The 57070-nt window shown below is 60.5% G+C and carries 51 protein-coding genes, 1 pseudogene and 1 riboswitch (2 of these 53 running past the window's edge); of the genes and pseudogenes, 27 read left to right on the forward strand and 25 right to left on the reverse strand.

The window, feature by feature from the left end; translation table 11 throughout:
* The 3 genes in view from D7241_RS13195 to D7241_RS13205 are tightly spaced (at most 24 nt apart) and all read left to right on the forward strand, a layout consistent with a single transcriptional unit that may run on beyond the window.
* Positions 1–550, forward strand: partial view of an efflux RND transporter periplasmic adaptor subunit gene (locus D7241_RS13195; RefSeq protein ID WP_408101887.1) — the final stretch only. 575 nt of this gene lie to the left of the window's left edge; the window shows 550 of its 1125 coding nt (coding positions 576–1125); its start codon lies beyond the left edge, outside the window; the stop codon is at positions 548–550.
* Positions 551–574: 24 nt separating this feature from the next.
* Positions 575–3712 carry an efflux RND transporter permease subunit gene (locus D7241_RS13200; RefSeq protein WP_408101888.1) on the forward strand — a complete coding sequence of 1046 codons (3138 nt, stop codon included), beginning with the start codon at positions 575–577 and terminating at the stop codon, positions 3710–3712.
* Complete coding sequence (locus D7241_RS13205; protein WP_408101889.1) at positions 3709–5139, forward strand: efflux transporter outer membrane subunit; 1431 nt, start codon at positions 3709–3711, stop codon at positions 5137–5139. Before D7241_RS13200 ends, D7241_RS13205 begins: the two co-directional genes overlap by 4 nt.
* 94 nt (positions 5140–5233) lie before the next feature.
* On the opposite strand, the gene D7241_RS13210 is transcribed toward D7241_RS13205, so the two are convergent.
* From D7241_RS13210 to D7241_RS13225, 4 genes and pseudogenes are all read right to left on the reverse strand, one after another.
* Positions 5234–7063, reverse strand: a complete 1830-nt coding sequence (locus D7241_RS13210) for a DEAD/DEAH box helicase (protein WP_408101890.1) — start codon at positions 7061–7063, stop codon at positions 5234–5236.
* A 234-nt stretch (positions 7064–7297) separates the two neighbouring features.
* The gene (metF, locus tag D7241_RS13215) at positions 7298–8149 is read right to left on the reverse strand and encodes a methylenetetrahydrofolate reductase [NAD(P)H] (protein WP_408101891.1); all 852 of its coding nucleotides are present in this window, start codon (positions 8147–8149) and stop codon (positions 7298–7300) included.
* A gap of 72 nt (positions 8150–8221) precedes the next feature.
* Positions 8222–9631 (reverse strand): adenosylhomocysteinase, encoded by a 1410-nt coding sequence (ahcY, locus tag D7241_RS13220; protein WP_408101892.1) that lies wholly within the window; start codon positions 9629–9631, stop codon positions 8222–8224.
* A gap of 23 nt (positions 9632–9654) precedes the next feature.
* Positions 9655–9749, reverse strand: a riboswitch (S-adenosyl-L-homocysteine riboswitch).
* A 170-nt stretch (positions 9750–9919) separates the two neighbouring features.
* Positions 9920–10039: pseudogene (locus tag D7241_RS13225) on the reverse strand (sodium:proton antiporter); the annotation flags it as partial.
* Between the two features lie 158 nt (positions 10040–10197).
* Here D7241_RS13225 and D7241_RS13230 point away from each other — a divergent pair.
* On the forward strand, positions 10198–10632 hold the full coding sequence (locus D7241_RS13230) for a hypothetical protein (RefSeq protein ID WP_408101893.1): 435 nt from the start codon (positions 10198–10200) through the stop codon (positions 10630–10632).
* A 72-nt stretch (positions 10633–10704) separates the two neighbouring features.
* Positions 10705–11151 (forward strand): c-type cytochrome, encoded by a 447-nt coding sequence (locus D7241_RS13235; protein WP_408101894.1) that lies wholly within the window; start codon positions 10705–10707, stop codon positions 11149–11151.
* Positions 11152–11175: 24 nt separating this feature from the next.
* Here D7241_RS13235 and D7241_RS13240 read toward each other — a convergent pair whose 3' ends face one another.
* Both D7241_RS13240 and ligB read right to left on the reverse strand, forming a co-directional pair.
* Entirely contained in the window at positions 11176–11556 is a 381-nt protein-coding gene (locus tag D7241_RS13240) for a DUF1090 family protein (RefSeq protein ID WP_255977803.1), read from the reverse strand.
* Positions 11557–11610: 54 nt separating this feature from the next.
* Positions 11611–13281, reverse strand: a complete 1671-nt coding sequence (gene ligB / locus D7241_RS13245; protein ID WP_408101895.1) for an NAD-dependent DNA ligase LigB — start codon at positions 13279–13281, stop codon at positions 11611–11613.
* 291 nt (positions 13282–13572) lie between these two features.
* On the opposite strand from ligB, the gene D7241_RS13250 reads away from it, so the two are divergent.
* A complete protein-coding gene (locus tag D7241_RS13250; RefSeq protein ID WP_255977799.1) occupies positions 13573–14502 on the forward strand; it encodes an ABC transporter ATP-binding protein in 930 nt (309 codons plus the stop codon).
* Entirely contained in the window at positions 14499–15260 is a 762-nt protein-coding gene (locus D7241_RS13255) for an ABC transporter permease (RefSeq protein WP_255977797.1), read from the forward strand. Before D7241_RS13250 ends, D7241_RS13255 begins: the two co-directional genes overlap by 4 nt.
* Before the next feature lie 64 nt (positions 15261–15324).
* Here D7241_RS13255 and D7241_RS13260 read toward each other — a convergent pair whose 3' ends face one another.
* The 6 genes from D7241_RS13260 to D7241_RS13285 all read right to left on the reverse strand — a co-directional run bounded on the left by D7241_RS13260 (position 15325) and on the right by D7241_RS13285 (position 21850).
* Entirely contained in the window at positions 15325–15963 is a 639-nt protein-coding gene (locus D7241_RS13260) for a DUF2931 family protein (protein ID WP_408101896.1), read from the reverse strand.
* Complete coding sequence (locus D7241_RS13265; protein ID WP_408101897.1) at positions 15960–17873, reverse strand: phospholipase effector Tle1 domain-containing protein; 1914 nt, start codon at positions 17871–17873, stop codon at positions 15960–15962. The genes D7241_RS13260 and D7241_RS13265 overlap by 4 nt, the downstream gene beginning before the upstream one ends.
* Positions 17874–18066: 193 nt before the next feature.
* Entirely contained in the window at positions 18067–19257 is a 1191-nt protein-coding gene (gene metK / locus D7241_RS13270; RefSeq protein WP_408101898.1) for a methionine adenosyltransferase, read from the reverse strand.
* A gap of 14 nt (positions 19258–19271) precedes the next feature.
* Positions 19272–20273 carry an ArsR/SmtB family transcription factor gene (locus tag D7241_RS13275; protein ID WP_408101899.1) on the reverse strand — a complete coding sequence of 334 codons (1002 nt, stop codon included), beginning with the start codon at positions 20271–20273 and terminating at the stop codon, positions 19272–19274.
* Positions 20274–20354: 81 nt separating this feature from the next.
* The gene (locus D7241_RS13280) at positions 20355–20957 is read right to left on the reverse strand and encodes a LysE family translocator (protein ID WP_255977787.1); all 603 of its coding nucleotides are present in this window, start codon (positions 20955–20957) and stop codon (positions 20355–20357) included.
* Positions 20954–21850 (reverse strand): TauD/TfdA family dioxygenase, encoded by an 897-nt coding sequence (locus D7241_RS13285; protein WP_408101900.1) that lies wholly within the window; start codon positions 21848–21850, stop codon positions 20954–20956. The genes D7241_RS13280 and D7241_RS13285 overlap by 4 nt, the downstream gene beginning before the upstream one ends.
* A gap of 164 nt (positions 21851–22014) precedes the next feature.
* On the opposite strand from D7241_RS13285, the gene D7241_RS13290 reads away from it, so the two are divergent.
* The 7 genes from D7241_RS13290 (at position 22015) to fba (ending at position 29343) form a co-directional block, all read left to right on the forward strand.
* Positions 22015–22935: a LysR substrate-binding domain-containing protein gene (locus tag D7241_RS13290; RefSeq protein WP_408101901.1), complete on the forward strand. Its 921-nt coding sequence runs from the start codon at positions 22015–22017 to the stop codon at positions 22933–22935.
* A gap of 119 nt (positions 22936–23054) precedes the next feature.
* On the forward strand, positions 23055–25052 hold the full coding sequence (tkt, locus tag D7241_RS13295) for a transketolase (RefSeq protein WP_408101902.1): 1998 nt from the start codon (positions 23055–23057) through the stop codon (positions 25050–25052).
* 123 nt (positions 25053–25175) lie between these two features.
* Positions 25176–26219: an erythrose-4-phosphate dehydrogenase gene (gene epd / locus D7241_RS13300; protein WP_408101903.1), complete on the forward strand. Its 1044-nt coding sequence runs from the start codon at positions 25176–25178 to the stop codon at positions 26217–26219.
* Positions 26220–26265: 46 nt separating this feature from the next.
* A complete protein-coding gene (locus D7241_RS13305; RefSeq protein WP_408101904.1) occupies positions 26266–27429 on the forward strand; it encodes a phosphoglycerate kinase in 1164 nt (387 codons plus the stop codon).
* Between the two features lie 111 nt (positions 27430–27540).
* Complete coding sequence (locus D7241_RS13310) at positions 27541–27735, forward strand: hypothetical protein (RefSeq protein WP_408101905.1); 195 nt, start codon at positions 27541–27543, stop codon at positions 27733–27735.
* A 27-nt stretch (positions 27736–27762) separates the two neighbouring features.
* Positions 27763–28095: an MliC family protein gene (locus D7241_RS13315; protein WP_408101906.1), complete on the forward strand. Its 333-nt coding sequence runs from the start codon at positions 27763–27765 to the stop codon at positions 28093–28095.
* Between the two features lie 183 nt (positions 28096–28278).
* Positions 28279–29343: a class II fructose-bisphosphate aldolase gene (gene fba, locus D7241_RS13320; protein ID WP_255977772.1), complete on the forward strand. Its 1065-nt coding sequence runs from the start codon at positions 28279–28281 to the stop codon at positions 29341–29343.
* A gap of 102 nt (positions 29344–29445) precedes the next feature.
* Here the strand turns inward: fba and D7241_RS13325 are convergent, their stop codons facing one another.
* Positions 29446–29823: a response regulator gene (locus D7241_RS13325; protein ID WP_255977770.1), complete on the reverse strand. Its 378-nt coding sequence runs from the start codon at positions 29821–29823 to the stop codon at positions 29446–29448.
* A 217-nt stretch (positions 29824–30040) separates the two neighbouring features.
* Between D7241_RS13325 and D7241_RS13330 the strand changes: the two genes are divergently transcribed.
* From D7241_RS13330 to D7241_RS13350, 5 genes are all read left to right on the forward strand, one after another.
* Positions 30041–30661, forward strand: coding sequence for a class I SAM-dependent methyltransferase (locus D7241_RS13330; RefSeq protein ID WP_408101907.1), 621 nt, complete (start codon positions 30041–30043; stop codon positions 30659–30661).
* Between the two features lie 203 nt (positions 30662–30864).
* Positions 30865–31143 carry a DUF3509 domain-containing protein gene (locus tag D7241_RS13335; RefSeq protein ID WP_408101908.1) on the forward strand — a complete coding sequence of 93 codons (279 nt, stop codon included), beginning with the start codon at positions 30865–30867 and terminating at the stop codon, positions 31141–31143.
* Positions 31144–31273: 130 nt separating this feature from the next.
* Positions 31274–31747 carry a hemerythrin domain-containing protein gene (locus D7241_RS13340; RefSeq protein WP_408101909.1) on the forward strand — a complete coding sequence of 158 codons (474 nt, stop codon included), beginning with the start codon at positions 31274–31276 and terminating at the stop codon, positions 31745–31747.
* A 160-nt stretch (positions 31748–31907) separates the two neighbouring features.
* Positions 31908–32273: a hypothetical protein gene (locus D7241_RS13345; protein WP_408101910.1), complete on the forward strand. Its 366-nt coding sequence runs from the start codon at positions 31908–31910 to the stop codon at positions 32271–32273.
* Positions 32274–32335: 62 nt separating this feature from the next.
* Positions 32336–32524: a hypothetical protein gene (locus D7241_RS13350; RefSeq protein ID WP_408101911.1), complete on the forward strand. Its 189-nt coding sequence runs from the start codon at positions 32336–32338 to the stop codon at positions 32522–32524.
* A 33-nt stretch (positions 32525–32557) separates the two neighbouring features.
* On the opposite strand, the gene D7241_RS13355 is transcribed toward D7241_RS13350, so the two are convergent.
* Positions 32558–33739, reverse strand: a complete 1182-nt coding sequence (locus tag D7241_RS13355) for an NAD(P)/FAD-dependent oxidoreductase (protein WP_408101912.1) — start codon at positions 33737–33739, stop codon at positions 32558–32560.
* A gap of 198 nt (positions 33740–33937) precedes the next feature.
* Here D7241_RS13355 and D7241_RS13360 point away from each other — a divergent pair, with 198 nt between their 5' ends.
* Positions 33938–34660, forward strand: a complete 723-nt coding sequence (locus D7241_RS13360; RefSeq protein WP_408101913.1) for a substrate-binding periplasmic protein — start codon at positions 33938–33940, stop codon at positions 34658–34660.
* On the opposite strand, the gene yccS is transcribed toward D7241_RS13360, so the two are convergent.
* On the reverse strand, positions 34651–36834 hold the full coding sequence (gene yccS / locus D7241_RS13365) for a YccS family putative transporter (protein ID WP_408101914.1): 2184 nt from the start codon (positions 36832–36834) through the stop codon (positions 34651–34653). The genes D7241_RS13360 and yccS overlap by 10 nt on opposite strands.
* A 189-nt stretch (positions 36835–37023) precedes the next feature.
* Between yccS and D7241_RS13370 the strand changes: the two genes are divergently transcribed.
* Positions 37024–38496 (forward strand): PhoX family protein, encoded by a 1473-nt coding sequence (locus D7241_RS13370; RefSeq protein WP_408101915.1) that lies wholly within the window; start codon positions 37024–37026, stop codon positions 38494–38496.
* Positions 38497–38627: 131 nt separating this feature from the next.
* Here the strand turns inward: D7241_RS13370 and dbpA are convergent, their stop codons facing one another.
* Positions 38628–40007, reverse strand: coding sequence for an ATP-dependent RNA helicase DbpA (gene dbpA / locus D7241_RS13375; RefSeq protein ID WP_408101916.1), 1380 nt, complete (start codon positions 40005–40007; stop codon positions 38628–38630).
* A gap of 146 nt (positions 40008–40153) precedes the next feature.
* Here dbpA and D7241_RS13380 point away from each other — a divergent pair, with 146 nt between their 5' ends.
* From D7241_RS13380 to D7241_RS13395, 4 genes are all read left to right on the forward strand, one after another.
* Positions 40154–40669, forward strand: coding sequence for an ATP-dependent zinc protease (locus D7241_RS13380; RefSeq protein ID WP_408101917.1), 516 nt, complete (start codon positions 40154–40156; stop codon positions 40667–40669).
* Between the two features lie 773 nt (positions 40670–41442).
* Complete coding sequence (locus D7241_RS13385; protein ID WP_255977746.1) at positions 41443–41706, forward strand: DUF4212 domain-containing protein; 264 nt, start codon at positions 41443–41445, stop codon at positions 41704–41706.
* Positions 41707–41710: 4 nt separating this feature from the next.
* Entirely contained in the window at positions 41711–43480 is a 1770-nt protein-coding gene (locus tag D7241_RS13390) for a sodium:solute symporter family protein (RefSeq protein ID WP_408101918.1), read from the forward strand.
* A 96-nt stretch (positions 43481–43576) separates the two neighbouring features.
* Positions 43577–44098, forward strand: coding sequence for a hypothetical protein (locus D7241_RS13395; RefSeq protein WP_408101919.1), 522 nt, complete (start codon positions 43577–43579; stop codon positions 44096–44098).
* Positions 44099–44138: 40 nt separating this feature from the next.
* Here D7241_RS13395 and D7241_RS13400 read toward each other — a convergent pair whose 3' ends face one another.
* The 8 genes from D7241_RS13400 to D7241_RS13435 form a co-directional block, all read right to left on the reverse strand.
* Positions 44139–44351 carry a hypothetical protein gene (locus D7241_RS13400; protein ID WP_408101920.1) on the reverse strand — a complete coding sequence of 71 codons (213 nt, stop codon included), beginning with the start codon at positions 44349–44351 and terminating at the stop codon, positions 44139–44141.
* Positions 44348–45469: a PepSY-associated TM helix domain-containing protein gene (locus D7241_RS13405; protein ID WP_408101921.1), complete on the reverse strand. Its 1122-nt coding sequence runs from the start codon at positions 45467–45469 to the stop codon at positions 44348–44350. Before D7241_RS13405 ends, D7241_RS13400 begins: the two co-directional genes overlap by 4 nt.
* Positions 45469–47895 (reverse strand): TonB-dependent siderophore receptor, encoded by a 2427-nt coding sequence (locus tag D7241_RS13410; protein ID WP_408101922.1) that lies wholly within the window; start codon positions 47893–47895, stop codon positions 45469–45471. The genes D7241_RS13405 and D7241_RS13410 overlap by 1 nt, the downstream gene beginning before the upstream one ends.
* A gap of 136 nt (positions 47896–48031) precedes the next feature.
* Positions 48032–49018 (reverse strand): FecR domain-containing protein, encoded by a 987-nt coding sequence (locus D7241_RS13415; RefSeq protein ID WP_408101923.1) that lies wholly within the window; start codon positions 49016–49018, stop codon positions 48032–48034.
* Positions 49015–49533: an RNA polymerase sigma factor gene (locus D7241_RS13420; protein ID WP_408101924.1), complete on the reverse strand. Its 519-nt coding sequence runs from the start codon at positions 49531–49533 to the stop codon at positions 49015–49017. The genes D7241_RS13415 and D7241_RS13420 overlap by 4 nt, the downstream gene beginning before the upstream one ends.
* Before the next feature lie 113 nt (positions 49534–49646).
* A complete protein-coding gene (locus D7241_RS13425; RefSeq protein WP_255977730.1) occupies positions 49647–50348 on the reverse strand; it encodes a PolC-type DNA polymerase III in 702 nt (233 codons plus the stop codon).
* Positions 50345–52279 carry a putative nucleotidyltransferase substrate binding domain-containing protein gene (locus D7241_RS13430; RefSeq protein WP_408101925.1) on the reverse strand — a complete coding sequence of 645 codons (1935 nt, stop codon included), beginning with the start codon at positions 52277–52279 and terminating at the stop codon, positions 50345–50347. Before D7241_RS13430 ends, D7241_RS13425 begins: the two co-directional genes overlap by 4 nt.
* 185 nt (positions 52280–52464) lie before the next feature.
* On the reverse strand, positions 52465–54642 hold the full coding sequence (locus tag D7241_RS13435) for a malate synthase G (RefSeq protein ID WP_408101926.1): 2178 nt from the start codon (positions 54640–54642) through the stop codon (positions 52465–52467).
* Between the two features lie 272 nt (positions 54643–54914).
* Here D7241_RS13435 and D7241_RS13440 point away from each other — a divergent pair, with 272 nt between their 5' ends.
* The gene (locus D7241_RS13440; RefSeq protein WP_408101927.1) at positions 54915–55433 is read left to right on the forward strand and encodes a glycine cleavage system protein R; all 519 of its coding nucleotides are present in this window, start codon (positions 54915–54917) and stop codon (positions 55431–55433) included.
* Positions 55434–55450: 17 nt separating this feature from the next.
* On the opposite strand, the gene rarD is transcribed toward D7241_RS13440, so the two are convergent.
* A complete protein-coding gene (gene rarD, locus D7241_RS13445; protein WP_408101928.1) occupies positions 55451–56341 on the reverse strand; it encodes an EamA family transporter RarD in 891 nt (296 codons plus the stop codon).
* Positions 56342–56636: 295 nt separating this feature from the next.
* On the opposite strand from rarD, the gene D7241_RS13450 reads away from it, so the two are divergent.
* Positions 56637–57070, forward strand: the 5' portion of a protein-coding gene (locus tag D7241_RS13450; protein ID WP_408101929.1) for an SDR family NAD(P)-dependent oxidoreductase. Its footprint extends 334 nt past the window's final position; only the first 434 of its 768 coding nucleotides appear in the window; the start codon lies at positions 56637–56639; its stop codon lies beyond the right edge, outside the window.

Here is a 57070-nt window from a genome sequence, read left to right on the forward strand (position 1 = left end):
GCTCGACCCGATCTACGTCGATGTCACCCAGCCGGCACGGGACCTACTCAATTTGCGTCGCGATCTGGCCGAAGGGCGGCTACAAAAAGCCGGTGAAAACGCTGCGAAAGCGACCCTGATGCTCGAGGACGGAAGCACATACGCGCATGAGGGCAAGCTCGAATTTTCCGAGGTGTCAGTAGACGCCGGAACGGGCTCGGTTGTGCTGCGTGCGGTTTTCCCGAATCCGGACAAGATATTGATGCCAGGCATGTTCGTCCATGCGCAACTGGTCGCAGGAGTCAAGAGCGAAGCCATTCTCGCACCGCAGCAGGGCGTCACTCGGACGCCGAGCGGTCAGGCGACTGCATTGGTGGTCAATGCCGACAACAAAGTCGAGGTGCGTCAGATTACTGCATCGCGCGCCGTTGGCAATCGGTGGCTGGTCAGCGAGGGGCTCAATGCCGGCGACCGCTTGATCACCGAAGGCCTACAGTTCATTCGCCCAGGCGTCGAAGTCGAGCCCGTGCCTGCTACCAATGTTGCCGCTGCCCAGCCACAGGTCCAGTAGGGCTGAGCCAAGGATAATTACCTAATGTCCAGATTTTTTATCGATCGGCCAATTTTCGCCTGGGTGATCGCCCTAGTGATCATGCTTGCCGGCGGGCTGTCCATTCTCGGGCTGCCAGTCAACCAATATCCGAGTATCGCACCGCCTGCAGTGGGTATTCAGGTCGCCTATCCGGGCGCTTCCGCCCAGACCGTGCAAGACACCGTAGTCCAGGTCATCGAGCAACAGCTCAACGGTATCGACGGTTTGCGCTACATGTCTTCGGAAAGCAACTCCGACGGCAGTATGAGCATCACCGTGACCTTCGAGCAGGGCACCAACCCGGACATCGCACAGGTTCAGGTGCAAAACAAGCTGCAGCTAGCCACGCCGCTATTGCCGCAGGAAGTCCAGCAGCAGGGCATTCGGGTAACGAAGGCAGTCAGGAACTTTCTGATGGTTGTCGGTCTGGTATCGACCGATGGCAGCATGAATCGGGCCGACCTATCGGACTACATCGTGTCCAACATTCAAGACCCGATCTCAAGAACGCCTGGCGTTGGCGATTTCCAAGTGTTCGGGTCGCAATATGCCATGCGCATCTGGCTTGACCCAGCCAAGTTGAATAACTTCAGTCTTACCCCGGTTGACGTGGGCAATGCGATTCGCGAGCAGAACGTCCAGGTTTCGGCCGGACAATTCGGTGGCTTGCCGGCGGTGCCTGGGCAACAGTTGAGCGCCACCATAATAGGCAAGACTCGCCTGCAAACGCCTGAGCAATTCCGTGAAATCCTGCTTAAGGTCAATGGCGACGGCTCGCAGGTCCGCCTGGGCGATGTCGCCCGCGTTGAGCTGGGCGAGCAGAACGCCGCCATTAGTGTGCTTTATAACGGCAAGCCGGCTTCAGGCATCGCGCTCAAGTTGGCCACCGGTGCCAACGCACTGGATACGGCGAAGGCAATTCGCGCGACGATTTCCGAATTGGAGCCCTTCTTCCCCGAGGGGATGGAGGTGGTCTATCCCTACGATACTTCACCAGTGGTATCAGCTTCGATTACCGGCGTAGTGCATACGCTGCTTGAGGCCATCGTTCTGGTCTTCCTGGTGATGTACCTGTTTCTTCAGAACTTTCGCGCCACGCTAATTCCGACATTGGCGGTGCCTGTGGTGTTGCTGGGTACGTTCGGCATTCTCGCGGCGTTTGGCTTCAGCATAAACACGCTGACAATGTTTGCGATGGTTCTGGCTATCGGATTGCTGGTGGATGATGCCATCGTGGTGGTCGAAAACGTCGAGCGGGTAATGGCCGAAGAAGGCCTTTCCCCGCTTGAGGCCACGCGCAAATCCATGACGCAAATCCAGGGCGCACTAGTTGGCATTGGCCTGGTGCTGTCGGCTGTATTTTTGCCGATGGCGTTCTTCGGCGGATCCACTGGTGTTATTTACCGACAGTTTTCAATCACTATCGCCTCCGCGATGGCGCTATCGGTGCTGGTGGCGCTGGTCTTCACGCCTGCGCTTTGTGTCACCTTGCTAAAGCCTATTCCTAAAGGTCATCACGAAGAGAAACGGGGCTTCTTTGGCTGGTTCAATCGCACCTTTGATCGCGGCGTCGGTGGTTATGAGCGAGGCGTGATAACGATACTGCGTCGAAAAATCCCCTTTTTGCTGCTCTACGTCATTATCGTCGCGATAATGGCTATTCTTTTCACTAGGATTCCCAGCTCGTTCCTGCCGGAAGAAGACCAAGGCGTGCTTTTTGCTCAGGTGCAGACTCCAGCCGGGTCCACAGCCGAGCGGACTCAGCAGACCGTCGACGCAATGCGTGAATATCTGTTGCGTGAAGAATCAGAAGCGGTGAAATCCGTGTTCACCGTTACGGGTTTCAATTTCGCTGGCCGTGGGCAGAATTCGGGTATGGCATTCATCGGTCTGCGTCCGTGGGATGAGCGCGCTGACCCTGAACTGAGCGTATCCGCGGTAGCTAAGCGGGCGCAGGCGCATTTCAATACTCTTCGTGACGCCATGGTGTTCGCCTTTGCACCGCCGGCGGTCATGGAGTTGGGCAACGCGACCGGCTTTAACTTCTATCTGCAAGACCGTGCTGGCGTTGGTCATGACGTGCTCATGGAGGCGCGCAATCAGTTCCTGGGCCTGGCTGCGCAGAATCCGGCGTTGACAGCTGTACGACCCAACGGTTTGAACGACGAACCTCAATATCAGTTGTTGATCGATGATGAAAAGGCTCGGGTGCTGGGCGTATCGCTCGGTGCGATCAACGACACGCTATCGATTGGCTGGGGTTCAAGTTATATCAATGACTTTATCGACCGCGGGCGGGTGAAGAAGGTATATGTGCAGGGCGAGGCCAGCGCACGGATGAATCCCGAAGACCTGGATAAATGGTTCGTACGCAACGACGAAGGCGAAATGGTGCCATTTAGCGCCTTCGCCAGTGGCGAATGGGTTTATGGATCTCCCAAGCTGTCTCGCTACGATGGGGTGTCCGCGATGGAAATCATGGGTCAGGCCGCACCGGGTTACAGTTCCGGCGATGCCATGGCGGCAGTTGAAGAGATTGCCCAGCAATTACCGGAAGGGGTTGGCATCTCCTGGACTGGCCTGTCCTACGAGGAGCGTCTATCAGGTGACCAGGCGCCAGCACTCTATGCGCTATCGCTTCTGGTGGTATTCCTTTGCTTGGCCGCACTGTATGAAAGCTGGTCCATCCCGTTTGCGGTAATGCTGGTGGTGCCGTTGGGCGTCATTGGTGCGCTGCTGGCGACCATGGGGCGGGGGCTGTCCAATGATGTGTTCTTCCAGGTCGGCTTGTTGACCACCATCGGTTTGACCGCGAAGAACGCTATTCTTATCGTCGAGTTCGCCAAGGATTTGCACGAACAGGGCGTGAGTCGCTTCGATGCGGCGGTACAGGCGTGCCGTATGCGCTTGCGGCCGATCGTCATGACATCGCTGGCCTTTACCCTCGGCGTGGTTCCGCTGGCCCTCGCGAGCGGCGCTGGTGCAGGCAGCTCGCATGCTATCGGAACCGGCGTAATCGGCGGCATGCTTACGGCAACCGTGCTAGTTATCTTTTGGGTACCGTTGTTCTATGTTCTGGTGTCTTCGCTTGGCGATCGCAGGAAGGCGGCTGTCGAAGAGCCAAAGGGAGATGCACAATGAACAAGTCCGTATTGAGCCTGGCGCTGATGGCAGCGCTGAGCGGCTGCTCCCTGATTCCCGAATACCAGCGCCCGGATGCGCCGACCGCTACGAGCTGGCCCGAAGGCGAAGCCTACACCAGCGCCGTCAACGGGGCTCAAGGGCAGCAGATGGATCTGGCGTGGGAGGAGTTCTTCCGCGACCCCGCGCTGCGCCAGCTGATCGGTGTGGCGCTGGAAAGCAACCGAGACCTGCGCGCAGCGGCGCTTAATGTCGATGCTTATCGGGCGTTGTATCGCGTCCAGCGCGCCGACCTGTTACCTGCAGTGAGCGCCGACGGCTCCGGCAGCCGCACTCGTACTCCTGGCGATCTCAACCAGACCGGGCAGGACGGTATCAGCAGTCAGTACAGTGCGACGCTCGGGGTGGCATGGGAACTGGACCTGTTCGGCCGGCTGGGTAGCCTTCGCGAGCAGGCGCTGCAGGAATATTTTGCCACCGAGGCAGCGCAGCGCAGCACGCGCATCAGCCTGATCGCCAGTGTCGCTAATGCCTGGTTGACCTTGCAGGCCGACCAGGCGCTGCTACAGGTCAGTCGCGACACGCTGAAGGCGTTCGAGGAAAGCCTCGAACTCACCCAGCGCAGCTTCGACGTAGGTGTCGCCTCGGCTCTGGAGTTGAGCCAGGCGCGCAGCGCGACCGATACCGCCCGGGTGGGCATCGAGCGTTATACCCGTCAGGTGGCGCAGGATCGCAACGCGTTGACGCTGCTGCTCGGACAGAACATTCCGGTCTCCATGCCGACCGACGACCGGTTGAAGCGTGACCTGCTGGCTACATTGCCGGTCGGCCTGCCTTCCAACTTGCTCTACAAACGACCCGACATCATTCAGGCCGAATACCAGCTGCGCGCTGCCAACGCGAACATTGGTGCGGCCAGAGCGGCATTTTTTCCGCGTATCAGTCTGACCGGCGCGGTGGGTACGGCGAGCAGCGAATTGTCCGGCCTGTTCGATGGTGGTTCCAGCTATTGGAACTTCTCGCCGAGCATCAGTGTGCCGATCTTCAATGCCGGCCAACTGCGAGCCAATCTCGACTATGCCGAAATCAGCCGCAATATTCAGGTTGCGCAGTACGAGTCAACTATCCAGACCGCATTCCGCGAAGTGGCCGATGGTCTGGCCGCACAGGCGACCTACATCCGTCAGGTGCAAGCGCAGCGTGACCTGCTGGAAACCAGTGAAGACTATTACCGTCTCGCTGAGCGGCGTTACCGGACCGGTGTCGACAGCTATCTGGTGCTGCTCGATGCCCAGCGGCAGCTGTTCGACGTGCAGCAGCAGTTCATTAGCGACCGGTTGGCGCAGATGGTTAGCGAAGTCAATCTGTTCAAGGCCTTGGGTGGCGGTTGGGATGCGGAGGCCGATCCGGCGCCTAGCGAAGGCTAGGGTTGGTCGTCGCTGGCTGTAATCCGGCTTTCTCGATCAGCAGCACCAACAAAAACGCCGCCCTTGAGGGCGGCGTTTTTGTTTGCGTCTCGAATCAGCGATTGCGGGTTAGCAATGCTGGCTTCTCGCCGCGTGGTTTTGTTGGCAGCTGATCCAGTTGCTCAGCGCTGGGCAGCCGATCGATCTTCGATTCCTTATGGATGATCAATGGCTGCTTTTCCTTCGGCTTGGCTGCAATGTCCTGACGAGCCCCGCCCTCGTTGTCGATCCGACGGCCTTCGTTCTTGCGCCGTGGCTGGCCGCCGCGAGTTGACTGGCCTTGGCCCTGACGTTTGCCCTTGCCCTGAGCAGCGCCGCTTGTCGAGGCGGCACCGCCCCCGCGCTGGCCTGCGCCGCGCGGCTGGGTGGATCCAGGCTGAGCGGGGGCTCCGGGACGACGACCACGGCCCTGCTTGTTCTGGTATGGACTGACGTAATCAACCCGATTACCGAAGTTGTCCAGATCGTCATCGAGGAACACTTCCGGGTCCCGGTCGCTGGGCAGGCGAGGCGGGCGGCTGACCGGTGCGGCAGCCGCTCCTTGTGTCGTCGAACCCTGGCTGGCATTTGCACTGCGCGGCTTGTTACGGCTGCGGCGGTTACGATCGCGCTCTTTGGGTTCACTGCTCGATTCAGTCGTTTTCGCGGCGCGTTCGGCGCGTGGCTTACGCTCGCCGTTGCGAGCAGGGCGCGGCTGCCGTGGCTCGCGTACTTCGGGCTTCTCCGCCTCAATGGTGCTGGCGTCGAAGCCCATCAGATCGCCGTCCGGAATTTTCTGCTTGGTCATCCGCTCGATGCCCTTTAGCAGCTTCTCCTCGTCGGGCGCCACCAGCGAAATCGCTTCGCCGCTGCGTCCGGCACGGCCGGTACGGCCGATGCGGTGGACGTAATCTTCCTCGACATTCGGTAGCTCGAAGTTGACCACATGCGGCAGCTGATCAATATCCAAGCCGCGGGCAGCAATGTCGGTGGCGACCAGAATACGTACGGCGTTCGCCTTGAAGTCGGCCAACGCCTTGGTGCGAGCGTTCTGGCTCTTGTTGCCATGAATCGCGACCGCCGGCAGACCGTGCTTGTCGAGATACTCGGCGAGGCGGTTGGCGCCATGCTTGGTGCGGGTGAAAACCAGCACCTGTTCCCAGGCGCCCTGAGTGATCAGGTGAGCCAGTAGAGCGCGCTTATGTGAGGCAGCCAAGCGGAATACGCGTTGCTCGATGCGCTCGACCGTGGTGTTTGGCGGCGTGACCTGAATCTTCTCCGGCTCGTGCAGCAGCTTGCTGGCGAGATCGGTGATGTCCTTGGAGAAGGTCGCCGAGAACAACAGGTTCTGGCGCTTGGTCGGCAGCTTGGCGAGGACCTTCTTGACGTCATGGATGAAGCCCATGTCGAGCATGCGGTCGGCTTCGTCGAGGACCAGAATTTCCACGTGGGACAGATCGACGGCCTTCTGGTTGGCCAGATCAAGCAGGCGGCCAGGGCAGGCGACGAGTATGTCGAGACCCTTGGCGATGGCCTGGACCTGTGGGTTCATGCCCACACCACCGAAGATCACCGCGCTTTTGAGCGGCAGATCGCGGGCATAGACCTTGAAGCTGTCGTGGACCTGGGCGGCGAGCTCACGAGTCGGCGTCAGCACCAGGACACGCGGCTGGCGAGGGCCATGGCGATGCTCACGGTCGGGGTGGCCGCCCGGGAAAAGAATTTCCAGCACGGGGAGGGCAAAGCCACCGGTCTTACCGGTTCCCGTCTGTGCGGCGACCATCAGGTCGCGTCCCTGCAACACGGCGGGAATGGCCCGCTGTTGCACTGGTGTAGGCTGGGTATAACCGGCGGCCTCGACGGCACCGGCCAAAGCCTCGGAGAGACCGAGGGAAGCAAAGGACATGAGTAATCCTGTCTGTATAGGGCGAGGCCCTGGGATGGTCATGCCTGGCTCGAATCGCGACTGGCGTGCGATCCCGTCCGGTCCTGTCGCATCGGAAGATGCTGACATCCGGGCGTAAGCCTGGCGGAAGCGCGGAGTATAACAGAGCCTGTTAACGCCGCATTGCTAGGACAGTGTGGCAGTTCGCAGGTTCATTGACCAGCTCCCTGTTTTGCAGGGAGCTGAATCGATGAATCAACGCACCAGCTTGAGATTGTCCCAGATGGCCAGGCTCGGTTCGGCCTGGTTCAAGGTATAGAAGTGCAATCCCGGTGCGCCGCCGGCGAGCAGCTTCTCGCACATTTCGGTGATCACCTGCTCGCCGAAGGCCTGGATGCTGTCCATGTCATCGCCATAGGACTCAAGCTGCTTACGCATCCAGCGCGGGATCTCGGCACCGCAGGCATCGGAGAAACGCGCCAGCTTGCTGTAATTGGTGATCGGCATGATGCCGGGCACGATCGGCGTTTCCACGCCCAGTTGGCGCACGCGCTCGACAAAGTAGAAGTAACAGTCGGCGTTGAAGAAGTATTGGGTGATGGCACTGTCGGCACCGGCCTTGGCCTTGCGCACGAAGTTGGCCAGGTCATCCTCGAAATTGCGCGCCTGCGGATGCATCTCCGGATAGGCGGCGATTTCAATATGAAAGTGGTCGCCCGTTTCGGCGCGAATGAACTCGACCAATTCGTTGGCGTAGCGCAGCTCACCGCTGGCCATGCCCATACCGGACGGCAAGTCGCCGCGCAGCGCGACGATCCGCTTGATACCAGCCTCCCTGTACAACTTGAGCAGCTCACGCAGCTCGGCTTTGCTGTCGCCGACACAGGACAGGTGCGGCGCGGTCGGCACCCTCACTTCGCCGTCGAGCTGCAACACGGTGTTTAACGTGCGGTCGCGAGTCGATCCCCCTGCGCCATAGGTGCAGGAGAAAAAGTCCGGCTTGTATTCGGCTAGACGCCTGGCGGTCACCATCAGTTTTTCGTGCCCAGCGGCGGTTTTGGTGGGAAAGAACTCGAAGCTGAAGCTGTGGCTACGTGGTTGTGACATGAACATTCCTTTCTGCGGCAAGCGCCAGTCAGGAGCAGGCGAGTCTGCTCCTGATCACCGGCTCGGCCTCGATTAGTAGCGGTAGCTATCCGGCTTGAACGGGCCTTCGACTTCCACGCCGATATACTCAGCCTGAGTGGGGGTCAGGCGGGTGATCACGCCACCGAAGCCCTTGACCATCTCGGCCGCGACTTCTTCGTCGAGTTTTTTCGGTAGCACCATCACGGTGACGTTCTTGGTCTTCTCAACGACCGGCAGATCGGCAAACTTCTCGTTGAACAGGTGAATCTGCGCCAACACCTGGTTGGCAAAGGAGCCGTCCATGATCCGGCTCGGGTGACCGGTGGCGTTACCCAGGTTCACCAGACGGCCTTCGGCCAGCAGAATCAGGTAGTCATCGTTCTGCGCATCGAAGCTGCCAGCACCGGTGCGGTGAATCTTGTGCACCTGCGGCTTGACCTCTTCCCACGCCCAGTTCTTGCGCATAAAGGCGGTATCGATCTCGTTGTCGAAGTGACCGATGTTGCAGACTACGGCGCGCTTCTTCAGTGCCTTGAGCATGCCGGCGTCGCAGACATTGGCGTTACCGGTGGTAGTGACGATCAGGTCGATCTTGCCCAGCAGTGCGCTGTCGATGCTTCCATCGGTACCGTCATTGAGGCCGTCTTTGTACGGGGAGACCAGCTCGAAGCCGTCCATGCAGGCTTGCATGGCGCAGATCGGGTCGACCTCGGAGACCTTGACGATCATGCCTTCCTGACGCAGCGACTGCGCCGAACCCTTGCCCACGTCGCCGTAGCCGATCACCAGCGCCTGCTTGCCAGATAACAAATGGTCGGTGGCGCGCTTGATAGCGTCGTTGAGGCTGTGACGGCAGCCGTACTTGTTGTCGTTCTTGCTTTTGGTGACCGAGTCGTTGACGTTGATCGCCGGAATTTTCAGGGTGCCTTTCTTCAGCATGTCCTGCAGGCGATGAACGCCGGTGGTGGTTTCTTCGGTAACGCCGTGCACGCGCTCGAGCGCCTGCGGGTACTTGTCATGGAGTATCTGGGTCAGATCGCCGCCATCGTCCAGAATCATGTTGGCATCCCACGGCTGTCCGTCCTTAAGGATGGTCTGCTCGATGCACCACTCGTATTCTTCTTCGGTCTCGCCTTTCCAAGCGAATACGGGGATGCCGGCGGCGGCGATGGCAGCAGCGGCCTGATCCTGGGTAGAGAAAATGTTGCAGCTCGACCAGCGTACTTCGGCGCCGAGGGCGGTCAGCGTCTCGATCAGCACGGCGGTCTGGATGGTCATGTGGATGCAGCCAAGAATTTTCGCGCCTTTGAGCGGCTGCTCGCCGGCATACTTGTGGCGCAGGCCCATCAGGGCGGGCATTTCCGATTCGGCGATGATGATCTCGCGACGGCCCCAGGCCGCCAGGGAAATATCGGCGACCTTGTAGTCGTTGAAACCTGCAGGCGTCATGACAGCGCTCATTGAAGAGTTCTCCATTCGTTTTGTGCGAATGGGCGCCGTTGATGCGTATGGTTAACGCCCCATCCGAGCCTGACAGGTACCGCCGGGAAGCGATCCTGCTGCAGCGCCCCTCGGACAGGTGGCGGGCACGGCCGAACGGTGTCGGCAGTGTAAAGCCCGACGATTATAGCCGCGACCGCGGTCAAGCCCAAGCCCGTTGCAGCGCCCATTGCTCAACGACCGTCTACGCTGTCGCGAGTACAGATATGGCGCACCATGCGGCCGGTGCTCAAGCCCTATACCCCAATCGAGCGAGATAACCATCGCCGTGGCCATGACGCCAATGGTCGGCGGCAGGCCTATGAAGCGGTAGTTGAGGTAGGCGAGTAGCGCAGAGAGGCTGATGAAGATTGTCGAGAGCTCAAGCATGCGACCCCTCTTCAGCGGTTTCCAGATCGACTGCGGGGTGGACCCGGCAGCGCGCCATTGGTGCCTTTCACCAGCGTCGAACTCAACTTGCGCCAGGGCGGTCACACGAAGAGGTTCGGTGAACCTCGCCGGGCGAATGACCCTCAGGAGCTGCCAACATGAACCTCTTGTTCCGTTCTGTTCTGCTTACCATTGCCGTCGCGTTTAGCCTGCCAGTTGCCGCCAATTCCTGCTATGTCTCCGCCGAGACGTCCGGTGCAGTGCCGCCACCGGTGGTCACCGAAAAATGTTTTCGCTATGAGGGCATGGACGATAACGATATTGACTGGGTCTGCCGTGATAACGAGGCGGTCAAGAATTCGCGTCGGAAGATTGTCGAGAACTGCCCGTCTGGCCATTTTGGTGTCTGTACCGCCGCGCTGACACCAGAAACCCTCGCCAACGAGCGCGCCACTGGCACTCAGGCAACGGACACCCCAGCGCCGACAACCGTGCCTGAAAACGCACGTATCGTCACATACAACTATCAAACGACCGATCGTGCCCAGGCAAAAATCGATTGCGAAAGCGCCGGCGGTGAATGGTCGCAGTAGCCTCGTGGCGTTTGGTGAAATGGCCGGCAGCAGGGATAATCGCCGGCCGTTCAATGCCCGAGTGATTGAATCATGAAGCTGATGCCGTTGAGTTTGTCGCTGATCGCCGTTTTTGCGCTCGCGGGCTGTGACCGCATCGATCCCAATTCTCCACTCGGCAAGCGCAAGGCCATCTACCAACAAATGCTCGATACCAAGGAAGACCTCGGTGGCATGCTGCGTGGCCGTTTGGCTTTTGATCCGCAGGGCTTCGTCAGCGGCGCGGCGAAGCTGGACGAGTTATCGCGGCAGCCCTGGCAGTACTATCCGGAGGTCAAGGAGGATCAAAGCGATGCCCGCGACGATGTCTGGCAGCAGCAGGAACGTTTCAACCAGATGGCTCGTGAGCTCGAGGCGCACACTGCTGCGCTGGTGGCCGCGACGGCTAAGGTGCCAGTGACTGCCGAAAGTGTCGCGCCGGCCTTCCAGCGTGTAGAAGATGCCTGTGAAGCCTGCCATCAGAAATTTCGCGCGTACTGACGCTTGCTTGCGGATCGCGGCCGTTTAACGCTTGGCGGCTTCCAGTTGTTTACGGGCTTGATCCAGGCGCCGCTTATGCAGCTCGATCATTTGCGCATCGCCCGTGCCCAATGCTTCGCGTAATTGCGCCTCGCGCTCGCTGGTCAGGCGAGTCGCCTTTTCTACCGCCACATGATTGGACTGTAACGGGACCATGCCGCGGCAGCGCTCGTTAAGACTCTGCAGACGCTCTTCGAGCGCTACGCGCTGGCTGTCGTCACCCTTCAGGCGGGCATCCTGAATCTGTTCTCCGATCGTTTTACGCGCATCGCGGCATGCCTCGACGGGGTTCGGGGCTGCAATGGATGCCTGGGCACCGCTAAAGCTGAGAAGCAGCAAGGTGAGGATGGTTCGCCGGGCGGACATGCGCACTCCTTTTTATTCTTAGGTTTAAGACTGGACTGAATCGCCTAAGTGCCCTCAGAACCCGGCGATCCGTGCGGTGCGCAGCTGCTGGCGCAGCTTCAGCACTTCTGGCGCCGAAAAGAACGCCCGCAGTTGTCTCGCACGCGTGGCGCCGATACCCGGTTCGGCCTGCCATTGCGCCACGCTTCTTGCAGCCAGGGTGTCCCAATTCGCGTCGATTTCCGCATCGCCGCTCGGCGGCAGTCCGATTGCTCGCAGCCAGGCGCCAAATGGGCGCTCGTGAGCCAGCCGATAGCTGGTTACCAGAATCTCGGCGCTGGTCTGGCCGAAGCCTGGGATTTGCTGCAGGCGGGCTTCGTCGAGGTGCAGCCAGTCGAGCAATCCTGTTACTGCTCCCGCTTCGACCAATTCCCGCCAGGTGCCGGGGCCGAGGTTCGGCAGGTCCAGCCCGTGCTTGCTGCTCAACCAAGTGAGCCGCGCAATAAACTGCTGGTTGCAGCCGTTATCAGGATGCCAGCAGCTCTGCGAATGGTAGTTGGCGGGGTTTGGGGCCTTAATATTCAGGCGCTGCTGAGCGCGCCAGACGACGGTATCCAATCGCGGAATCGTCAGGCCGGCGAGAGTGACCGCGACCTGATCGCCAGGCCGGATATCCTGTGCCTTCCATGTTTCAAGTGATCCGAGACTAACGCGGGCGATGCGGCGGTCGTCTAGTTGCACCGGGTCGAGCTGGAGGATCGGCGTAATCCGGCCGCTTCGGCCGATGTTGAATTGCACCTGGCGAACCTGCGCCAAGGCGGTGCGCAGCGGATATTTCCAGGCGGCCGCCCAGTGTGGCGGCTGGGCTTGCCAGCGCGTGCCGTCCGGGCGCCGGCCCTGGCGCAGTACCACGCCATCACTGGCGAAGGGCAGAGGATGGCGATACCAGTGGTCGCGCCAATGTTCGGCTTGTTGAATGCTGGCAATAGGCTGGGTCAGCTCCACGCTTGCGTCGAAGCCCAGTGCGGCCAGGCCATTCAGGCGCGCCTGCATGCCCGCCGGGCCATTGGGCCAATCCCAAACGAACAGACCGATCTGCGCCGCGGTTGTGTCATCCAACGCTTGGCGTGCCATGGCCCCGGCGACCTTGCCGCGCGCGCCGACACCACCTGCTTCCGCCTGAACATGTGCGTCCAGACGCCAGTAAAGCTCACCCTGCAGGACTAGTTCGTCGCCGCTCGCCAGTTGCTGCGGTATCGCCGGCAGTTGTCTGGCCCGCTCGGTCCAGTCCTGACCGTGATTACCATCGCCGCGGCTGACAGCCTGGAGCAGATGTCCGTTCCGGTAGTGCAACGTCACTGCGACGCCATCGACTTTTGGCTGGATCCACAGATCTTCGCGGGGCTCGATCCAGGCGCGCACCGCCGCCGCATCGGCAAGTTTGGCGAGCCCGGTCTGTGCGATCGGATGTGCAACAGGCCCGGCGGTGCCGGCCAGCGGATTCGCAGCGTTCGAGACGACTTTCGGGAAGCACGCTTGCCATTGCCGGAGTCGTTGTCGCGACTGGTCATAGATTTCATCGTCGACCAGCGAGACGCCACCGCGGTGGTAGGCGTCGTCCCAGCCGGCCAGTTGCCGCTCGAGTCCGGCTATTTCTTCGGTGGCTCGATTGTCGGGCCAGTCAGGGCAGTCGGCCAGGCTGGCGGAGGAAATGACACAGAAAACTAACGCGATCAAACGTTGCATGGGAGCATCCTTGCTCGTTGGAGACGCTGCATTCTGACTCGCTGTACAGGTGACGGCCGTGCGCTAGCGCATGTTGAGCCGTTTCCGTTGAGTATTTCAGCCGGCAGTGCCACGGAATGAACCATGACGGCGCGTAACGGCCAGAAGCGATAGCGTTCAGCAGCACGCCACCAGCACCGAGCTAGTCAGCTTGCGAAAAGGTCTACAACCGTGGCCACTGGCGCAACATGACGGGCCTCATCTCGACCAAGCAACTACAATCGCGCATCCATAGTCCGGAGAGACCTCCCCGTGCAATCTGTGATCTCCATCGAACAGCTGAGCAAGACCTACGCGTCCGGGCATCCGGCGCTCAAACAGATCGACCTGCAGATCCGCAAGGGCGAAATTTTCGCCCTGCTTGGGCCCAACGGCGCAGGCAAGACCACGCTGATCAGTATCGTTTGCGGCATCGTCAACCCAGGCAGCGGGCGGGTTCTGGTCGACGGATTCGACATCATCGGCGACTACCGCGAGGCCCGCTCGAAGATCGGCCTGGTGCCGCAGGAGCTATTCAATGAAGGCTTCGAAAGCGTTTGGGCAACGGTGCGCTTTTCTCGCGGACTGTTCGGCAAGGCGCCGAACGATGCCTACCTGGAGAAACTGCTGCGCGATCTCTCTCTTTGGGACAAGAAGAGCGCGCGCATCATCGAGCTATCCGGGGGCATGAAGCGCCGGGTAATGATCGCCAAGGCCCTGTCTCACGAGCCGTCGATTCTGTTTCTCGACGAGCCCACGGCCGGCGTCGACGTCGAACTGCGCCGCGACATGTGGGAGATGGTGCGCGGCCTGCGCGAGCGCGGCGTAACCATCATCCTGACCACCCACTACATCGAAGAGGCCGAGGAAATGGCTGACCGTATTGGGGTGATCAGCAAGGGCGAAATCATCCTGGTAGAGGACAAGAAAGCGCTGATGCACAAGCTCGGCAAGAAGCAGCTGACCTTGCATCTGCAGCGGCCGTTGGTGGAAATTCCAGCAGAACTGGCCGGTTATCCGCTGGAACTGGGCGATGGTGGCAATCAACTGATCTTCACGTTCGATGCTCAGCACGAGGACACCGGCATCGCCGACCTGCTCAAACGACTGGCTGAGCACGGCATCGATTTCAAGGACTTGCAATCGAGTCAGAGTTCACTGGAGGAAATTTTCGTCAGCTTGGTAAAAGGCAGCCGCACATGAATCTCCACGCAATCCGAGCTATCTACCTGTTCGAACTGGCGCGAACCTGGCGCACACTGCTGCAAAGCATCGCTACTCCGGTTATTTCCACATCGCTGTACTTCGTGGTGTTCGGCTCGGCCATTGGTTCGCGCATGGAGGCCATGCATGGCATTCCGTATGGCGCCTTCATCATTCCCGGTCTGATCATGATGGCGCTTCTTACCGAGAGTATTTCCAACGCCTCGTTCGGCATCTATATGCCGCGCTACTCTGGCACCATCTACGAGGTGCTGTCAGCGCCAGTTTCCTATCTAGAGATCGTTATTGGCTATGTCGGCGCGGCGGCGACCAAGTCACTGGTCCTCGGCGTTGTGATTCTGCTGACGGCGCGGTTGTTTGTTGACTATGAGATTCAACATCCGCTGATGATGACGCTGTTCCTGGTGCTCACCGCGGTGACCTTCTGCCTGTTCGGTTTCATCATTGGCATCTGGGCCGATGGTTGGGAGAAGTTGCAGATCGTGCCGTCGCTGATCGTCATGCCGCTGGCCTTTCTCGGCGGCAGCTTCTACTCCATCGAAATGCTGCCGCCGCTGTGGCAGAAGGTCACATTGTTCAACCCGGTTGTGTATTTGATCAGCGGCTTCCGCTGGAGTTTCTATGGCGTCTCTGACGTCAATGTCGGGATCAGCCTGGCGATGACGCTGGGCTTTTTGGTGCTGTGCCTGGGCCTTATCTGGTGGATATTCAAGACGGGCTATCGGCTTAAGAACTGAGCCTCGCTAATCGAGACGCCCTCAAGATGGGCGTCTCGCTATCACACGAGCGGGTTGCTAAGGATCACCAAGAGCCGTACGGGATGCCGTATTTTTCGATATAGGCTTTGGATGTTTCCGAAAGAGAGCGGTGCTCTCCTTTCGAAGCGCCACCGTACGGGCCTTTTGGCTCGATTTCGGCCTGGGCGCGCAGGATTTCGATCGGCTCGCCACAGGTGCTCATTACCCAACCTCTGACCACGCCACCAGGGGCGAGTCCCAGCGTCAGGGCATGACGGTATTCGCTGGTGCGGCAGGGTGGGTCGAGTCTTTCCATCATCAACTGCCGGGCGCGTTCGGGGATTTCCAGCGTTACCCGGTAGGTTTGTGGCTCAGCAAGCGACTGCCAGCGGATGTAGATGCGCCTGGGTAGTTCAGCGCCGGGGACCTGGCGGCCTGCGCCCCAGCCGAAACGCTCGCCCCAGCCTGCGGCATCGCCCTTGTTCTCTGGCGGGGTTCGTACCGCAACAATGCCGCTACCGACGTGATGAAAGTACCGTCCGCTGATGTCCTCCACGTTAGCTGTTTCCACCCAGACCTCCATATAGTCCGGAGCGAGAAAGCCCAGGCGCCAGTAGGGATAGGGCAGGTTGCCAGCGTACTGTTCGGGATTGGCGCATCCGGAGAGCAGGAAAAACAGCAGACCAAGCAGTACCGATCTCATCGCTTCGCTCCCAAGCTATCGTCGTGGTGCGCCCGGCCATTCTTGGCCGGGGCATTGATGAAAACCACGTCCCATCTGCTACCGCCCGGTCCGATTGCGGCGTTCCAATTGGACGAGAGGTGGATATAGCGCTGGCGCAGCAGGCACTCCTCATCTTCATCCAGCGATCCGCCACCGCTCGAGGCCCATGCTAGTAGCTTGTCTTTGATTGGCATGAGCTCGGCTGGCACGAAGAGGTCAGGGTCTTGCTCGTCGACGAAGTCCAGCATGGCACCTGCTTCAACGGCCAGCGCATGCATCACTCGCAGATACACACGAGACAGATGCCCATACATTGGGCGCTCCAGATAGGGCGCAGCCATCACGAACTTCATCGCATCAGTACGGCTTTGGCTGAATGGTGGGAAATGCTCCCAGACATGGGTTTCCAGGCGGGCGGCGCGGTCCTGCGGATCGAGCAGGTCGGCTTGGCGGGCGAGGGCGGTGTCCTGCTGTGCCTGTTGATAGGCGATAGTGCGCAGCGGGTTGGTCTCCCGGCTGACCCAGTTACGGCGAGGCCGAGAGAGATAGAGTCGTTCCACGGCTTGGGGGAGGTATCCGCCACCCAGATCGGAGTGGGCGCCGGGCAGGACGATTTCGCGATGCGGTGGGGAAACCCTGTTGAGAGAGAAGTTTTGGCGATGCTCGTCACGAGCCACCAGATGCACGACCTGGCGGGCCGCATCGGGCGCCAGATAAAGGTCGATGCCACCGTTTGTGGCATCGCTTGGGTCGGCCCAGTCATCCCAGCCGCCGATCGCCGCGACGGTATCGAACAGGCCGATGAAGTTAATGGTGACGTCGCGGCGCCAATCGAATCTTGGTCCAGAAGCTAATCTCCCCTGACGGTGCAGCGCACCTAATGGACCCTGGGTGCGCTGCAATACCTGATTGGCGAAATGCCGAGCGGCCGCCGCGCCCCGACTGAAGCCGAAGATGTCCATTTCCAAGGCTCCGATCACCGAGCCCGGGTTCGCCTGCTGGAATGTATCCAGCGCCTGTGAAATAAGCGAGAAACCTTCGTTGACCTTGGCCAACACGCCCGTGTCACCCCGGCCAAGCATTAGTCCGGGAAACGGCGTGTCCGTCTCGCCGGTCGTTGTGCCGATCCCAGTCACATAGGCACGGAGGGCTGCCTGATTTGCCCCTTCGGCTAATGGCTGACCGGAATCGTCCCGATACAGGTCATATAGTCGCCAGATATTGCTGACATCGTTCCCGTAACTGCTGTCCGGATCGATATGGTGGGCTTCGCAGCGCTGGACGATGGCTTGTGCCTCGAGTTCGCCCAATCCGATGTCCGAGGCGCGGCATTGGGCGCCGATAGCACTATTGCTGGCGTTGTTGCCGGTGCCGTCGAAGAATACGCCGATGCGCAGGGTGACGGCCTGGCGGCTGTCGAGTTCTTCCTCTTCCTCCTCTTCCTCCAGGCCATGCGGGGCATCATTGTCTGCTTGCTCCAGTGCTCGGGCCTGGCTGGGGGCCGGTTGCTGCGGAGGTGGCGAGTGCGGCGAGGTGGACGTATCGAAGGCTTGGGCTTGCGCCACTGATTGGAGGCTAAGGGACGCAGGTGGCGTAAAGGGTGCCGGAGTCGATGTGTTGCCGATAACAACACTCCCCGAACCGCCGATGATCACGTTGCCATGATCGCCGAGGCTGCCAAGCGTGGCGGCGGGTTTACCATTGATCAGCAAGTTGGCGATGAGGTTGCTCGCCAACATGCTGCCGCAACCGGTCGAGTCGCCCTGGCGGGCGGCGGGGAGACCATCGAAGAGCACATCGGGTGATCCGGTAGCGATGGGGTTGTTGCCGTGCCCGGTCTTCGGACAGGCAGTCGGATCGCTGAGGCGTGCGGCGGGTTTGCCAGACATGACCAATCTCCTTATCGGTATGCGAGCCGGCACCTTGCCGCAAGGTAATAGCGAGCGCAAACGGCGCTCCGTTTTTTATGGGCTGGTTCGCAGGCTTTGAGCAGTTACGCGAGAACTTGCACAGCACAAAAAAGCCCCGCGCAGCACATGACTGGCGGGGCTTTCTTGCAGCTCTCAGCTTGCCGCTGCGCTTTTACAGCCCGGCAGCCGCGCGTAACGCGTCGGCTTTGTCGGTCTTTTCCCAGGTGAAGGCGGTGAAGGTATCGTTGCCGACCGTCATTTCATAGGGATCGCGACCGAAGTGGCCGTAAGCTGCGGTCGCCTGGTACATCGGGTGCAACAGATCGAGCATGGTAGTGATCGCGTATGGGCGCAGATCGAAATGCTCGCGGACCAGCGCGACGATCTTCTCGTCGCTGAGCTTGCCGGTGCCGAAGGTGTTGATCGAGATCGAAGTCGGCTGCGCCACGCCAATGGCGTAGGAGACCTGGATTTCGCAACGCTCGGCCAGGCCTGCGGCAACGATGTTCTTGGCTACGTAGCGACCGGCGTAGGCCGCCGAACGGTCGACCTTGGACGGGTCCTTGCCGGAGAACGCGCCGCCGCCATGGCGGGCCATGCCGCCGTAGGTGTCGACGATGATCTTGCGTCCGGTCAGACCGCAGTCGCCCACCGGGCCGCCGATGATGAATTGGCCGGTCGGGTTGATGTGGAACTGGGTGTCCTTGTGTAGCAGTTCGGCCGGGATCACATGCTTGACGATCAGCTCCATCACGCCTTCACGGAGGTCGGCGTATTTCACGTCCGGGCTGTGCTGGGTGGAGAGCACGATGGCGTCGATGCCGACCACCTTGCCGCCTTCGTAACGGCAGGTGACCTGTGATTTCGCGTCCGGGCGCAGCCACGGCAGCAGGCCGGATTTGCGCGCTTCGGCCTGGCGCTCGACCAGTGCGTGGGAGAGGCGGATCGGCGCGGGCATCAGCACGTCGGTCTCGTTGCTGGCGTAGCCGAACATCAAGCCCTGGTCGCCTGCGCCCTGGTCTTCCGGCTTGGCGCGGTCGACGCCCTGGTTGATGTCGGGGGACTGCTTGCCGATGATGTTCAATACGCCACAAGTGGCGCCGTCGAAGCCAACGTCCGAGCTGTCGTAGCCGATATCGAGGATGACCTTGCGGACCAGTTCTTCAAGATCGACCCACGCAGTGGTGGTGACTTCGCCGGCGATGATCGCCACGCCAGTCTTAACCAGGGTTTCGCAGGCCACACGGGCGTGTTTGTCCTCGGCGATGATGGCGTCCAGCACCGCATCGGAAATCTGGTCGGCGATCTTGTCCGGGTGCCCTTCGGACACGGACTCGGAGGTGAAAACAGAATATTCGCTCATCTAACGGTTTCCTATTACCGGTGGGTGAGTCGGCTATCAGCGGATGGCCGGGAAAAGTACCTGGCCTGGATCTGAAAACCGTTTTTCAAGCCAATGTAGAGGCTCTCGCCGGGCGTGAGCCCCGCGGCATCGGCCCAACGGGCCAGATCGTCCTGTTCGAAGCCCAACCATAGGTCGCCGCAGGCCTCCTTGGCCCACCCCTGGTTGTGGCTGCACAGCTCGGCGATCAGCAGGCTGCCGCCCGCGTTCACCAGCCGCGCCAGTTGCTTCATCGCTTCACCCGGCGCCGCCAGATGATGCAGAACCATGTTCAGAACCACGCAATCTGCTGCAGGGCATTCGTCCTGTAGCGCATCGGCAAGTTTCAACTCGACGTTGTCCAGTGCCTCCTGTTCGCAGCGCGCGCGAGCCAACTCCAACATCGCCGGGCTGTTGTCGATGGCCACCACTCGCGCGAAGCGACGCGCCAGCTCGGGCAGAAAGCTGCCATCACCCGGGCCGACTTCGAGCGCCGTCGCGCCGGGCGCGAAGCTCAGCGCATCGAGTAACGCCACCACGCTATCGCGGTAGTGCGGCAGACCGGCGATCAGGTCCTGACGTGCCTGGAAGCTGTCGGCCATGCGCGCGAAGAAACCCTCGCTGGCGGCACTGCGTTGGGCATGCACCGCGGCGATCCGGGCCTGAACATCGATCGGCAGCGCAAGTTGGTCGAGTTCTTCGAGTAGCGCGGCGTGCAGCGTACCGCCGAGGCTGTCGCCTTGCGGTAGAGCGCGGCGATAAAAGATTGCATTGCCTTCGCGCCGAGTCGCCAGCAGCCCAGCCTGGGTCAGCACCTTGAGGTGATGACTGATGCCGGATTGGCCGGTGGCGAAGATCTGCGCCAGTTCGAGCACGCCGAACGAATCGCTGGCCAACGCCCGCAATACGTTCAGGCGCAGCGCGTCGCCGCCGGCCTTGCACAGGGCGGCGAGCTGGTCGCTGTCGTCGAATGAAATCTGGGGGATGCGCAAGCTCATAGGCCGCGCAGTCTAGTCGGTGGTTTTTCGTCCAGCAATGGCTGTATCAAAAAGTTTTGATATTGGCTCGGGCCGGGGAAGTCAATTCACCAGGCTGGTAACCCCCATTCCACAGGAGACCAGTCCGAGGCCCAGCAGGAAAAAGCTTGGCAACAGATCGAGTACTCGCTGCAACCTCTCGTGGCTGGACAGGTGCCGCGATAACAGGCTGTAGGCGATTAGGATCGATACATCGACCAGCGCCCAGATGGCAATCAATGCCAAAGCCTGTGGAGCGAAGGGCTGCGCCGGAAGGATAAAGCCCGGTAGAAACGCGAGGAAGAACAGGATGTCCTTGGGGTTGGACAGGCCCACCGCCATGGCGCGCCAGAAATAGTGGGCTTCTGACCGAGGCAGGTTCGTATTTCCTTCTCCTCCGCCACACAGGCCGTCGGCACCGAGCCAGATCAGGTAGAGCCCACCGAGCACTTGGCCCCATTCGAGAATGACCGGCTCCAGGTCGAGTGCCAGGTAGATCAGTACCAGCGCGGCGACCAGCAGGAGCTGTGCGGAGATTACGCCGCCGAGAATGGTCCAGGCAGGCCAGCTGCGCCGAGCATCGGCAATGACCAGTGCGACGACCGGACCGGGGGAGGCGATCAGTAAGGCGACCGCGGCGGCAAAGGCGAGGTAGGTGGCATTCATAGTTCGGTTACCAGTTCGAAAATGCGCGACTGCTTGCCCAGTTTTTCGGTGTAAAAACGCAGGTTGCAGCTGGCGAAGGTGCGCTGCATCCAGCGGTCGCTGCCATCGAAGCGGGCGGTGAAAGGACTGCGCGCGTGCGCAGTACGGCGGTTGTCGATGATCAGCAGGTCGCCACGGGTGAGCCTGACCGGTTCAACCGCTTCCCAGGCGATGGCTCGCAGCTTGTCCAGTGCGCTTTGCGCGCGGTCGCTGTAGGCGATCATGAACTGCGGATCGAAACGAAAGAAGGGTGCGTCGGGGTCCCCGTACAGCACAGTCTGGTGCTTGTTGATATCGATGCGCTGGTTCTTTTCGGTCGCGCCGTAATCGGAGAGAAAGTTGTACGGTTCGTTGAGGAAGAATGCTTGCTGCTCATGATCCAGGCAGTCGAGAATGCGATCGACCGAGGCGATATAGGTGATCGCCTCCGCCGCAGGATCCTGGCGCAGGCATAGCAGCAGTAAATAGTCTGGCTGGATCGAATGAAAGGCGTTCTCGGTGTGCAGGTCCAGCTCGGTATCGAAGCTATCGGATGTGGCAGCGCGAGATTGCGCCTGTTGCGGGAAGCAGTTGTTGACGATGCAGCCGCCGGATTCCTGCACATAGCCGATCGGCTCACCAAGCAGAGCGGTCGCTTGCAGCAGCAGCCGTTCGCTGCTGTCGTCAGGCTTGTGCAAATCGGCGCGAGAGGCGGGGGTTGGCGGTATTTCACCTATCGTGGTGTCTTCCAGCAACAGAAAACCCTGCTTGTTACCGAACAACTTGAAGTTCAGGATCTGCGCCATCTGTTCCTGACTCAGTCCTCCATTGCTGACGCTGGCGGACAAAAGCTGGTCAAAGTCGCGATTGGACATGTCATCCTTCCCTGAGCATTTCTACGAGGCACACGCCTCTTTCTTGTCGATGCCATCGCACTGCTGGCTCGGTTGCTGGCGCAGTATTGGTGGGGTTCGGAGGGTTGCAAAATGGAAAAAATGGCCGTCTGCGATGAGTTTTACTCATGCTGGAGCGAGGTGGCATGACGCTGCGGATGCCTCCGCTGTACGCGCTGCGTGCCTTCGAGGTCGCCGCACGCTTCGGCTCGTTCACTCAGGCTGCCGAGAGCCTCTGTATTACCCAGAGCGCAATCAGCCGGCACGTGAAAACTCTGGAAGAAAACCTTGGCTGCCAGCTCTTCGAGCGGCGCGGCTCAAAGCTGGCCCTGACCGACACAGGACGTATGCTGGCGCAGGAGCTCAAGGTGGGCTTTCGAACCATCGAAAACGCCTGTATCTCGGTCAATCGCCAGCAGAATGCACTTAGGCTGAAAGCACCTTCGACGTTGACCATGCGCTGGTTGCTGGGCGCGCTGGAAAATTTCCAGCTGGCCCACCCGCAAAACCGGGTGCAGCTCACCAGCGCCTGGATGGATCTGGATGCGGTGGACTTTCACAACGAGCCGTTCGATTGCGCGATTCTGCTCGGGCACGGCGGATTTCCAGCCGATTGGAACCGCGTGAAGCTGTTCGACGAGTGGCTGGTGCCCGTGTGTTCACCAGATATTTTCGGCGACGGGCGTTGGACCCCGGAGCATCTGGCCAGCGCCGAGCTGATCCACCCATCCCGCGATTGCCGCGATTGGCGGCGCTGGCTGCAGCGGGTCGGGCTCATCGATGTGATTGCCTGGCAGCAGGGCAAGCTGTTCGACACACTGGAGCTCGGCATTTCCGCTGCAGCCCAGGGCCATGGCGTTTCCATCGGTGATCTGGCATTGGTCGGCACCGAGCTGCACAAGGGCACGCTGGTGCTGCCATTCGAACAGGCGGTGCGCTCCGGCGACAGCTACTACCTGGTCTGGCCGGCGTCCGGCGAAACCCCGAGTACGCTCACTCGGATGAAGGATTACCTGCTGCAGCGTCTACCGGATATCGGCAACCGTGGCGTAAGCCTGCTCGACTAAGCGGGTCGGAGCGGCAGATCGCCACGTTATTCAATCATTGCCCCGCCACCCGCGGTAGGGGAAAATGGCGGCCTTTTTCTTCCCTCTTCGTTTCAGAACAGCCCCGCAGGAGATCAGCGATGCCCAGCCGTCGTGAGCGAGCCAATGCCATCCGCGCCCTCAGCATGGATGCCGTGCAGAAAGCCAACAGCGGCCACCCAGGTGCCCCGATGGGCATGGCGGACATCGCCGAAGTACTCTGGCGCGACCACCTCAAGCACAGCCCGACCAACCCGCTGTGGGCCGACCGTGACCGCTTCGTGCTGTCCAACGGCCACGGCTCGATGTTGATTTACTCCCTGCTGCATCTGACCGGTTACGACCTGTCCATTGATGATCTGAAGAACTTCCGCCAGTTGCACAGCAAGACCCCGGGGCATCCGGAGTTCGGTTATACCGCAGGCGTCGAGACCACTACCGGCCCGTTGGGTCAGGGTCTGGCCAACGCCGTCGGCTTCGCCCTGGCCGAGAAAATCATGGCCGCGCAGTTCAACCGCCCCGGCCATGATGTCGTCGACCACAACACCTACGTGTTCCTTGGCGACGGCTGCATGATGGAAGGTATTTCCCATGAAGTCTGCTCGCTGGCCGGCACTCTGGGCCTGAACAAGCTGACCGCGTTCTACGACGACAACGGCATCTCCATCGATGGCGAAGTGCACGGCTGGTTCACAGACGACACCCCGCGCCGCTTCGAGGCCTACGGCTGGCAGGTGATCCGCAATGTCGACGGCCACGACGCCGACGAAATCCAGATCGCCATCGACACCGCACGCAAGAGCGATCGTCCGACGTTGATCTGCTGCAAAACCATCATCGGCTTCGGCTCGCCGAACAAGCAGGGCAAGGAGGAGTCTCACGGTGCCGCCCTCGGTGACGCTGAAATCGCGCTGACTCGTGAAGCGCTGGGCTGGGCTCATGGTCCGTTTGAAGTTCCGGCCGATATCTACGCCGAGTGGGATGCGAAGCAGAAAGGCGCCGACGCCGAAAACGAGTGGAACAAGCGCTTCGCTGCCTACCAGGCTGAATTCCCGACGCTGGCTTCCGAGTTCAAGCGCCGCATGGCGGGTGAACTGCCAGAAGATTTCGCCGAAAAAGCCTCCGAGTTCATCCGCGAAGTGGCGACCAAAGGCGAAACCATCGCCAGCCGCAAGGCCAGCCAGAACTGCCTGAACGCCTTCGGCCCGCTGTTGCCGGAACTGCTCGGCGGCTCTGCTGATCTGGCCGGGTCCAACCTGACGCTGTGGAAGGGCTGCAAGCCAGTGGTTGCCGAGGATGCTTCCGGTAATTACATGTACTACGGCGTGCGGGAATTCGGCATGAGCGCCATCATGAACGGTGTCGCCCTGCACGGCGGCCTGATCCCCTACGGCGCGACTTTCCTGATGTTCATGGAATATGCACGCAACGCCGTGCGCATGTCCGCATTGATGAAACAGCGCGTGCTTTATGTCTTCACCCACGACTCCATCGGCCTCGGCGAAGACGGCCCGACGCACCAGCCAGTCGAGCAGCTGACGGCCCTGCGCAGTACGCCGAACCTGGACACCTGGCGGCCGGCCGATACGGTTGAATCTGCGGTGGCCTGGAAGCACGCGGTTGAGCGCAAGGATGGTCCGAGCGCACTGATCTTCTCGCGGCAGAACCTGCCGTATCACATCCGCGACAACGAGACCGAAGCCTCGATCTCCAAAGGCGGCTATGTCCTCAAGAACTGCGTGGGTGAGCCGGAACTGATCCTCATAGCTACCGGTTCGGAAGTCGGTCTGGCCGTGCAGGCCTATGACAAGTTGACCGCGCAGGGCCGCAACGTGCGTGTGGTTTCCATGCCTTGCACCAGTGTGTTCGACGCCCAGGATGCCGCGTACAAACAGGCCGTGCTGCCGGTTGAAGTCGGCGCGCGGATTGCCGTCGAAGCGGCGCATGCTGATTATTGGTACAAGTACGTCGGTCTCGACGGCCGGATCATCGGCATGACCACCTACGGCGAGTCGGCCCCGGCGGGCCAGCTGTTCGAGCATTTCGGCTTCACCGTCGACAACATCCTTGCGGTGGCTGAGGAGCTGTTGGAAGACTGATTCCAGCTGCTAATAGGTTGGTCCTCCAATTGGTAGGAGCGAGCTTGCTCGCGAACGCGCCATAAACGCTTCGTGAGCAAGAACTATGTGTCCCACTCGCTCCTACGAGACAGCGGAAGCTTTATGTCCAATCGACCCTATCGCATCGCCCTTAATGGATACGGCCGTATCGGCCGCTGCGTATTGCGCGCCTTTTACGAGCGTAACGCGGCCTTTAACTTCGAAATCGTTGCCCTCAACGATTTGGCCGACATGGCCAGCCTCGAATACCTCACCCGCTTCGACTCTACTCATGGCCGTTTCCCTGGCGAGGTCAGGGTCGAGGGCGATTGTCTGCACCTCAACGGTCATTGCGTGAAGGTGCTGCGCGAATCGACACCGGAGGGCATCGACTGGCGCGCGCTGGGGGTGGACCTGGTGCTGGAGTGTTCCGGCGTCTACAACACCCGTGCCGGTGGTCAGCGCTTCATCGACGCCGGCGCGCCGCGGGTACTGTTCTCGCAGCCGATGTCCGGCGCTGCGGACGTCGATGCGACCGTGGTGATGGGTATCAACCACGACCAGCTAAGCGGTGCCGAGCAGCTGGTTTCCAACGCTTCCTGCACCACCAACTGCGGTGTGCCATTGCTCAAGCTGCTCAATGACGCGGTTGGCCTCGACTACGTATCCATCACCACCATTCACTCGGCGATGAACGATCAGCCTGTGATCGACGCCTACCACCACGACGATCTGCGCCGCACGCGCTCGGCCTTCCAGTCGGTAATTCCGGTGTCGACCGGCCTGGCGCGCGGCATCGAGCGGCTGCTGCCGGAACTCTCGGGACGGATTCAGGCCAAAGCGGTGCGGGTGCCTACGGTGAACGTGTCTTGCCTGGATATCACGCTGCAGACATCCCGCGATACCGATGCGCAGACAATCAACCGGATACTGCGTGAAGCCGCTGAAGGCGGGCCTCTGAAGGGCTTGCTCGCGTATACCGAGCTGCCCCATGCCAGCTGCGATTTCAACCACGATCCGCATTCAGCGATCGTCGATGGCAGCCTTACGCGAGTTTCCGGGCCGCGGCTGGTGAATCTGCTGGCTTGGTTCGATAACGAATGGGGCTTCGCCAACCGCATGCTCGACGTGGCCGAACACTATCTGCGAGTTGCCCACCACGCTTAGCCGGACGCACCAACGAATCGCCGTTCTTGAACTTAAGGAAGATCACATGACCGTTTTGAAGATGACCGACCTCGACCTCCAGGGTAAGCGCGTGCTGATCCGTGAGGATCTCAACGTGCCGGTAAAGGATGGCGCGGTGAAAAGCGATGCACGCATCCTGGCCTCCTTGCCGACCATCAAACTGGCGCTGGAGAAGGGCGCCGCGGTATTGGTCTGCTCGCACCTGGGCCGTCCGGAAGAGGGCGTCTACAGCGAGGAAGACAGCCTCAAGCCGGTCGCCGATTACCTGAGCAAGGCGCTCGATCGCGACGTGCCGCTGGTCAAGGATTACCTCGAAGGCGTGCCGGTGCAGGCTGGTGAGCTGGTGCTGCTGGAGAATGTGCGCTTCAACAAGGGCGAAAAGAAGAACTCCGACGAACTGGCGCAGAAATATGCCGCGCTGTGCGACGTCTTCGTTATGGACGCCTTCGGCACCGCGCACCGCGCCCAGGGCTCGACCCACGGCGTCGCCAAATTCGCCAAAGTCGCCTGTGCCGGCCCTTTGTTGGCTGCCGAACTCGATGCACTGGGCAAAGCTCTGAAGAGCCCGGCCAAGCCGATGGCGGCCATTGTCGCCGGCTCCAAGGTGTCGACCAAGCTGGACGTACTGAACAGCCTGAGCCAGGTTTGCGATCAGTTGATCGTCGGTGGCGGCATCGCCAACACCTTCCTCGCCGCTGCCGGTTTCCCGGTCGGCAAGTCGCTGTATGAAGCTGATCTGGTCGATACCGCCAAGGCCATCGCCGCCAAGGTCAGTGTGCCTCTGCCGGTTGACGTGGTGGTCGCCAAGGCCTTTGCCGAGGACGCCGAGGCCACGGTAAAAGCGGTTGCCGATGTGTCCGACGATGACATGATTCTCGACATCGGCCCGCAGACGGCCGCCAATTTCGCCGAACTGCTGAAGTCGTCGAAGACCATCCTCTGGAACGGTCCGGTCGGCGTGTTCGAATTCGATCAGTTCGGCAACGGCACCAAGGTGCTGGCAAAGGCGATCGCAGATAGCCCCGCGTTCTCGATTGCCGGTGGTGGCGACACCTTGGCGGCTATCGACAAGTATGGTGTGGGCGAGCAGATCTCCTACATTTCTACCGGTGGTGGCGCCTTCCTCGAGTTCGTCGAGGGAAAGGTGCTTCCAGCGGTAGAAGTGCTTGAGCAGCGCGCGGCGCAGTAATCGTCTGCACCGGAAGGGCTCGTTCTTCTTGCGCAACAAGCACAACGGCTAAGGCAACCCCTGGGGTTTGGTGCTGTCTCTGTTCTGTCCAATAAGGAATGGAGACTCACCATGCGATATGCCGCTATAGCTGTTTGCTGTCTTGGGCTGGCCGGTTGTGCCGGGGGCGCACCGGACTCGCTCTGCGAAGTGATCGATCCGCCGCCAGCCGCAAGCCCTACCGCGCAGAATGACCAGCGCATTGAAATGCAAAGCACTGGCGACCCAACCGCTGGAACCGCCGCTGACGCTCAGGAATGCCCCTGACCCGATGCAGCCAAGCAAGGAGAAGCGATGAAAGGCCTGTCCATCCTGTTTGCCGCGCTGCTGCTCAGCGGCTGCGGTCATTGGCAATCCGGTCCCGATGCACCCTTTGTACGTTGGAAATGCCAAAGTCAGCAGGACATCGCCTGGCGCTATGCTGATGAAAGTCGCCAGACGGTGGACCTGAAAATCGGCAATAGCGAACAGGTACATACGTTGCGTAAGGAACCTGCCACCCGTGGTGCTTTCTATAGCGACGGCGTTGTGGCTTTTCACAACAAGGGTAGCGGGGCGCTGGTCTTCCGGGTGGCCGACGATAAGTTGCTGGCCCATGGCTGCAGCGCTTCGTTGATCACCATTTAATGACTCGGCGGTCCATGCCTGCGGATCGGTACTTGGCGAATTTGCAGCGTTTTTGCCAGAGCTGATGGCTTTTGGCCCGTCCGCCTCTACAATGCCGCGCCATATCGCGCGGTGCTTGAACACCGCCAGCCCCTGCGGCAGGCTTTACACGATTAACCGACCCTAACCGGGAGTAAGGAAAACATGGCACTCATCAGCATGCGCCAGATGCTCGACCACGCCGCCGAATTCGGCTACGGCGTGCCGGCCTTCAACGTGAACAACCTCGAGCAGATGCGAGCCATCATGGAAGCGGCCGACAAGACCGACTCCCCGGTGATCGTCCAGGCTTCGGCCGGCGCTCGTAAATATGCCGGCGCGCCGTTCCTGCGCCATCTGATCCTCGCTGCGGTGGAAGAATTCCCGCACATTCCGGTGGTCATGCATCAGGATCACGGCACCAGCCCGGACATCTGCCAGCGCTCGATCCAGCTGGGCTTCAGCTCGGTGATGATGGACGGCTCGCTTAAGGAAGACGGCAAGACGCCGTCCGATTACGAATACAACGTTCGTGTCACGCAACAGACCGTTGCCTTCGCCCACGCCTGTGGCGTGTCGGTGGAGGGCGAGCTGGGTTGCCTGGGCAGCCTGGAAACCGGTATGGCCGGTGAAGAAGACGGCGTCGGCGCCGAAGGCACGCTGGATCACAGTCAGCTACTGACCGATCCTGAAGAGGCAGCCGACTTCGTCGCCAAGACCAAGGTCGACGCGCTGGCGATCGCTATCGGCACCAGCCACGGTGCCTACAAATTCACCAAGCCGCCAACCGGCGACACCTTGTCGATCCAGCGCATCAAGGAAATCCATAAGCGCATTCCCGACACCCATCTGGTGATGCACGGCTCTTCCTCGGTCCCGCAGGAGTGGCTGAAAATCATCAACGAGTACGGTGGTGACATCAAGGAAACCTACGGTGTGCCGGTCGAGGAAATTGTCGAGGGCATCAAGTACGGCGTGCGCAAGGTCAACATAGACACGGACCTGCGCCTGGCGTCCACCGGTGCGATTCGCGAGTTCATGGCGAAGAACCCTAGCGAGTTCGACCCGCGCAAGTACTTGGCCAAGACCGTAACCGCCATGCGCGACATCTGCATTGCACGTTACGAAGCCTTCGGCACTGCCGGCAATGCCTCGAAGATCAAGCCGATCTCGCTGGAGGCTATGTTCGAACGCTATGCGCGCGGCGAGTTGGACCCCAAGGTCAACTGATCCCCACCCTGAACAACGAGCCCGCCCTGTGCGGGCTCGTTGCGTTATTGGGGGTTAGTTGGGATTAGAAACTTCCGGTCTTGCTGTGATTCATAGCGAGACTCAGGCCAGCAGCTGCTGAATCTGGCAGCGTAGGGTATCCAGTGAAAAAGGTTTGGCGAGGATCGGGGCGGAGCGAGCAATGGCGCTTCCGGACTCTTGGATCTCGATCGGGTATCCGCTGATGAAGATAACTTTCAGCTCTGGCCGCAACCTCAGCGCCGGCTCGGCGATCATCACCCCGGAAACGCCACCGGGCAATCTGAAGTCGGTCACCAGCAAATCGAGCTGCGGCTTGGTCGCCAATATTTCAAAAGCCTGAGCGGAACCCGACGCTTCCAGAACTTTATAGCCTTCGCCGGCCAGATAGTCAGATAAGAGGCAGAGAATATGGGGCTCGTCCTCAACGAGCAGAACGACTTTGGCAGGTGCTTGGCTCATCGGAGCGATTCTCGATGTTTTTTGTGAACGTATTGCGTCGGTCCGGCAATACTTGGCTCAGGGACAGCACTTGGAGCGTTGTGGCGCTTTGCAAGTTCAGGGAAGCGCGGCCATCCGTCAATCGCTTATTGGTATTAGCTGTCTTAGCGGCTCGCACCCGTGTTGGCAATTGTGTCCAGTCCGGCTAGGCTCGGGCTGTTAAATCCGGGAGCCAACCATGCCTGACGAAAACGCCCGCGCCATCGCCGACCTGACCCTGGACGACTACCGCAACAATGCCGAGGCGTTCCGCGACGGCACTCGCGATCATGATGTCAGCCAGAATATCGATGCATTGCTGCGGCACATTCGCGGCGAGCCTCCATTCCGGGTTCTCGATCTGGGCTGTGGTCCCGGGCGCGATCTCAAGGCGTTCACCGCGCGCGGCCATATCGCCGTTGGACTGGATGGTGCAGAGCCTTTCGTGCGCATGGCGAGCGCCGAGACCGGCTGCGAGGTGCTGCATCAGGACTTTCTGCAGTTGGATCTGCCAGCCGAAGCGTTCGACGGTATCTTCGCCAACGCAGTGCTGTTCCATCTTCCCAGTCGTGAAATCGCTGCGGTGCTGCTGAAGCTGCATGCCGCGCTTCGCCCCGATGGCGTGCTGTTCAGCTCCAATCCGCGTGGCAATAACCAGGAAGGCTGGAGCGGTGCACGCTACGGCACCTGGTACGACTGGCCGACTTGGTGCGGTTTGCTGCAGTCGGTCGGATTCGCTGAGCTCGAACATTATTACCGGCCGACAGGTTTGCCCCGCGAGCAGCAACCCTGGCTCGCCAGTGTCTGGCGAAAGACGTGAGCTGCGGGACAACAGTAGGCAGCGGTTGTTCGTCAGGCAGAGCAGAATGCAAGCCGAAAGCGGCACCGTCATGCGTTTTGCATGTGTACAAAACGCTATTATGTGACGCAAATCACTGTTTTTTATGATTTTAATTTGTTGCTTCGGTTGGCATGAAGGGTGCTCTACCCCTAAGTGCTGGAACATAACCGGAGTACACAATAATGATCGTTGCTGAAAAAGTTCTCGCTGCCGCGTTTCCTGAGTTTGAAGTAGTCACCACTGCTCGTCCGGATGGCGGGCTTCTGTTGACCCTGCGCAATGATGATCGGGACATCATCAAGCGTGCCCTATCCAAAGGACAAACCCAGACCAACGTTCAGCTGGAATGGGTCATCAGCTCGGTCCGCCGCGACCTGGCCTTAGAGGCTGGAATGTCGCCCGCTATTGCGCGGTTGCAGAGCCAGAGCCGCACCGGACTGCCGACGTATCAGTACGCCTGAGGTGAAGGGCAGGTGTGCTGCTGCAAACCTGTCGACCTCCAGACGCTGCGCGATGGCGCAGACGATCCGACCGGGCCAAAAGAGCCTGGATGCTTCGCAAAACCTGATGAAAAGCCTTGAGGAATCCCGCATGAACGCCATTGACCTGTTGATTGACGATCACGAGAAAGTGAAGGACATACTGGCGCGCCTGACCGAAAGTACCGAGCGCGCCGTCAAAACCCGTACCGAATTGTTGCAGAAGCTGGAAATGGAAGTCTCCATTCATACTCAGCTCGAGGAGCAGATTCTCTATCCTGCCTTCAAGGAAGCAGGCGACAAGGAAGAGGCGAAGATGTACCACGAGGCCAAGGAAGAGCACCGTGCGGTGGATTCCCTCGTGCTGCCCGACCTCAAGGCAACCGATCCTTCGAGCCTGGAGTTTTCCGGACGCGCCAAGGTGTGCAAGGAGCTGCTCGAGCACCACATCGAGGAAGAGGAATCGGAAATGTTTCCCAAGGCACGCGAGCTGTTTGACCAGGCCCGGCTGGAAGAAATGGGTGAGCAGATGGCCGAACTGAGGGATCGCCTGAAGAAAGAATTCAGCACCAGTCGGGCGGCCTGATCGTTTACTCCGGAACCCGCCAAGCACCGCTTGGCGGCTGGAGCGAGTAGCACCATCTACGCGGGGCACTCTCTGTTCCGTACAGGGTCAACTTTACCAGAGGATTTTAGGATCCGAATTTGCCGACGCTACCGTCGGCTTCATTACTGGAGGTTTACCCATGCGTCTTGCTTATCTATCTGCACCGATTCTGGGCCTGCTGCTGGTTGGTTGCGGCGCGGATGAAGATCCAGAGCGCGAGGATGTACCGCCGCCGCCCGCCACCGAGCAGCCTGCAGCGCCAGCACCATCGACCGGTACACCGCCGTCCAACACAGGCACAAGCACAAGCACAGGCACAGGTGCAGGCACAACTGGCACCGGTACTGGGGCAGGCGTGGAAACCGACAGTGGAACCGGCATGGGTACGGGGGCCACCGGAGACATGGACACCGCGCCGGCCGACAACGGTAGCGGCATGGGCACCGAGTCGGGCACGGGCACAGCGCCCAACACAACAGGTTCTGGCACTGGCACGGCGCAGTAAGCGATACCTGACAATCATGGGCGCTCGTTCTGTCTTGCGAGCGCCCGCTGCAGGAGAACAGCATGAAGTCAAAATTCATCACGCTTGCAGTCGCTGCGCCGGTCTCGCTGCTGCTTACCGCGTGTTCGCCTGACGAAGAGCCCTCAGCACTGGATAACACCAGTGAAAATCAGCAGGAATATCAGAACACTGCGACCGATCCGGCAGGGCCTCGCGAGGTTTCGCCACCGTCGAACCTGACCAACGAGTAAACGCCGTGGCCGGTCTTCCGATGGGCGGTCCTATCAGGCGTATTGCGCCGCGGCGTAGCCGGACGCCCAGGCCCACTGGAAATTGAAGCCGCCCAGATGACCGGTGACGTCTAGCACTTCGCCGACAAAGTACAGCCCCGGCGACTTCTGCGACTCCATAGTCTTCGACGACACCTCGCGCGTATCCACGCCTCCCAGAGTCACCTCTGCAGTGCGATAGCCTTCGGTTCCCGCTGGGACCAGCTGCCAGTTGCTTAGCTTCTCCGCCACTTCTTCAAGTTCAGCTGGACTGTATTGTTTCAGCGGTCTGGACTCGAACCAGTGTTCGGCCAGCAGCCCCGCCATCTTGCGAGTGAACAGCTCACCGAGGAGCGTCTTCAGCTCGGTATTGGGCCGTTCGTGTCGTTGCTCATTCAGCCATTCAGCGAGGCTCAGGTGCGGCAACAAATTGATCTCGATGGCATCGCCTGGTTGCCAGTACGAGGACACCTGCAGAATCGCTGGGCCAGAAAGACCGCGATGGGTAAATAGAATATTTTCGCGGAAACTCTGACCGTTGCAGCTGACCAGGCAGTCTTCCACTGACGTTCCGGACAATTCTTCGCACATCCCTTTGAGCTGCGGCTCGGTGATGGTGAAGGGCACCAGGCCGGCACGCGTTGGCAGCACCGCATGGCCGAACTGACGCGCAATCTGATAGCCGAAACCGCTGGCACCGAGCGTTGGGATCGACAGGCCGCCCGTGGCGATCACCAGTGACTGGCAAGTGATTTCGCCAGCGCTGCCATGTAGTCGGTAGCCGTCGTCGGATCTTTCGATTGATTGCACCGGGGTGTTCAGCCGAAGGTCGACGCCGACCTGCTGGCATTCGTCCAGCAGCATGCCGAGGATGTCGCTGGCCTTGTTGTCGCAGAACAGCTGCCCGAGCTTCTTCTCGTGGTACGGCACGCCGTGACGACTGACCATTTCGATGAAATCCCACTGGGTGTAGCGAGCCAGTGCCGATTTGCAGAAATGTGGATTGGCGGAAAGAAAATTTCCGGGTTCGGTGTACAAATTAGTGAAGTTGCAGCGTCCGCCGCCGGACATCAGGATCTTTTTACCAGCCTTGTTGGCATGGTCGAGCAGCAACACCCGGCGACCCCGCGCTGCGGCCGTGAGGGCGCACATCAAACCGGCTGCACCTGCGCCTATCACCACTACATCCGTCCGCACTACAGCTCACCTCGATCTGGAAACGCGGCATGTTACTCCGCCAGCCAAGCCTGCGCAGGGTTGACCGATAGCGGACGATGGAGCGGACGCTTTGACTCGGCCCGTTTTGTGCTTTGCTGACCGCGACGGCGCCTGGCTATGGATTGAACGGGACAGAATCTAGTGAAATGGATACGGCTTTTGCTGCTGACGGCACTAATGATCAGCACCACTACGACCCATGCCGAGGTGTTGCGTCTGGCCGGCAATGTCTGGCCACCTTATACGGATCAGCGCTTGTCCGGTGGTGGGTTGTCAGTAGAACTTGTCCGCACGGCCCTCGGCCGGGCGGGTTATCAAGTGGACTATATCGAGGTGCCATGGGCGCGAGCTGTGCTGGGCCTCAAACGCGGCAACTATGACATGCTCAACGTCTGGCCCAGCACTCATCACACAGTCTACGCCCGCTACACGCGGGCATTCCTGACAAACCGCGTGCGCTGGGTCCAGCGGCACGACAATCGAATTATTTATCGCGGCCTGGAAAGCCTGGTGCCGTATCGGATTGCCCTTCTGCGCGGTTACGCCTTTAGCGAGGCGCTGGAGAACGATGCTCGACTCAACAAGGGGTACGCTGCCAGCTTCGTTCAAGCTGCCCGGATGCTTACCGCGGGGCGAGTCGACCTGACATTGGAAGACGAGCGCACAGTGCAGTTTCATTTCGCCAGAGAGCTCAAGGAAGTGAGCGATGCCTATCGGTTCGTGCCGGGGGAGTTCAGCCTGCTTGACCTATCGCTGGTGGTACGCAATGACCATCCGCAGCAGGCTGCGATCATTGCTGCGTTCGATCGCGAGATCGCCGCGATGGTCGAAGACGGCAGCTATGCCGCAATCTTTCACCGTCACGGGCTACCTGCCCCCGAGGCGCTGCCTCAGCCCTGAAGCGGCACTTGGCGAATGAGGTGGCTGACCATGCTGCGCAGCGGTGCCAACTGACGGCAGATCAAGCCCAGCTGCGTCTGCAGCAAGCGGTGGCTGTCATCCAGGTCTTCGGACGCCTGCTCGAGCTGCTGCGCGAGGGCTTCTTCCTCTTCGCTGTACACCGCGACGGATTGATTGTTCTGCAGCGCCGTCGCCAGTTCGTCGAGGCTGATCGCCAGTTTTTGTGCGGCGGTTTCGAGCATCTCGTCGCGGGCGTCGTGCGGCAGGCTTTCGCGATGCGCGCCCAGGCCCGAGAGGTAGTTGAGCAGGGTGTGAGAAAGAATCAGGAAGCGAAAGCCGGTCTCGGCATCCTTGCGGAAATGTCCCGGCTCCAGAAGCATGTTCGACAAGGTGGTGGAAAGCGCCGCGTCGGCATTGTGGGCGTTGCGTCGGGCCAGCCGGTAAGCCAGGTCGTCGCGTTTGCCGCTCTCGTACTGATGCATGATCTGACGCAGGTAGTCGGCGCTGCGGCTGAGGGTGTTGGCGACCATTTGATTGAGGCGGCGGCCCTGCCAGTCGGGAAGGATCAGAAAAACCGCGGCAGCGGCGATCAGGCTACCCAGCAGGGTATCGACCAAGCGCGGCCATATCAGCCCATATCCGTCACCAACCTGATTGAAACAGAACAGCACCAACAGCGTGATCGCCGCGGTCGCCAAGGTGTAGCGGCTGCTGCGGGTGGCGAAGAACACCACGCCGGCGAACACGGCGAACAACGCCTGCATCTGCTGGCTCGGGAACAGGTCGAACAGCGCCCAGCCCGCTATCAGGCCGAGCGCGGTACCAGTCACTCGCTGCACCAGCTTGATCCGCGTCGCGCCGTAATTCGGCTGGCAGACGAAGACGGTCGTCAGCAGTACCCAATAGCCCTGTTCCGGGTGGATCGCGTGCAGTACGGCATAACCGCAGATCAGCGCCAGACTCATGCGCAGGGCGTGGCGAAACAGCAGCGAGGTCGGCGTCAACTGCAGGCGGATACGGTTTACGGCGTCGCGCAGCGATTGCGGCTGGCGATCCAACAAACTGCTGTCTTGCTCGCCTTCCAGCGCATCGGGGTTGCTGGCACTGGCGAGCTGGCGTTGCATCGTCGACAAATTGCCCGACAAGGCACGCAACGACCGCAACAGGCCGCGCCAGGCGGGGTTGCTTTGCAGGCGCAAGTGGTCGAGCGAGGCTTCCAGGTCCGCCAGCGCCTGGGCATTGGCTTCGCTGTAGCGGAAGGGCTGGCGCAGTTGAATCGCGTTGGCCAGCTCGGCACAGGCCACGCCCTGCAGCCGCAGCAGCCGCCCGCAGCGGAACAGCACGTCGCTGTGGAAGAATGCTTCGGCCAGCGCCTGATAGGGGTAATGCGACGAGCTGACGCGCTCGTGCAAGTCTTGGGCGAGGAAATAGAGCTTGAGGTAGTGGTTGATCTTCACGCCGGGGCGGCCATTGCCGAGGCGGTGCAGCAGCGTTTCCTTGGTGGCGTTCAGTGCGCTGACTACCCGGCCATTCTGTTGCGCCAGCTGTAAACGGCGCTCTTCCACATCGAGCTGGCGCACCGGCTCGAACAGCGCCGCCTTCAACTTGAAATACTGCCCCAGTTCGCGATACAACCGGGCCAAGCTCTGCTGCACGGGCTGGTTCGCGAACAGTGCATTCCACAGGACCGACAACAGCCCGTACCAGGTCGCGCCAGCGAGCAGCAGCAAGGGATCGCGCCAAGGGTGGAGCGCCGCGCCGTCGCGCTGATCGGCGGCAATCATGCTGTAAATGGAGAGGATCAGCGTGGCTTGGGCGATAGCGGCATAGCGTTCACCCAACGCACCGAGCATCACCAGGCCAAACGCGGCGCCGGCCAAGCCGAAAGCGAACAGCAGCGGGTAGGGAAACAGCAGTTGCACCGAGGCGGCTGCGACGCTGAAACACAAAAGGGTGACCAGCAACGCCGAAAGCCGGCCGAGCCAGCTGTCGTCGGTCTCCGCCAGGGCGCTGGCAATCACACCGAGAAACAGCGGGATCGCCATCGAAGGCTGCTCAAGAGACCAGCTCAGGCCCATGCTGCCGGCCAGAGCGATCAACACGCGCAGGCTGTAGCCGAACTTCTCCAGTGCCCAAAGACGGCGCAGGGATTGGCTGATCGATGGTGAACGCATACGGCAGTCGGCCTGGCTGTAAAGGGAGTTGGACGCCTATCTCGCGCGGACGTCACGGCTAGCTCTGCAAAGCTTATACCGACCATCCGTCCCGCATCACCGGAACGCAATCGCTTGGTCATCGTTTCGCCGTATTCGGCTGGCTTGATTCATGTCGCCCCTCCCCACTCCGATAAAAGAGGACACCGCATGAACCGTGAACATGATGCCAGCCGCCGAAACCTGCTAAAGGGCAGCGCCATTGCCGCCGTTGTCGCCACCACGCCGTTACTCGGCACGCTGCAGGCTTTTGCCGCGCGCAACGCACAAGGCCGCGGACTGGCCCGTAGCAGCTACGGCCCGTTGCGCCCGACCAAAGATCTGAGCACGGGCCTGGAGTTGCTCCAGCTACCCGATGGTTTTCAGTACAAGAGCTTTTCCTGGACCGGGGACATGATGGAAAACGGCCAGCCGGTGCCCGGTTCCCATGACGGTATGGGCGTAATCGAGGTGCGCCGGGGGCAGCATGGCCCGGAAATCGTGCTGGTGCGCAACCATGAAGCCGGCACTGGTGCGCTGATCGAGGCCAACGGTATTTACGATGGCGTCACGCTCGCCAACGGCCAGCGTCTGGCAGGCGGTACCACCAACCTGTACTTTTCACGTGGTATCGAACATGAGGTACGCACAGTGCCGAGTCTGGGTGGCACCCGAACCAACTGCGCCGGCGGCGTGACGCCGTGGGGTACCTGGTTGTCCTGTGAGGAAACCACGGCCGATAACAGCAGTGCCGGCGGTCGCCCGCATGGCTACGTCTTCGAAGTGACCGCCGATCCGGCGTTGACGACTGGCCAACCAATCGTCCAGATGGGCCGCTTCGCCCATGAGGCGGTGGCGGTGGATCCGCGCAATAGCTACGTGTACCTGACTGAGGACGCACGCAACCAGGCCGGCTACTACCGTTACATTCCCACCGACGCGAGCCAGCAGCCCGGCTCACTTGCGGCTGGCGGAATTCTGCAGGCAGCGCGGGTGCGCAATAGCGCTCAGGCCGATCTGCTCGCGCCGAAACAGGGCGACAGCTATCAACTCGAGTGGGTCGAAGTACCTAATCCAAATCTCGAGCCGCAGCCCGAAGGCAGCGGCCCCTTTGCCCAGGCGCGGCGAGCCGGTGGGCTGAGCATGAGCCGCGGCGAGGGCATCTGGCACAGCGAAGGAAAGCTGTTCATTGTCGACACCAGTGCCGGTACCGACAGTCAGGGGCGTGCCGGTTATGGCCGCGGCGCGGTATGGATGCACGACCTGACCAACGACCGCCTGACCTGCATCTTCGCTTCCACCGACGCAGAAATCGCCAACAATCCGGACAACATCACCGTTAGCCCTCGAGGCGGCTTACTGCTTTGTGAGGATGGCGGTGGCGCACAGGATGTGTACGGCTTTGGAGAGCGGCTGCTGGGCCTGACTACCACGGGCGAAGCCTACATCTTCGCCAAGAACAACATAGTCTTCGATGACGTTCAGGCTGCCGCTGCCGGTAAGCGGGTTTCCGGCGGCGATTACCGGAACAGGGAATTCTGCGGCGCCTGCTTCGACCCCAGCGGTCATTTTCTTTTTGTGAATGCGCAAACTCCGGGCATCACATTCGCCATCTGGGGCCCTTGGGCGCGCGGGTCGTTGTAACGGGAGCGGCGGAGACGGGACCTGAGAGCGTCCGGCCTGACGTAGGGTGGATGTCGCTTTTTACATCCACCTTGCTTTGGTTCGGTGGATCGGTGAAGCGTGGTCCACCCTACGGTCGTCCAGCTTCCAGCCTATAGCTGCCGTACCTTCAACGATCGTCCCTTGATCTTCCCTGCGTTGAGGCGGTTCAGCGCCGGCTTGGCGACGCTGCGCTCGACGGCGACAAAGGCCTGGAAATCGAAGATTGCGATCTTGCCAACCTGAGTGCCTGGGATGCCAGCATCGCCGGTTAGTGCGCCAAGAATGTCGCCAGGGCGCAACTTGTCCTTGCGGCCAGCACCGATGCACAAGGTGATCATCGGCGGCTGCAGCGGCTCGCCGGGCTGCGCTTTCAGATCGCTCAGCGGTTGCCAGTTGAGCGGCGCCTTCTGGCGGTCTTCGATGGCCCGTGCACGATGGGCTTCGGCAGGGGCGACCAGGCTGATGGCGATGCCCTTCTTGCCGGCGCGTCCAGTACGGCCGACGCGGTGGATGTGAATCTCCGAATCGCGCGCCAGCTCGACGTTGATCACCATGTCCAATGCATCGATATCCAGACCGCGGGCGGCGACGTCGGTGGCGACCAGCACTGACAGGCTGCGGTTGGCGAACATCGCCAGCACTTGATCGCGGTCGCGCTGTTCCAGATCACCATTGAGTGCCATGGCAGAAATGCCCTTGGCGGTGAGCTGATCGACCAGTTCCTGGCATTGCTGTTTGGTGAAGCAGAAGGCGACGCAGGTTTCCGGGCGGAAACTGGCGAGAATGCGCACCACGGCATCCATTCGGTCTTCCGGGTCGATCTCGTAGAAGCGCTGCTCGATCTGCGAGTCGTCATGCAGCGCCTCGGCCTTCACCTGCTGCGGGTCGCGCATGAACGTGGCCGAGAGCTGCTTGATGCTGCTGGGGTAAGTGGCTGAGAAAAGCAGGGTCTGACGCTTGCTCGGGGTCTGCCCAATGATTTCGGCGATGGCATCGTAAAAGCCCATGTCGAGCATGCGGTCCGCTTCGTCGAGTACAAGCGTGTTGAGCCCGTCGAGTTTCAGTGTGCCTTTTTTCAGGTGCTCCTGAATGCGCCCGGGCGTGCCAACGATGACGTGCGCGCCGTGTTCCAGCGAGCCGATTTGCGGGCCGATGGAGACGCCGCCGCACAGCGTGAGGATCTTGATGTTGTCGGCCGAGCGCGCCAGCCGGCGCAGCTCCTTGGCGACCTGATCGGCCAGTTCCCGGGTTGGACACAGCACTAGTGCCTGGCAGCCGAAATAGCGCGGATTGAGCGGTTCGAGCAATGCGATACCGAACGCGGCGGTCTTGCCGCTGCCTGTCTTGGCCTGCGCGATAAGGTCCATGCCCTTGAGCATCACGGGCAGACTCTGGGCCTGAATCGGCGTCATCTCGGTGTAGCCGAGTGCGTCGAGATTGGCCAGCGTCGCGGGGCTGAGGGGCAGGGTAGCGAAGGCTGAACTGGGCACGGTAGTCATCTGCAAGGGGAAGTGGTGCGCAGTCTAACAGGCCCATGCGACGTCGCGTGGCTACTGGCAAAGCGGAACGTTGCGGGTGGAACGGTTGCAGGTGCAGGCGGGTCCCAAGTAGGTCAATGGACATCTTGGAGGCTGTTTTGTCCCGTTTGTTGTTGCTGTTGAGCGCGTTATCACTTCCCGCCATCGCCGCAGAGCCAACGCTCTTCGGCCGCTATGAACAGATCAAGATCGAAGACCTCGGCAAGACCCTCAAAGCCAAAATGGACACCGGTGCCATGACTGCGTCGCTGTCGGCTCGAGACATCGAATATTTCGAGCGTGACGGCGAGGACTGGGTACGGTTCCGCCTGGCTGTGGAGGGGGCTGGCGATACGTTTTATGAGCGTCCCTTAGCGCGCATTGCTGAGATCAAGACCCGCGCAGAAGAAGCCGCGAACTCCGATAACGATGCCGAGCGCGGCCCCGGTGTCGCCGAGCGCCCAGTAGTCGAAATGCAGTTGTGCATCGGTGATCAGTTGCGCGAAACGGAAGTGAACCTTACCGATCGCAGTCATTTCAGTTATCCGCTGTTGATCGGTGCCACGGCTATCAGCGATCTCGAAGCGGCCATCGATCCCGCGCAGAAGTACACGGCAGGTCGTCCGACCTGCTGAGGCAGCTGTCAGGCTGCTAACAGGCGACTGGCGATCGGTAGATTTATAACGCTGGCGTGTGGCTCGCTCGAGCGATGCCTGGGAAGGGCTGATCGGCCGTAATTTCAAGCGGCCGTGTCCTTGACGTCGCTCAGGCACATCCGCTGCCCTATCACTACTTCAGCGTTTCGTTTGCTTCCTATCCTATGCGTGGGCCTGTACGTGAAGAGAACCGAAGTAATACAACGCATCGGCTCGCATGAAGAAAGTTTGTGCGGCTGATATGCATGCCGCCCGTGTAGATAAAACACTATGTCTTAACGAGATTTAATCGCCGTGCGGGTTTAAATACCAAATGTGCTGCCGGTTATTTTTCTTGTGTTGCTTGTGAAAGCGTTAAGAAGCGACTCGTTATTGGATGAAAGCAAGTAATTGATCGATAGCGGAATAAAAGATGTTGATCTCGGTTTTGCTGTGTCTGGCGGGTTGGTTGAACCGAACGGTCATACGGTTCGCGTGAGTCTGGTGTGGTTCTTTGCTTTTGAAGGAGCATCGTGAGGGCTCATCCCCCGTCATGTGCGCCCCGCCCGCTGCAAGTATGCGCTGCCTGTGCCGTAGTTCACGAAATATGAATGGGGCCTTCCTCCCGTCCGTAGGAAATAGAGAAACGGCGTCTCAGCCGGGCAATTCAGCCCCCGTCAGACTAAAGTCGGGGCTTACTTTTCAGCACGCTTCCTTGTTAAATTCACGATGTGGTTCCCCTTTCTCGTAATAAAAATAAGACGGAGAACGTCATGGCCGACGCCGATAAAGAAAATGCTGCTGCGTACTGGAAGGCGAACGTTCGCCTCATAACATGGAGCCTGGTGGTCTGGGCTCTCGTCTCATATGGCTTCGCCATATTCTTGCGTCCCATGCTTTCCGGCATACCGGTGGGGGGGGCGGATCTGGGCTTCTGGTTCGGTACTCAGGGATCCATTCTTACGTTCCTTGCGATCATCTTCTTCTACGCGTGGAGGATGAACAAGCTGGACAAAGAATTTGGTGTGGAGGAATAACAACATGAGTCAATTCTGGATAAACATGTTGTTCGTGGGTGCATCCTTCGCACTGTACTTCGGTATTGCATACTGGGCTCGAGCTGGATCGACCAAGGAGTTCTACGTCGCCGGTGGTGGCGTTCATCCCGTGACCAACGGTATGGCGACTGCGGCAGACTGGATGTCTGCGGCATCCTTCATTTCCATGGCCGGTATCATTGCGTCCGGTGGTTATGCCACTTCTGCGTACCTGATGGGCTGGACGGGCGGCTACGTGCTGCTGGCTATGCTGCTCGCGCCGTACTTGCGCAAATTCGGCAAGTTCACCGTGCCGGATTTCATCGGTGATCGTTTTTATAGCCGGGGCGCGCGTCTGGTTGCAGTTATCTGCCTGATTCTCATCTGTGTGACATATGTGATCGGTCAGATGTCCGGTGCCGGTGTGGCGTTTTCTCGCTTCCTCGAAGTGAGCAATAGCGCTGGTATCTGGATTGCGGCGGGGGTCGTGTTCGTCTATGCGGTATTTGGTGGCATGAAGGGCATCACCTACACCCAGGTGGCTCAGTACATCGTACTGATCATTGCCTACACCATCCCTGCCGTGTTCATCGCCATGCAACTGACTGGCAATCCGATTCCCAGTTTGGGCATGTTCGGTACTCACGTAGAGTCCGGCCTTCCTTTGCTGGACAAGCTAGACAGTGTCGTGCGTGATTTGGGCTTCCAAGACTTTACCGCTGAAGTCGACAATAAATGGAACATGGCTCTGTTTACCCTGTCGCTGATGATCGGTACTGCTGGTCTGCCTCACGTCATCATTCGCTTCTTCACTGTGCCGAAAGTGGCGGATGCTCGCTGGTCCGCAGGCTGGACTCTGATCTTCATCGCGCTGTTGTACCTAACTGCTCCGGCCGTTGGCTCCATGGCGCGCCTGAACCTCCTCGACACCATTTATCCAGAGGGCCCACAGGCCGAAGCGATTCGGTTTGACGAGCGTCCAGACTGGATGAAGACCTGGGAAGAGACTGGCCTGATCACTTGGGAAGACAAGAACAGTGATGGGCGTATCCAGCTATACAACGATGCCAATGCCAGCTTCGCCCCCACTGCGCAAGAGCGTGGCTGGAGTGGTAGCGAGTTGGTCGTCAACAACGACATCATCGTTCTGGCAAACCCGGAAATCGCCAATCTGCCAGGTTGGGTCATCGGTCTGATCGCTGCGGGTGGTATTGCCGCTGCGCTTTCGACTGCGGCAGGCCTGTTGCTAGCGATCTCCGCCGCGATCAGTCATGACTTGATCAAGAACATCATCAATCCGAAGATCAGTGAGAAGAACGAGATGCTCGCTGCCCGTCTTTCCATGACGGGTGCGATTCTCCTGGCAACCTGGCTGGGGCTGAATCCTCCGGGCTTCGCCGCACAGGTAGTGGCGCTAGCGTTCGGTATTGCCGCAGCTTCGCTGTTCCCGGCGCTGATGATGGGTATCTTCTCCAAGCGTGTGAACAGCAAGGGCGCGGTCGCAGGTATGGTTGTGGGTCTGGTTACCACCCTGGTCTACATCTTCCTGTATCTGGGCTGGTTCTTCATCCCGGGCACGGCGTCCTTCGCCAATACGCCTGACAACTGGTTGTTCGGCATCTCTCCGCTGGCCTTCGGTGCAGTGGGTGCGGTGATCAACTTCGCAGTAGCTTATGCTGTATCCCTGTCAACTGAAGCGCCTCCGCAGGCAATTCAGGATCTGGTCGAAAGCGTTCGTACCCCGAAGGGTGCTGGCGCTGCGCTTGATCACTAATGACAATGCAACCTGACGTCAGACTTGGTCTGACACGAGGTTGAGGTAGGAGTCGGGCTTCCATTTGGAAGCCCGATTTTTTTGAGGAAGCTGTATATGATCTGGCATTTAATCGCTGCAATTGCTGCCGCCCTGGCGGGTGCGGGGATTGCCCTGGTGTTGCGCAATCTGACTCGCAATCGGCTACCGAAATGGATTATTCCGGCATTCGCCGGCTTGGGCATGCTCGCCTATACCATTCATTACGAGTACACCTGGTTCGAGACCAAGGAAGCGCGCTTGCCTGAAGGGGCGGTGATCGTTTCGAGTGAAGAAGGCCACATGTTATGGCGGCCCTGGACCATGTTGTTTCCCATGCCGCTTGTTTATACGGTACTTGATAATGCCAATGCGCAAATCGAGGAAACGTCCAAGGGGCGAATCGCCCGTTTCTCCCTATATCGCTTTGAAAAACGCCACCTGATGTCCACGGTGATAAGCGCGCCTTATCAGTTGCTCTGCGACGAAAAGGTGATGTTCAGGTTGAACGAGGCAGGTCAGGCGAAGTTTGAAACCATGACCGAACTGGAGACGGACGCGCCGCTTTACCGGGCCGTTTGCTTATCCGACCGCTCGTAACTCGCTCCAGTGCAGTGATGCGCCTCCATGGCGGGTCACGTCACAGTTGCTGATGCTGGCTGATCCCTTCGCTGCCTACCCGACTTCTTCGGCCGGGCAGCAAAGGCCACAGGCCTAGTGCCGCCTGAGCGCCCAATCCGAGCCAAGCGAGCACATCCCACCAGCCGTCGCCGAGCAGCGCGGCGAACAATCCGATCACACCCAGCAGGGCAATCAGGCCAGGCAGCATGAAGGTCGATTGCCGCCAGCTCATGCCGTCACCTCGCGTGCCGATGTTGCGCCGCGACGTCGAACCCACCATAGATACAGTCCGCTACCGAGCACGACGATGGTCAGCACATCCAGTGCCGCCCAGAGAATCTGCATTGGTCGGCCGCCGTAGTCGCCGAAATGCAACGGTGAAGACAGCGACAAAGCGTCCATATACCAAGGTCGTCCACCGATGGCGGTCACCTCAAGGGTGCTGGCGTCGACCAGTACCGGTGTCCACAGGTGCGACGTTAGGTGACTGCTGCCTTTCATGAAGATTGAATAGTGGTGCTCGCTGGAAAACCGCGTCCCGGGAAAAGCGATGAAGTCAGGCTGCATGCCGGGAGTAGCGTTTGTCGCGATCTGTACCAAATTGCTAGCCGGGGCGGCGTCGACCAGGGGCGGGGCGTTCCGATAAGGCTCGACCAGAGCGGCAAGTGATTCGGTGCGCCATGCCTCGATCAGCAGATCGGCGCAGGCGCTGATGACGCCCGTGATGCCTACCATCAGCGCCCAGCTGAGCGTAACGACGCCAATCAGATTGTGCAGATCGAGCCAGCGCGTTCGGCTGGAGCGTTCATGGCGCACCTTGGCAAACTCGAGACGCCGCATGAACGGCGAATAAAGCACCACGCCGGATACGATCGCGACGACAAAAAGAATGCCCATGAACGCCAGCAGCAGCTTGCCAGGAAGCCCGGCGAACATGTCGACGTGCATGCGCAGGAAGAACATCATCAGCCCACCATTGGCCGCCGGCATTTCCACGGCTTCGCCAGTGCGCGCATCGAGCATAAAGGTATGAGAAGAATTGGGTTCGGTGCCGGCCGTCGCAGCCATGATGGCGACCACGCCGGACGGCTCGTCCTCTTCCCAGCCGAGGTACTGGACCACCTCGTCCGGTCGATGCCGCTCGGCTGCGCTGACCAGTTGTTGCAGGTCGAGGTGCGGCGTTTCGGCCGGCATCTCGCGCAGCTCCGGCGCCTCGCCGAGCAGATGCTCCAGCTCGTGATGAAAGATCAGCGGCAACCCGGTGATGGCAAGCATCAGCAGGAAGAGCGTGCAGATCAAGCTGGTCCAGGTGTGGACGAAGGACCAGCGGCGGATGGTGGTGGCCTGCATTAGAACTCCAGTTGCGCCGACAGCTCGAGCGTGCGTGGAGCGCCGAGGTAATGGCTACTCAGCCAGTAGTGCTCGTCGGTCAGGTTGCTCAGGTTGGCACGTAGGGTCAGCGCGTGGTCGTCCGCCAGCGCCATGCGGTAACGACCGCCCAGGTCGAAGGTGGTGAACGATGGAATGGTGTTGTCGTTGGCTTCGTCGGTGTATTGCTCGCCGGTATAGAAGGCGCCGCCGGTGAGCGTCAGGCCGGGCACGGCGAAAATCGAATATTCGCCGTATAGCTTGGCCAGGCGTCGCGCGACGTCGGTCGGACGGTTGCCCTCGTTAGCGGCAATGGCCGAGTCCTCGACGACCGGGTCTAACAGGGTGATGCCGCCGACCAGCGTGAGCGCCGGAGTGACGTTGCCAGTCACGCCGAATTCCAAGCCCTTGTTGTTCTGCATGCCGTCCTGGACGAAGACATTAGCAGCATTGGTGAAGGTATTTGGCTTGTCGATTTCGAACAGCGCGACGGTGAACAGGGCACCGCCGAGCTCGGCTTTCGCGCCTATCTCATACTGTTCGCTAATGATCGGCGCCAGCGCCTGGCCAGCGTTGTTCGTGCCGCTCGGCGCCACGCCGCCGGTCTGAAGGCCCTCGATGTAGGTCGCGTAAGTGGTCAGCCATTCGACCGGTTTGTAGACGAGCGAGACGTTGGGCGAGGTTTTTGTCTCGCTGTAATCCTCGATGGTCGGGGCGCTGCCGAACGCCTCGACCCAGACGAAGTTGTCGCTGAATGTCTTGATGCGCGAGTGCGTCACACCGAGGATCGTCGACCACTGCTCATTGAAGGTGATGACATCGCCGATCAGCACGCTGTCGGACTGGGTGCGGCTGGCCAGGTGGAAGTCGCCATCGCCCAGGTCGTAATTCGGCTTGGCGACTTGTGGGCGCTCGCTGAAGGGCACTTCAGGCGTGACCGACACATATTGCGGACCTGGGAAGGGGATGTAGTCGCTGTTGTAGCGAACCCGGGCTGTGTTGCCCTGGTAACCGACGGTCATCTCGTGGCCGATGCCGGCGGTGTCGAAAACCGCATCGAGGAACAGGTTGCCCGAGGTCTCTTCGGTCTCTACCGGGGCGAAGGCATAAAGCGGCTGAACGTACACGCCGGCCGAATTCACGGTTGGCCCCGTATAGGCATATTCGGAGGTGTATTGGCTATAACCCAGTGCGCCGCGCAAGCTGAACACATCGTTCAGGCGCCACTGGAAGCGGCTACCAACGCGGTCGTGGCGGCTGTCGTTGTAGGCCCAGCGCTGGCTGTAAAGCTTGTCGTTCTCCAGGTCGTCGGCGTCGGGCCGGAATGCTTGGTTGTCGAAGTACCAGTAACTGGTCAGGCCGCGCGTCTCGCTCTGCTTGTGCGAGGCGTCGAACTGGATGAGCAGGTCGTCGCTGACGTTCCAATCCAGAGCGACGCTGGCCATGTGGCGGCGCTCGACCTGGCCGTCGATGGCGGTTTCACCATCCTGGGCGAGCAGGTTGACGCGATAGGCGAAGCGACCTTCGCTGTCGATCGGGCCGCCGAAATCACCGTGCAGGTACTGGTTCTCGCCGCCCGGAGTGCCGTAGGTCACGCTGTTGTAGCGCTCGTAGGTCGGGCGCTTGAGCACATAATTGACCAGTCCTCCGGGGCTGGCCGGGCCGTAGAGAAAGCCCGACAGGCCGCTGAGGATTTCCAGCCGCTCCATTTCCTCGATGTAGTTGCCGCCGTCGTAGCCGTTGCTGAAGCGCAGGCCGTCATTGGCAATGCTCAGGTTGCCGACGCCGCTGAAGCCGCGAATGGCCACCGCGCTGGCGTAGCCGGCGCTGGTCGGAGAGGTGAACTGCGTGGTCGGGCTGAGCTTGAAGATGTCGTCGCTGGAGGTGGCCTGGATGTTGTCCATCAGCTCCGAGGAAATCACCGTCACCGAATAGGGTGCATCCTGAAGTTCCATCCCACCCAGCGCGCCGACGTTTCGCACGGCACTGGCGCGATAGCCGCTTTCTTCGCTGCCGTCGGCTAGCGCTTCGCTTGCCGTCACGATGACATCCGGCAGTGCCATTGCGTCGGTTGCCGCTGGCTGCAGACTGTAGCTACCCGAAGCAGTTTGGCGCAGCTCGAGACCGGTGCCCCGCAGCGCTTCCTGCAGCGCGCCCTGGCCATCGAAGCGGCCTTGAACCGGTTCGGCCATACGATCTTGGGTCAACGCAGGGTCGATACTAAGTACCAGCCCAGCTTCTGCTGCAATGCGATTGAGCGTCGAGCTCAGTGGAGCAGCCGGCAGGGAGTATTCGCGAACCCCGCCATCAATTGTCTCGCCACTGGCGGACTGCGCCAGCAGCGGCATGGGCGCGACTGCAATGGCAACGGCAAGAAGGCTAGGACGAAACAGGGCAAACGATGGCATCTGTGAATAGCTCCCGAATAGGAATGTGTCTCAGTTATTCACGAGGCCGAAGCAGGAATGAAAAGTGATAGGGGTACGCAAAATATTTTTCAAATTGGGCGGGACGACAACCGCCGCGAGCGATGAGCGCCGCGGTTCATTTGCTCGGGTTCGCTACCGGCTCGGCTGGAACCACCATTACCCACCAGTCGGTGTGGCGCTCGATTTTTACCGGGAGGCTGGGCGGCAGGGCCGCCAGCGCGCGGTCGGTGTCATGCAGTGGAAAACTGCCGCTGATGCGTAGGGATTCCAGGCTCGGATCCAGGCCGAGATAGCCGTGCCGATACTCGCCTAGCTTCGCCAGCAATTCACCCAGCGGCAGGTCATCAACGACCAACATGCCGCGGCTCCAGGCGTCCGCCGCTATTGGTGCATTCCGATTGTCGCCGAGATGGTCACGGTGCATCAGTACTTGCTCGCCGGCACGCACCGTGCGGCCTGTTTGGAGATTGCTCGGAAGCGCGGCGACCGCCGAGCGAAGCACTATCAGCCGGGTGGCATCGTCCTCGCGGCGGACGATAAAGCGGGTGCCCAGCGCTCGCAGGTCACCCTGGTCGGTTTCCACAATGAACGGCCGTGGGTCGCTTCCCGGAGCCGTTTCCACCAGCACCTCTCCTTGATGCAGGAACAATTTGCGCTGGCGTTCATCGAAGCGCACATCCAGCGCGCTGCGGCTATTCAGCTGAATGTGGCTATTGTCGGCAAGGGTAATGCTGCGTTGTTCCCCTGCGCTCGTGCTCTCGTCTGCCAGCCAGACCGGTAGCGGCCGGACCTGCAATGCCAGACCGATGCCGAAAGTACAGAGCAGGGCAAGCCCGAGAAAGGTGCGTCCGGAAGTGTTTCGGTTTTTGGCGGTGGCGCTGAGCTGCAAGGCACGCCGAGCGCTTGGCGAGTCGATAGCACCCAGTCGCCGGTCGATACCGCCGAGCTGCGCCCAGGCTTTTGCGTGTTCGGGGCTCATGGCTAGCCAGCGTTGCAACTCGCTGAGATGAAGCGAGCTCTCGGTCCCATCACCAAGGCGCAGCTGCCAGGCAATAGCCTCGTTGAGTACCCGTGCCGATACGGGGCGGCGTTCGTCGCTCATGTCGGCTCGCCGTAGGCAGCGATGTAACACTGACGCAGCGCTTGAGCCAGATACTGCCGTACGCGCGGGACCGAGACGCCCAGACGCTGGGCAATCTCAGCGTGGGTCATGCCATCCAGACGGTTGTAGAAGAATGCCGCTCGTGCATTTGCGGACAGTCGGCCCAGTAGCTCGTTCACCTCGCGCAATGCTTCGATGGTCTGCAATTGCTCCTCGGCGCTGGGTTGCGTCCCTTCCGGTTGCAAAGCCAGTTCATCGAGGTAGGCGCGTTCCAGTGCGTTGCGGCGGAAGTGGTCGATCAGCAGTCCGCGCGCGATAGTCGCCAGCAACGCGCGGGGTTCGCGTACACCGTTCAAATCATTGCGTTTGAGCAAACGCAAGAAGGTGTCCTGGCTCAAGTCTTCGGCCCGGTGCGGGCACGCCTGGTAGCGCCGCAGCCAGCTGAGTAGCCAGTCGCGATGATCGCGATACAGCGCGCCTACAAAGAGTGGGTTGGACGACTCACCAGCCGACAAGACGAACGCTCCAGGGCCGGGTCGGCCAATAACGAGAACTATTCGCAGTATCATCGCAAGTTGCCGGCATCGGTGCAACGGCAGATCATCGTCTTGTCGTCGATGGGCTTACTTCAGATGCGCGCCCGCTGTCGCTGGCGCCAATTGGTCAGGCGCTGGTTCAACGCCATAAGGCTATCGAGGCCCTGCCGACGCGCCTTGCTGAAAAGAATCAGCGCGATTTCGGCAGTCACCAGCGCATCGGCGCTGGCGTGATGGCGCTGCAGGACTTGTAAGCCGAAGTGTGCACACCACTCATCCAGACCATTATGCCGCGGTCGATTGTCAGGGCAGAGCATCGGTGCCAGTTCGGCCACGTCTATAAAGGGGTGACGGAGCTTGTAGCCGAGGGTCTGCTTTACGGCGCGGGTCAGCATGCGCTGATCGAAACCGGCGTGAAAAGCCAGGATCGGACTGTCGCCGATGAATTCCAGAAGGTCCAGCAGGGCCTCGGCTGGCTCCTCGCCGGCCTCCAGTTCGCTCGGAGCGATACCGTGGATCAGTACGCTCTCGCTGACTTTTTGCGCAGGTCGCAGCAGGGTCGACTCGAACTGATCGCCCAACGCGATGCCGCCATTCTCGATCACCACCGCGCCGATGGAGAGCACGATATCCCGACGCATATCCAGGCCGCTGGTTTCCAGATCGAGCACCACCAGGCGCTGCTCCTGAAGTGGGCAGGCTTCCGTTGTCTTGGGTGTTGGTAGTCGATCGCGACGTTGCAACTGATCCAGGTTGAGGAGGGGACCGCGTGTTTTGAACCAAGGCATATTCATAACTGATAGTGCAGGGCCAGGCTGCTCTGCAGGCGCTGGGCCTGACGGAAAGACTCCCGCAAGATGCGCCGATCCAGATGGTTGAGGGTGTCCGGATCGAGACGATTGGAATAGGGCTGACCTCGGCGGGCCTGTTCTTGATGCTGCTGCATGCGCGTCTGCTGGATGAAATGGTAGGCCTCCTCGTAGGCCGCGCCATCCTTATCATCGATTACGTTTCTCTCGACAAGCTGCCGCAACCGGTCCAGCGTGTTGCAAGCGGCGATGCCGTGGCCTAAAGCGAGCAGCCGCGCCCCGTCGACGAAGGGCGTCAGCCCCTGCACCTTGAGGTCCAGAGTCGCTTTGCCGTCTCCCTTGCGAGTCACGACGAAGTCGCGGAAGCGGCCCACAGGCGGTCGCTGGCGCAGGGCATTTTCGGCCAGCATACGTTGGAATAAACGATTCTCGCCGATCTCATCGAGCAGTTCGTTGCGTAGCTGCTGGTAGCCTTCGCAAGGCCCCCAGATGGCGCGTAAATCGAAATAGATGGTGCTGCTGAGCAGATTCTCCGGTGTCGACTCGCGGACGAACGAACTGAAGCGCCGCCGCCATTCCTGCCGTGACAGGCACAGCTGCGGATTGCTGGCCATGATGTTGCCCTTGCACAGGGTAAAGCCGCAGGTATCGAGGTCGCGGTTGATGCGCTCGGCGAGCGGCAGCAGGCGTCCGCGGATATGCGCGGCGTCGGCGGCGTCGGCGGCCTCGAACAGGATGCCGTTGTCCTGATCGGTGTGCAGCGTCTGCTCGCGCCTGCCCTCGCTACCGAAGCACAGCCAGGTGAAGGGAATGCCGGGATCGCCGAGCGCTTCGATGGCCAGCTCGATCACACGGCAGACCGAATGATCGTTGAGCAGGGTGATGATGTGGGTAATCTGCGTCGAGGACGCGCCATGCGCCAGCATGTTGTCCACCAGTTGCAGGATGCGGCTGCGAATGATCACCAGCGTCTCGACGCTGTCGGCATGGGAAATCGCCTGCGCCAGATGAACCAGATCGACGCGTTGCAGGGAGAACAGATCGCGTTCGGAGATCACCCCGCGCAGCAGGCCGTCCTCGACCACACAGATATGCGCGATATGCCGCTCGGTCATGGCGATCGCCGCGTCGAACGCGGTGGCGTCCGGTGGCAGATGGAACGGGTCGTGAGTCATGAACTGTGCGATTGGCCCGGTCAGTTCGGCGGTGCCGGTGCAAATAACACGGCGTAGGTCGCGTAGCGTAAAGATGCCTTGGGGGCGCAATGCGGCATCGGTAATCACGATGCTGCCTACATTGTTCTCATGCATTAGGCGCACCGCCTCGGTCAAAGGCATCGACGGCAGGCAGGACACCGGATGATGCAGCGCCAGCTCGCCGATCCGGGTCTCCAGCGAATACTGCGCGCCGAGGCTTTCCACGGCGCGCATCTGCGCCTGCTGGTTAACCAGATCGAGCAGGCTGCTCACGCCGCGCATGGCGAAGTCGCGGAACGCGGCGGATTTAGACACCAGTTTGACGAAGGCCGGCTTGTTCAGCAGAAAGCAGAAGGTATCTTCCGCTGCGAAATGCCCGGTACGGGTGGCGCGCTCGCCCATCAGCGCGGCCATCGGGAAGCACTCGCCGACAATCACCTCGAAAGTCGTCTCGGTGCCGCGCTTGCTGGTGTGCGGCCGCTGGCCGTGAACGCGGCCCTGCTTGACGATATAGAAGTGATCGACGACGCCGTCATCGGGCGAAATGATGCAATCGCCTTCGCTGTAGAAACGCAGTTGGCAATTTTCTACCAGATAGGCCAGATGTCCCGGTTCCATCTGGTTGAAAGGCGGGTATTTGCGCAGAAACTCCATGGTCCCGTGGATGTTCTGCAGCACGGCGGTTTTGCCTGCCTCGGCGAAAGCATCGGCTTTGCTCATGGATCGCTTCCAGTTTTCGCCCAATGGTGGGCTGTGGGTCCTGTGGGGCACATTGGACGTAAGTCTAGTCGCGAGCCGGAGTGGCCGGGTGATGAAGGTCGGGCTGGGCGAAAAGGATGTCGCATGGCGTTGCGCGCATAAAAAACCGCCCAGGAGGGCGGTTCTTTTCTGCAGTGCCTCGCGTGTTACAGGCCGTTTTTGGCCTTGAACTCGCGGCGGCGACGGTGCAGCACCGGCTCGGTGTAACCGTTGGGCTGCTTGGTGCCTTCAAGCACCAGCTCCAGCGCGGCCTGGAAGGCGACATTGCTGTCGAAGTCCGGCGCGAGCGGGCGATAGGTCGGGTCACCAGCGTTCTGACGGTCCACTACGGGTGCCATGCGCTTGAGGCTCTCGACCACCTGTTCCTGGGTCACCACGCCGTGACGCAGCCAGTTGGCCATGTGTTGGCTAGAGATGCGCAGGGTGGCGCGGTCTTCCATCAGCGCGATGTCGTTGATGTCCGGCACTTTCGAGCAGCCGACGCCGGCGTCGATCCAGCGCACCACATAGCCGAGGATGCCCTGGGCGTTGTTGTCCAGCTCGTTGCGCTTGTCGTCCTCGCTCCAGTTGGTGTTCGGTGCCAGCGGAATGGTGAGGATGTCGTCTACCGACGCCTTCTCACGCTTGGCCAGTTCGGCCTGACGGGCGAACACGTCGACTTTGTGGTAGTGCATGGCGTGCAACGTGGCAGCGGTCGGCGAGGGGACCCAGGCGGTGTTGGCGCCAGCCATCGGGTGACCGATCTTCTGCTCGAGCATCGCAGCCATCAGGTCGGGCATGGCCCACATACCCTTGCCGATCTGCGCCTTGCCCTGCAGACCGCAGGCCAGGCCAACGTCGACGTTGTTGTTCTCGTAAGAGCCGATCCACTTCTCGGCCTTCATCGCCGCTTTGCGAACGACCGGGCCGGCTTCCATGGAGGTGTGGATCTCGTCGCCGGTGCGGTCGAGGAAGCCGGTGTTGATGAACACCACGCGCTCGCGTGCTTCCTTGATGCAGGCCTTGAGGTTGACGGTAGTGCGACGCTCTTCGTCCATGATGCCGACCTTGAGCGTGTTGCGTGGCAGACCGAGGACATCCTCGACGCGGCCGAACAGTTCGGTAGCGAAGGCTACCTCTTCCGGGCCATGCATCTTCGGCTTGACGATATACATCGAGCCGGTGCGGCTGTTGGCGCGGGTGGTATTGCCGTTTAGGTTGTGCATCGCCGCCAGGCTGGTGAACAGGCCGTCCATGATGCCTTCCGGCACTTCGTTGCCGTCCTTGTCGAGGATGGCGTCGTTGGTCATCAGATGGCCAACGTTGCGGATGAACAGCAGTGAACGCCCGTGGAGAGTCAGTTCGCCGCCGTCCACTTTGGTGTAAACGCGGTCCGGGTTCATGGCGCGAGTGATGCGCTTGCCACCCTTTTCCAATTCTTCGACCAGGTCGCCCTTCATCAGGCCGAGCCAGTTGCGATAGACGACGGTCTTGTCATCGGCATCGACCGCGGCGATGGAGTCTTCGCAATCCATGATGGTGGTCAGCGCCGATTCCATCAGCACGTCCTTCACGCCGGCGGCATCGGTCTGGCCGATGGGGCTGGATGGGTCGATCTGGATTTCGAAGTGAATACCGTTGTGCTTGAGCAGCACGGCGATCGGCGCGCTGGCTTCGCCCTGGAAGCCGAGCAACTGAGCCGGGTCCTTCAGGCCGGCGCTGCTGCCGTTGTTCAGCGAGACGACCAGCTTGCCGCCGTCGATGCGATAGCCGGTGGAGTCGGCATGGGAGCCGTTTTCCAGCGGTGCGGCTTCATCGAGGAAGGCGCGGGCGTATGCGATGACTTTGGCGCCGCGGACTTCGTTGTAGCCCGGCCCCTTTTGTGCGCCGTTTTCTTCACTGATTGCATCGGTGCCGTAGAGCGCGTCGTACAGCGAACCCCAACGCGCATTGGCGGCGTTCAGAGCAAAACGCGCGTTCATGATCGGCACCACCAGCTGCGGGCCGGCCATGCGGGCGATTTCTTCGTCGACGTTCTGTGTAGTGGCCTGGAAATCTTCGGCTTCCGGCAGCAGGTAACCGATCTCCTGCAGGAAGGTTTTGTACGCCACAGCATTGTGGGCCTGACCGGCGCGGGCCTGGTGCCAGGCATCGATCTGCGCCTGCAAGTCGTCGCGTTTGGCCAACAGCGCGCGGTTCTTCGGCGCCAGGTCGTGGATGACGCTGGAAGCGCCGGCCCAGAAGGCATCGGCGTCAACACCGGTACCAGGAATCGCTTCGTTGTTCACGAAGTCGTACAGGACTTTGGCGACCTGCAGGCCACCGACTTCAACGCGCTCAGTCATTACTCGCCTCACTTGGTTCTTTCAATCCGACGCGGACAATTGGATTCTTGTAGTCCGAGTCGGCGGATACTACATGAAGCCGTTCGGAAAATCAGTCCGTCCCGCTTGGCCATCCTTCAGGTCAGCAGCGCGCATATTTGGGGGCGCGTCAGGTCGGCGAAACCGGTACTTTGTTCTATACCTTTTGAGCCGGCTCCATTGGCGCACGACTCACGCTCAGGCGCGCGCGGCTCTCGCCGGTAGCGCACAAACCACAGAAAGAGGAGCCACAGATGGATCATCTCGTCCTAACCGTCATTGCCGAGGATCAGCCTGGGCTGGTCGAACGCGTGGCCAAGTGCATCGCCGAACATGGCGGCAACTGGCTGGAAAGCCGCATGTCACGCATGGCCGGTCAGTTCGCCGGGATTCTGCGGGTCGCGGTGCCGGCCGATGCTCATGCCGGGCTAATCGATGCGTTGCAGCAGCTGGAGCGCGAGGGTATCCGCGTATTGTTCGCCCACAGCGGCGAGGAGCCCGAGCGCAGCTGGCGGATGATCCAGCTGCAATTGGTGGGCAACGATCGCCCCGGTATCGTTCGCGACATTACCCGGCTACTGGTGGGACATGGCATCAACCTGGAAAGCCTGGACACCGATGTGCTGCCCGCCCCGATGACCAATGAGTTGCTGTTCCATGCCGATGCGCGTCTGGCGGTGCCGACCGAGCTGTCGTTAGAAGAGCTGCAGCAGCATCTGGAAACCTTGGCCGACGATCTGATGGTGGAACTGAAACTGCAGCCGGCCAACTGACCGGCCTGCAGCCTTGCTCAGCTCGCCGTTTTGCGCATCAGCCGCCAGGCATCGTAGCTGTATACCGCCAGGCCTGCCCAAATGCAGATGAATGCCAGCTGGCGGTCAGCAGGGAAGGGCTCGTTGAACACCCACACCGCCAGCACCAGCAGCAACGTCGGCGTGATGTATTGCAGGAATCCCAGAGTCGAATAGGGCAAGTGGCGTGCCGCCGCGTTGAAACATAGCAGCGGCAGCAGCGTCACCGGCCCGGCTGCCACCAGCCAAAGTGCCTGCGGATCGGTCCAGAACGACCACTCGGTGGTGGGTCCGCTACCAAAGAAGAACAGCCAGCCCAAGGCAATAGGCAATAACAGCCAGGTTTCCACCACCAGACCAGGCAGGGCCGCGACGGGCGCCTGTTTGCGCAACAGGCCATAGCTGCCGAAGCTCAACGCCAGCACGATCGACACCCAGGGGAAATCGCCGAGGGTGATCAGCTGCAGCAGCACGCCGACCGCCGCCATCGCGACCGCGAGCCACTGCAGCGGGCGCAGGCGTTCGCGCAGCACAATCAGACCGAGCAGCACGTTGACCAGCGGATTGATGTAGTAGCCCAGACTCGCCTCGAGCATATGGCCGTGATTCACCGCCCAGACGTAGATCAGCCAGTTGGTCGCAATCAGCACGCTGGAAATCGCCAGCACGCCGATCCGCCGCGGATGCGCAAGCAGCTCCTGCCACCAGCCTGGATGGCGCCACAACATCAGCACCAGCGTTCCGAACAGGGCCGACCAGATCGCGCGTTGGGTGACGATCTCCAGCGCCGCATATTGCTCGATGGATTTGAAATACAGCGGGAACAGGCCCCAGATGGAGAAGGTCGTCAGACCCAGGAGATACCCTTTACGCAAATCGGCAGTGGCCATGAATGTCCCGAAAACGAAGCAACGGAGAGCCGGTCATTTTGCGCCTGTGCGAGGGCTCTTGTCTGCCGTTGCGGCAACGCCGGTAGCGCCGGAACCGGCCGAAATGAACGCGCCCGGCGCCTGTCCGTCATAACTGCATGGCGTTGAGTGCGGGGCAGCTTATGCCGCTCCAGATATTCGCGGCTGAAGCCGCTCCCACGGCGAAGGCTGCCTGGGATTAGAGGGAGCGCCTTCAATCGTGAAGATTGCCGTTTGGACAAAACATGCGAAACGGGAACTGGAGATGAGGTAATCGATGAAATTGCAGAACAAGGTCGCGTTGGTTACGGGCAGCTCCCAGGGCATCGGCCGTGGCATCGCCGTGCGCCTGGCCGAGGAGGGGGCCGATCTGGTCATTAACGGGCGGCACGATGACGACGACGTCCGGGAAACCCTCGAGCAAGTTCGTGCGCTTGGTCGTCGTGCCTGTTTCATCGCAGCCGATGTTGGCGTAGTCGCCGAATGCCAGCGGTTGGTCGAGCAGGCGATCGAACAGATGGGCCGTCTCGACATTCTGGTGAACAATGCCGGCGTGCAAAGGCACAGCGCCTTTCTCGACGCCAGCGAAGCGGATTACGACCAGGTGCTGAACGTAAACTTGCGAGGGCCATTCTTCATCGCCCAGGCTTTCGCGCGGTATCTGCGCGACAACGGGCGGGGTGGGCGCATCATCAACAACAGCTCGGTTCA

Source organism: Stutzerimonas sp. VN223-3, assembly GCF_045999685.1.
GTDB classification, from domain to species: domain Bacteria; phylum Pseudomonadota; class Gammaproteobacteria; order Pseudomonadales; family Pseudomonadaceae; genus Stutzerimonas; species Stutzerimonas stutzeri_AR.

Bases quoted from the DNA above. Each gene is read 5' to 3' on its own strand.
- D7241_RS13210 (WP_408101890.1), bottom strand. From the start codon at position 7,063: ATGTCCTTTGCTTCCCTCGGTCTCTCCGAGGCTTTGGCCGGTGCCGTC.
- ligB (WP_408101895.1), bottom strand. From the start codon at position 13,281: ATGCAACGTTTGATCGCGTTAGTTTTCTGTGTCATTTCCTCCGCCAGC.
- D7241_RS13325 (WP_255977770.1), bottom strand. From the start codon at position 29,823: ATGAGCCAAGCACCTGCCAAAGTCGTTCTGCTCGTTGAGGACGAGCCC.
- D7241_RS13235 (WP_408101894.1), top strand. From the start codon at position 10,705: ATGAAGCTGATGCCGTTGAGTTTGTCGCTGATCGCCGTTTTTGCGCTC.
- D7241_RS13255 (WP_255977797.1), top strand. From the start codon at position 14,499: ATGAATCTCCACGCAATCCGAGCTATCTACCTGTTCGAACTGGCGCGA.
- D7241_RS13345 (WP_408101910.1), top strand. From the start codon at position 31,908: ATGCGTCTTGCTTATCTATCTGCACCGATTCTGGGCCTGCTGCTGGTT.
- D7241_RS13350 (WP_408101911.1), top strand. From the start codon at position 32,336: ATGAAGTCAAAATTCATCACGCTTGCAGTCGCTGCGCCGGTCTCGCTG.
- D7241_RS13410 (WP_408101922.1), bottom strand. From the start codon at position 47,895: ATGCCATCGTTTGCCCTGTTTCGTCCTAGCCTTCTTGCCGTTGCCATT.
- D7241_RS13435 (WP_408101926.1), bottom strand. From the start codon at position 54,642: ATGACTGAGCGCGTTGAAGTCGGTGGCCTGCAGGTCGCCAAAGTCCTG.
- D7241_RS13385 (WP_255977746.1), top strand. From the start codon at position 41,443: ATGGCCGACGCCGATAAAGAAAATGCTGCTGCGTACTGGAAGGCGAAC.
- D7241_RS13305 (WP_408101904.1), top strand. From the start codon at position 26,266: ATGACCGTTTTGAAGATGACCGACCTCGACCTCCAGGGTAAGCGCGTG.
- D7241_RS13390 (WP_408101918.1), top strand. From the start codon at position 41,711: ATGAGTCAATTCTGGATAAACATGTTGTTCGTGGGTGCATCCTTCGCA.
- D7241_RS13415 (WP_408101923.1), bottom strand. From the start codon at position 49,018: ATGAGCGACGAACGCCGCCCCGTATCGGCACGGGTACTCAACGAGGCT.
- yccS (WP_408101914.1), bottom strand. From the start codon at position 36,834: ATGCGTTCACCATCGATCAGCCAATCCCTGCGCCGTCTTTGGGCACTG.
- D7241_RS13430 (WP_408101925.1), bottom strand. From the start codon at position 52,279: ATGAGCAAAGCCGATGCTTTCGCCGAGGCAGGCAAAACCGCCGTGCTG.
- D7241_RS13370 (WP_408101915.1), top strand. From the start codon at position 37,024: ATGAACCGTGAACATGATGCCAGCCGCCGAAACCTGCTAAAGGGCAGC.
- tkt (WP_408101902.1), top strand. From the start codon at position 23,055: ATGCCCAGCCGTCGTGAGCGAGCCAATGCCATCCGCGCCCTCAGCATG.
- D7241_RS13205 (WP_408101889.1), top strand. From the start codon at position 3,709: ATGAACAAGTCCGTATTGAGCCTGGCGCTGATGGCAGCGCTGAGCGGC.
- D7241_RS13260 (WP_408101896.1), bottom strand. From the start codon at position 15,963: ATGAGATCGGTACTGCTTGGTCTGCTGTTTTTCCTGCTCTCCGGATGC.
- D7241_RS13400 (WP_408101920.1), bottom strand. From the start codon at position 44,351: ATGAGCTGGCGGCAATCGACCTTCATGCTGCCTGGCCTGATTGCCCTG.
- D7241_RS13290 (WP_408101901.1), top strand. From the start codon at position 22,015: ATGACGCTGCGGATGCCTCCGCTGTACGCGCTGCGTGCCTTCGAGGTC.
- epd (WP_408101903.1), top strand. From the start codon at position 25,176: ATGTCCAATCGACCCTATCGCATCGCCCTTAATGGATACGGCCGTATC.
- ahcY (WP_408101892.1), bottom strand. From the start codon at position 9,631: ATGAGCGCTGTCATGACGCCTGCAGGTTTCAACGACTACAAGGTCGCC.
- D7241_RS13240 (WP_255977803.1), bottom strand. From the start codon at position 11,556: ATGTCCGCCCGGCGAACCATCCTCACCTTGCTGCTTCTCAGCTTTAGC.
- D7241_RS13335 (WP_408101908.1), top strand. From the start codon at position 30,865: ATGATCGTTGCTGAAAAAGTTCTCGCTGCCGCGTTTCCTGAGTTTGAA.
- D7241_RS13200 (WP_408101888.1), top strand. From the start codon at position 575: ATGTCCAGATTTTTTATCGATCGGCCAATTTTCGCCTGGGTGATCGCC.
- D7241_RS13395 (WP_408101919.1), top strand. From the start codon at position 43,577: ATGATCTGGCATTTAATCGCTGCAATTGCTGCCGCCCTGGCGGGTGCG.
- D7241_RS13315 (WP_408101906.1), top strand. From the start codon at position 27,763: ATGAAAGGCCTGTCCATCCTGTTTGCCGCGCTGCTGCTCAGCGGCTGC.
- D7241_RS13340 (WP_408101909.1), top strand. From the start codon at position 31,274: ATGAACGCCATTGACCTGTTGATTGACGATCACGAGAAAGTGAAGGAC.
- D7241_RS13280 (WP_255977787.1), bottom strand. From the start codon at position 20,957: ATGAATGCCACCTACCTCGCCTTTGCCGCCGCGGTCGCCTTACTGATC.
- fba (WP_255977772.1), top strand. From the start codon at position 28,279: ATGGCACTCATCAGCATGCGCCAGATGCTCGACCACGCCGCCGAATTC.
- rarD (WP_408101928.1), bottom strand. From the start codon at position 56,341: ATGGCCACTGCCGATTTGCGTAAAGGGTATCTCCTGGGTCTGACGACC.
- D7241_RS13310 (WP_408101905.1), top strand. From the start codon at position 27,541: ATGCGATATGCCGCTATAGCTGTTTGCTGTCTTGGGCTGGCCGGTTGT.
- D7241_RS13405 (WP_408101921.1), bottom strand. From the start codon at position 45,469: ATGCAGGCCACCACCATCCGCCGCTGGTCCTTCGTCCACACCTGGACC.
- metK (WP_408101898.1), bottom strand. From the start codon at position 19,257: ATGAGCGAATATTCTGTTTTCACCTCCGAGTCCGTGTCCGAAGGGCAC.
- D7241_RS13440 (WP_408101927.1), top strand. From the start codon at position 54,915: ATGGATCATCTCGTCCTAACCGTCATTGCCGAGGATCAGCCTGGGCTG.
- D7241_RS13425 (WP_255977730.1), bottom strand. From the start codon at position 50,348: ATGAATATGCCTTGGTTCAAAACACGCGGTCCCCTCCTCAACCTGGAT.
- D7241_RS13265 (WP_408101897.1), bottom strand. From the start codon at position 17,873: ATGTCTGGCAAACCCGCCGCACGCCTCAGCGATCCGACTGCCTGTCCG.
- D7241_RS13275 (WP_408101899.1), bottom strand. From the start codon at position 20,273: ATGAGCTTGCGCATCCCCCAGATTTCATTCGACGACAGCGACCAGCTC.
- D7241_RS13360 (WP_408101913.1), top strand. From the start codon at position 33,938: ATGATCAGCACCACTACGACCCATGCCGAGGTGTTGCGTCTGGCCGGC.
- D7241_RS13230 (WP_408101893.1), top strand. From the start codon at position 10,198: ATGAACCTCTTGTTCCGTTCTGTTCTGCTTACCATTGCCGTCGCGTTT.
- metF (WP_408101891.1), bottom strand. From the start codon at position 8,149: ATGTCACAACCACGTAGCCACAGCTTCAGCTTCGAGTTCTTTCCCACC.
- D7241_RS13285 (WP_408101900.1), bottom strand. From the start codon at position 21,850: ATGTCCAATCGCGACTTTGACCAGCTTTTGTCCGCCAGCGTCAGCAAT.
- D7241_RS13330 (WP_408101907.1), top strand. From the start codon at position 30,041: ATGCCTGACGAAAACGCCCGCGCCATCGCCGACCTGACCCTGGACGAC.